We start from the raw sequence: 57671 nt of genomic DNA, 5'->3' as shown, positions 1-57671 counted from the left end.
GAGCTGCAGCAGGCGCTGCTTCATCAGGATGCTTCGATCATCGGCTTGACGAACCGCGATCCGCGCAACTTGGCCCGGCGGGCTGTTGTGAACGCCTCCAGTACAATGACGGTATTAGCCGAGGAACGGCCTGCGGAGCGCCTGCCGCTGGATACGGACATCGGCTTGCTCGTCCCGGTGGACCCGAAGCTTGGGGAGCTGGAGCTGCTGCTGGATGCCGAGCGCCATACGACGCTCCGTGTCGAGCTGTGGGATACGGGCCGGAAGGAGAATTACGTTCCGTTCCGGAAAATCGGCGAGGCGTCGGTCGAAGTGCGCCAAGGAGAGCAACAATGGACGACTGTTCCTTTGTCATGGACGCCGGAAGAGCCGCAGAACGGATTTATCGTCGTTAAGGCGAACCCGTCGCTGATGCTGTGGCAGTCGCGTTCGCCGCTCACCGGCGTGCTCGTCTTCGGCAAAGTCGAGAGACCTGCGGACAGCAAGCCGGCGCAGCCGGTTCTCGAATGGAGAATGAAACGTTTTGTCCGTAAGCCGATCTGCTTCCGTATACACGGGGAGACGTTAGCTTACGCTCCGGGCAAGGCGGTGAGCGGAGTGATCCGGCCGTACGGCGGTCCGCAACTATGGATGTCCGGGAGGATGGCCGGCGGAAGCGGGGAATGGCTGGAGCTGCAATGGGACGAGCCGGTCACTGTCCGGGAGATCCATCTGACGTTTAACGACGATGTCAATGAATATTTGAACAACCTGCACTATCTCGTGACGCCGTTCGAGACGATTCCCGAATTGGCGGCCGATTATCGGCTGGAGTCATGGGTATCGGACGAATGGGTGGTGCTGCACCGGGAAACCGGGAACCGGAAAAGAAAGAGGGTGCACCTCGTGTCCCCGGTTGTGGCGTCCCGAATTCGCCTCGTTGTGGAGAAGACGAACGGAGGGGAGCGGGCGGAGCTGATCGACATCCGGGTGTACGATCATGAAACCGTATGATCGGGCCAAGCCTGTTTGGGTCAAAACCACTAACGTGGAGGGAACCGGTTAAGAGTGGTTTGTACCTCTTAATTTGTCCGAAACCTGCTTGGACAGGGAAATAAGAGCGGTTTGAGACTTCTATAATCGGCGGAAAGGGTGCAGACCCGACCCGTTGGTTGAAATAAGGGGTACAAACCGCCCCTATTCGTCTCTGTCATCCCACTAGGCCGAAAATAGAGGGTACCAGAGACTCTTATATTGTTATTTAGCCCGTACGCATTTCGTTTCAGCGAAGCCGAACACGATCTGCTCGCAAGAAAAGTCTCCGCTTACGCTTACTAGGGTTCATTCATCATACAAAAGCTTCGTTTAGAAGCTTTTCTTAATGAACGAAAAGACCGTTCCAGCCTCATTCATAATGGGCGGAAACGGTCTTTTCGTTTAACCAGTTACCCCTCTATCGCGTAAACCGGTTTATATATTTTTATTAAATAACAATACCGGTTTACATAATAATGGTTTTCAAACAGATATTGGGATGATATAATCGCCTTAGAAAGGGAATAAAACGATATACTGTATCCGGTTTATTAAAAATACTAATTATATAAACCGGATGGGTGCGACATCAATCGAGGAGGGATTGCCTATCGGGAGCCGAATATTTAGGGGATAACTTCGCTTATGCGAACGCAAGGAGAGAGCCGCCAGATGAGAGGAAGACCGACAAACGAACAGTTCCGCCAAATGCTGGATCATATGGTCCAAACGATAAAAAACGAAATCGTGGAAGGCCTGCACGAGCCGGGGACGGACTTGCCGTCTGAGAAAGCGCTTGCACTCCGTTTCGGAATCAGCAATCTTTCTGTACGCAAAGGGCTGGAGATTCTTGCGGGCGAAGGCTGGATCGAGAAAATTCCGAACGTGGGCAACCGCGTCCTGCGCAGAAGACCGCCGGTCGTCCTGACGCTCGGCCTGAATGAAACTACAGTGCGCAATATGGCGCTGACCGAGCTTCTGGAAGATTTTACACGGTTATATTCTTGGGTGACTGTGAACGTAAAAGCTTACTCTTTCTCTCCGGAGTATGAGCATGCGGATACGGGAACGCTCGACGTAGTCACCTTGAGCAACATGCAGTTTCAGCAAATGTGCGAGCGTGGGGGCACCGGTATTCTGGAACAAGTCGAAGTCCATTCGGATACGCATCCGTTTCTGAACGAATTGTTCTCACATGAGGGCTGTGCGTTTCTGCAGCCGATCATCTTTACACCGGTCGTATTGTGTTATAACAAGCGGCATTTCCGGGAACGGGGATTGGCAGAGCCTACGGGCGGCTGGACTTGGCACGATTTGGTGCGTAACGCGGAGCAGTTGACGGACGGAGAGCGGTACGGCTTCTGCTTTCACCTGCCGGACGTGAACCGCTGGCCGATCTTCCTGCTGCAAAGCGGAGAGCGCCGGCGCGCGCAACGAAGCCCGGATGAACCGGACGACGCAGCCCGGCTGATGGAAGGCATACGCCTGTGCAAGGAGATTGTGTGCAACCACAACGTCTTTCCGCGTTACATGTCAGAGAACAACGCCGATATTGAACGGATGTTTCTTGAGGGCAAATTGTCGATGGTGCTTACGAGTTATATGGCACTGAACGATTGGAAGCAAGCCGAGGTCGAATACGACGTCGCACCGATGCCGTTTCTGCACGAGCCTCGCACGCTAACGGTCGCTACCGGAGCCGGTATCGCGTCCCACTCCGGGCATAAGGAGGAGGCGAGGCTGCTCGTCGACTATTTGACCTCCGAACGGGCGCAAAGCTTGATCCGCAAACATACGTTAAGCATTCCTGCGCGGCAGCGAATCGAACCGTCCGGCTGGAGCGGGGAGATCGCGAACGTTCCGGGCCGGTATATGCTGTACCGGGAGCTGATCTTCTCGTACCGGACGCACCGCGATCTGCCTATTGCCGTATCGTCGATCGGCGAGCTAGCCCGGCTGTTGAAATCGTATTGGGCGAATATGACTTCGGAAGAGGAACTGTACCGGAGCATCGGAGAACTTCTCGATCGTCAGGGAGGCTAACCGGAAAATGGCATATAGGGGGATATAATATGGCAATCAGCAGGAACTGGAAGCTAACGGCTTGCGTACCGCTAGTTATGGCAGTATTAGCCGGCTGCGGATCGGATCCGAAGGGAGCGGTCGATCCCGGCGGAACTCCGGGGACAGGAAGCAGCGCCAAACCGCCGGAGCCGTTCACGATGACGATCTATGCGGCGGGAGTGAAGCCGGAGGAATTCGATTCCCGGTTCAGAGGGGCGCTGGAGAAAAAATTTCCGCATATCAAATTCGATTATCAGACGAGCGACAAGGGCAACTCGATTACGGAGAAGGTGGCACGCGGTGAAGTCCCGGACATTATCCGGACGGACACGCCGACGATGAAGTCCGGCTACCTCGATCTTCAGCTCGGTTACGATCTGCGGGAACTGGTAGCCAAAAACAAGTATGACCTGAACCGGTTCGTACCGGCATTTATTCAGGACAATATCGATACGGGTCAGACGGGTGCCCTTTACGGCTTGCCGGTTCCCCCTTATTTTCCGGCCGTCCTGTATTACAACAAAGATTTGTTTGACAAATTCGGAGTTCCTTACCCGCGCGACGGCATGAGCTGGGACGAGGTGTACGATCTGGCCATCAAAATGTCCCGCACCGACGGCGGCAAAGTGTACCGCGGGTTCAGCTCCAGCCTGATTGCACTGCTGCGCGACAACCCGTACTCGCTGCCCATCCTCGATCCGGAGAAGGACGGCTTGGCGGACCAGACGAAGTGGAAATCGATATTCGATAACTTCAAGCGGTTCCACCAGATTCCGAACAATGCCGTCGAGAGCACGTTTGCGCTGGAAAATGCGGTGTTTACGAAGGGACAGTCCGCGATGTATTTGGGACAGCACAGCGTCTACTTCGTCGTTCCTCCCGAAGTGAACTGGGATATCGTATCCGTACCGACGCTTGCCGGGGCGCCGAAGCTGATGGGACAGCGGACTCCGGCCTACTGGTCGATTACGCAGCAGAGCAAGCATAAGGACGAGGCGTTCCAGGTTATCATGGAGATGCTTTCGGACGAGGTGCAGATGCAGGATTCACGCAACGGAATTCCGACAACGCTGGTCAAAAAGGAGATTCGCGACGCACTGGGCAAGTCTCATCCGATCTATTCCACGAAGAATATGAAAGCGCTAACATTTTACGAACCGACCGCTCCTACCCCCAAACGGGGCAAAGACAAGGCGAGTGTATCGGGCAGCCTGCAGGAAACGATCATTTGGCAAACGTTCGTCAAAACGGCGCAAGGCCAAGCCGACGTCAATTCGGCACTGCGTGAAGCGGACGAAAGGCTGAAGCAGGAACTTGAAAAAGATAAGAATAAATAACGGCTGATCGGTTGCCGGAGTGAAACGACATAGCGGCGCATAGCCGTCGGATAAAGGGAGAGAACGACTGTGCAGAAGGCAACGATGACAATAGCGCGTACAGGCAGGATCGTCTTGGAGGAAAGAGAACTGCCGGTCCCAGGCGAGCACCAGGTGCTCATTCGAACCGAATGTTCCGCCATCAGCAACGGTACGGAAACGATGGTGCTGCGAGGCAAAGCGGACGGAATAAGACTCGGCTACAATTCGGTCGGGATCGTCGTAGCCAAAGGAGCGGGTGTGGAAAATGTGGAGATCGGCCAGCGCGTTGCCTGTTATGGCGAAGGAGCACATGCGGATTACCGGCTCGTGCCGAAATTTCTCACCGCCCCTGTCCCCGATCACGTCGATCCCGAAGAAGCGGCTTTTGGCGGTCTTGGCGCCATAGCGATTCATGCGCTGCGACAAGCGGGCATGCAGTTCGGGGAGACGGCCGTGATCGTCGGCCTGGGCATCCTCGGGCAGATTGGCGCGCAGATCGCGAGCGCCGCCGCTTATCGGGTCGTCGCGCTGGATCTTCTTGCGGCCAGGTGCGAACTGCTAAGGACGATACTTCCGGATGCGGCCGTGTACGACCGGGCGGAGGAAGTGCAGCCGGCCCTGAGCCATATTGCAGGAAACGGGGCGGATAGCGTGCTTCTGTTCGGCGGCGGCAAAGGAGACGGTCTGATCGACTGCGGAATCGGCTGGCTGCGCGACCGGGGCAATATCGTGATCGTGGGCGTGCCGGACACGACGTTTACGCGCAACGCTTTGTTCCATAAGGAAGCGCAAATCCGGATCTGCCGCGCCGGCGGTCCCGGAAGGTACGATGCGAGGTACGAGCAGGAAGGCTTTGATTATCCGGACGGATATGTCAGATGGACAGAGGGCAGAAATGTGGCTGAATTCGTCCGACTATTGGCAGGAAGAAAGCTTTCTTTAAAGCCGCTGATCCGGCATCGCTTCGATTTTCAGGATATCGATCAGGCGTACCGGTTATGCAAGGAAGCGCCGGAACAGACGATGGGCGTACTGATTCGGTATTAGAGGCGCGCTTCTTCCTGTACTACATGTTCCCGAAAGGAGCCTGAGGGATGAACAAGCTAGTGAAGGCGGGTATTATTGGCTGCTTGGTGACGACATTCGCAGGCGGGTATGAGGTACACGGACCGGAACGGACGGTGCATGCGGAGGAGGCGGCCGTTCCGGCCCCGATCCCGTATTATACCGACAAATGGACGATCGTTCCCAAGTGGAGCGCCTCTCCCGCGATAGACGGCATCCTGGACGAGACGCTGTGGAACCAGTCTTCCGTGCTGGACGGTTTCGCAACCGCTTATTACGAGTATCCGCTTCCGCATCAAGTCGAGTACAAGGCAGCCTACGACGAAGACTACTTGTACATCGGCGGAATCATGGACAACGCCGAATCGGACACGCTGGCGGATATCGAGATTGTGATTAGTCCGCAGATGGAAGGCGACACCCATTATGTCGCCCGTCTGACGGTAGACCCGAATGACCATTCGGTCACAGACACGACGTGGAGTCCTAAACGCAGCGATCATACGGTCAATCCCGGACGCACGATGTTAAGCAGTGTGAGCTACAAGATTGCCCCTGCCGAGGGCGGCGTTACGGTAGAGGCAGCCATCCCGCTTGCCGCTATCGTTCCCGGCGGTGTAGCTTCCGGCGACGAATGGCGGATCAACATCATTCATGTTCACCGTTCGCTGACCCGGCCGCTTACCGCTTGGGTGCCGATCCGCCATTCCGATCATTGGGACCGTTTCGGCGGCGGCGGGCGGCTGTATGCCGGGGTCGTCAATCAAGGCCGGATGGGCAGTCTGTTTTTTGGACAATTTCCAGGCTCACAAGCGTCGGGAGCGAGTGCCGCCGTACCGTGGATGCTGGAACAGGCCGAGCTTACTTACATCGGTTTTACCGGGAAAAGGCTCCGATTCAAGCTTCCTGGCCCTATTTTGAACAAGGACAAGTTTCAGTTGATGTGGAAAGGGCCGGATAGCGGCTGGCAGCAATTGGAGGAATTCGATCTGACGAAGTCGGGTGGAGTTTACGAACTCGACTTTGAGCATCCCGCTCCGCTAAAGGACGGGGCTTACCAGCTGCGTCTTGTCGTATCGCCATCGGCTCAGGCGCAGCCTAGGGCGGCGAGTCTGCTATTCGACCGCGAGAGCATGATCGCTTCGGGCTTGTCGATCGCGCCACGGATGCAAGGTTCCGATGAACCGCCGGTCGCAGTCGTTCCGTCCGCTCCGTCCGCTAGAGTGCGGCAAGCGTTATCGCTTATTCCGGAACAGCCGGGATACCGCTATGTCGGCTTGCCGGAAATGCCGGAGCTTTATCCCGACAATCTGTACACGTTGTCGGCTGACGGTCAGAGCCTGATCGCATCGAGGACGGGCACGGTGTATCCGAACGCTTCGTTTGCAGAAAACAAAGAGTATGTGACGACCAACGGCAAGGGCGAGACGGTACGTATTCCGTATTACGAAGATGGCGATGGCAAGATGTACTTCATTACTGGACATCTGTGGTATTTGCAGAAAAACAAGGCGCTTAGCGAAACGAAAGCGATCGCTCAGACCGATCCGCTTGGAGCGGCGCGATTGTTATACCGTTTCGCCCAAGCTTACGAAGGCTACAATCCGACGATCGATCAGGCGTGGAATTACCACTCGATCAGCCGCCCCGCGGGCCCACCGTATTCGTATTGGGGCGGGATGTGGTACCGCTGGTACGGCTCCGATCTGTTGTACTTGACGTCGCTTTTCCAGGCTTATTCGCTGGTCAAGAAAACCGATGCGTTCGAAGTGCTCAGCGCCGAGGCCGGCGAAGACGTGGAAGCCAAGCTGCTCCGCGATATGTTCGGTCCGTCCTTGGACTATGTACTTAGCTATACCGTACATCTCGGCAATTTGTCCTATACGAACTGGAACGGGATGATCGAGGCGGGCAAAGCGCTGAACGAGCCGGACTACATTCACTTTGTCGTAGCGCAGATGGAAGAGTTCATGTCGACTTTGTTTTTGTCCGACGGTTTCTGGCAAGAGGTGTCGTTGTCTTATCATATGGAATTGGTAAGCGGCATCAAGCAGGCGGCCGACAAACTGAAGGGCTGGACCGACCCGGTTGGCTACGTCTCTCCCCGTACGGGAAAACGACTGGTAAACCTGGATATGGCCAGGGATTTCCCGATTATCGGCAAAGCGCTGGAGTACCAGAAGCGGCTCGTTTATCCGGACGGCCATTATTATCCGATTCAGGATACTTGGGCGTATACGAAAGTTTCGGCACCCGGGGATACCGGCTCCACACTGCTGCCGGCAGCGGGGATCGGCCGGCTGTCCGGCGGCCAGGGACTCGATCAGACCCAGCTGTATATGAGCTTCCAGCCGAAATATCCGACTCATATCCATTACGATCCGTTGAACCTGGGGCTGTACGCATCGCGTCAGGAACTGCTGCCCGACTTGGGCTATACGTTCAATACGTTTTACCGCTGGTATACGTTGTCCACGATGGCTCATAACACCGTTGTCGTTAACAGCCGTAATGCGGTCGTAAGCGGAGATGCGGTCCACGGCGGCAATGTGGAAGCGTTCGTTCCGCAAGAGAACGGGTTCCAGGCGATGCGCGCTTCCTATGAGAGCGCCTATCCGGTAACCGAGGAGTACAGGCGGGAGCCGTGGTTTGTACCGTTTGCGGATGGAGACGGCCAGCAAGGTTACGTGCTCGACCTGTTCCGCGTATCGGGAGGGAACCGGCACGAATATACGCTGCAGGGCGACGCGAATCGCGATGCCTACTTTGACACCGGAATGACGCTGGACGATTACGGGCCTTACTTGCTGCCGCCCGGCACGACAGTGGTGCCCCCGGTCAGCAACAGTGACAGCGGCAGTGCGGAGGGGCATTACCCCGGATACATCTATGTGCGCGATGTGAAGCAGGCGGTGCTGCCTCACGACCGGTACGAGCTGACGCTAGTTACCGCCAAAGACGGCTCGCCCGGATCGAAGTTGAATATAACCGGACTGCTGGAGCCGGGAGTAAACGAGCTGTACTTGGGGCGCTCGCCGTCGCTGAAGTCGGCCAGGCTGGAAGGCCGGAATATGGACAATAACGACGAGGCGGTCAAGTATACGCTGCCGAAGCTGGTGTTGCGCCGCGACGGTACGAATTTGAAAAGCACGTTCATCACGCTGCTCGAGCCCTATGACGGCAAGGCGACGCCGCGAATCGAGGCGATCGACAGGCTTCAGCCGGAACAGGCTCCGGAAGGAGCGGTCGCCGTTAAAGTCGCTTACGGCGGCACGACGGATTTGCTGCTGAGCAATCCGAACTATGCCGTACATCAGATGCCCTTAGTCGTCGGTGACGTGACCCTGTCCGGAGAAATGGGACTGATCCGGCTTGTCGACGGGCAAGTGCGGGAGATGAAGCTGACGGGCGGTACGCTGCTGAAAAAAGGTGACAGGGAGTTGACCGGGGCGGGAACGGCTGCGGGGACCGTCGTCGGGACGCTTCGGCTGTCGGGCGGAGACGACTATGACGGAATCCTGACGACCGCGAGCGTACCTGCATCGGCGGCAGGCCGCTACGTCATCGTCGCACACCCCGACGGAAGCAAGCGCGGGTTCCTGGTACGCGAGGTCCGTCCGCACGGAAACCGGACGCTGCTTGTATTCGATCGGGAAGATCCGGGCTTCGTCGTGCGCGAAGACGGAAGCTCGGCGCAAACTTCGTTTCCGATGAAGCAGTGGACCGGACTCCATACGTTCTCCATAAGCAATGTCGAACGGGCCGAATGGCCTGTAGGCGATCCGCCCGCAGTATCACGCGCCGGGACTGTGATCGGGGCGGTTTACGACCCGTTTGGTCAGCTTGTACATGGAGCGAAGGTCAACCTGACCGGAAATCAGGCGATATCCTTCAACACGGGTGCCGACGGCACTTACTCGCTTTCCGGCGTGCCGGAAGGATGGCAGCGGGTTACGGCGACCAGTCCGGGTCATGTTCTTACGGTTTCCGATGCGGTCTATGTCGCCGCCGGACAAACGATAGCGATACCGCTTTCCTTTACAAAGTTATTGCCGCCAACCGTGACCCAGGTCACCTATGTCGGAACGCTCGCAGGCAGCCAAGTGACGGCAACAAGCTCGGCTTCGGGTTATGTGTATCTTGTACCTTCGGCGACTGAGCCGACTCCATCCGCTTTGGAAGCGGCTGCGGTTACGGTGGGCGGAGCGGTATACGGAACACGATCGGCGGCAGCCGCCGGCGTGCCCGTTTATTTGGAAACGACAGGGATGCAAGAGGGCTTGTATACGATCTATGCGGTAAACGGACAACAACAAGTATCGGCAGGCGTTCCTCTCATTCTGATGTCGGGTTATCTCCCCACTGTGGAAGATGCACACCCGTTGGCGCAATATTCGGGCGTGTGGACGACATTGGAGTCAGCGTTAATGTCCGGCGGCAGCTCCAGACAGACCCGAATCGCCGGCGGTTCCGTCGACATACCGTTTTACGGCACGCGAGCGAAGGTGCTCAGTCTGGTCGGCGGTTCCCGCGGCAAAGCGGATGTGTACGTGGACGGCCTGTACCGGGGGAACATCGATACGTACAGTCCGAACGTCAAATACCGGCACGAAATATTCGATACCGGTCCTTTGACCGAAGGCATACACGTCATTCGCATCGTGGCTACCGGCGAGAAACGTCCCGAATCGACGAACACGTTCGTTAATTTCGATTCGCTTCAGGTGATGGGCTCCGCTGCTATAGGAGCCGACTAACGGCTCTTTATAAGGAAGAAACCAGATCAGTATTGCGATTCCGGTTATTCTATAACGCCCTAAATCGCATATAGTGGGTGATGGGAAGCGGGCCGAATGGAAGCTTCACGGCCCGCCCCATAACTGAAATGAAGGAGTGGATCGGTCTGAGAAGGAAAGGTTTGCGGTATGCGGCGGTTTGGCTGCTCGTCATTGGAATGGTGGCTGGGCTGTCGGGTCAAGCGATGGCATGGGGAGGAACGTACATATACGCGCCGACCGGCACGATCTCGTCACCGGGCATGTACAGCGGCAGTATGCATTGGGTTCAAGACGCCGCGACCTCGCACTTTGTCGTGACGGTACTCGATACGTCCACCAGTACGGTCATTTACTCGACTCCGTTTATCGCCCAGAGCGCGCCGGTCGGTGCTACGCTTGGCAGCTACTCGATTCCGGCGGAAGACTTGTGGACCATCCCGACCGGCATTACATACGAGCTGTCGGTCTCCACGTGGAGCGGGCATCCTCTAATCGGGATGACGCTGATCGGCTTGGACAAAACAAGCGTCGTTTTTTAATGCGGGCCCGGACCTGGCCTTTTCAGAACAGAACGATACACAAAGAAGATTCGAACGGGTACCTGAACGGGATTTTATCGTTGGGTGGATGCCTGTGCGGACGCCGAACACTTTAAGAAAACGCCCTGTACGGGGCGTTTTCTTCTTAAGTATCCAGAATATTCAGGTTTTCCATCATACTAAAGCAGACAAGGGGCCCCTTCCTTTTCAAGTCGGCAAGTGCCGCAAGTCGTTCATCACGGGTGGCCGTGTGGACCTTCTTCTGCCTTTCTTCAGAGGAGACCGAATATGAGCGGTTTGTTTGTATCTGTAATTTTGTCCAAAACCCGCACAAATATGAGGGTAACGAGCTTCAGCTAAAAGTCGAGTCGTTACCCCAAAACCTGATCAGCGAGCAGCTGGAGCAGGGGTACGCATTTCCTCCCAAGCACCAACGTAGGGGGTTGCAAGCCTAGGACCGTCCCCGGATGTACGAAATGATCTCTTAAGTAGACCGTGTTACGAATCGACATAAAGGATTTGCCGGACGGTTATTCATAAATCTATCGGCTGTGTATGTGAAGCGATAACATCCCAGAGGAGGGCAGAAGTTTATTTCCGGCACGGAAGAAATCATATTGCTTCCCGTTTGAACGTGGTGTATGATGTTGCTATACATTATATATAATACATAAAATAGTGTTTGAGCTATGATCTCATCTTCCGAATTGATCCGGGAAAGGAGAGCGAAGTTTCCATCTACTATCCGCGAGCGGGGGCGAATCCATGTTGCCGATTGTGACCAAAGACCAGATTGTTTCCGCATTCCGAGAACTGGGGGCGCGTCCCGCCGACATGCTGCTCATTCACTCTTCCCTGAAAAGCTTCGGACGTGTCGAGGGCGGTCCGTTAACCGTGATCGACGCGGCCAAAGAAACGGTGACCGCAGACGGAACCGTCGTATTCCCGACACTGGTACAGCGGGATTTTCAGAACGCTTACCTGAACTGGGACGTGAATCGTTCACCCTCCGACGTCGGTCTCCTTACCGAGACGTTCCGTCTGCTTCCGGACAGCATCCGCAGCGATCAGGCTACCCATTCGGTAGCGGCCTGGGGCAGCCGGGCACCGGAGATCACGTCCGAGCATACGGCGTACGGTCCTCGAATGGGCGTATTTGGAGACTATTGCTTCTCCTATTCGTCACCCTGGCAGAAGATGTATCTGAGTAAAGCGCTTATTGTATTTATCGGCATCAGCATGGTGTACAACACCTTCAAGCATTTCGCAGAGTATGTGCTGATGGAGCACTACTACGGCGGCATCCCGGACCCCGCTTTAAAGTGTGCCGCCATGTCCGCGGTCGCGCGGCATAACGTGCCGGGCGTATGGCCGTTTCACGATGCCGCCAAAACGCAGCAAGCGCTGGATGAACTCGGTCTCATAGCCCGTACAACATGCGGAAACTCGGAAATGATGGCCATTCGGGCGGATCAGTACGTGGACCACGTATTGCGTCTGTTCCAGGATAACCCGGCCGCCTGGTTCGATGCCGATACAACGGCGTGGGTCCGGACTTGCACCCGTGAAAGTTCCAATACTCGATAAAGAGGAGCGAAAACGATGTTTATCGATATCCATGCGCACGCGTACCGGAAGCCGGTGCCGTTCGTCGTACAATTTTGCACCGCGGAACAGCTGCTTGAACGTTACGACGAGCTGGGAATCGAGAAGGGCGTGCTGCTACCGATCGTCAGCCCGGAGATTTACATTCCGCAGGCGAACGAGGACATTCTCGATATGGCCGAGAAATACCCGGACCGGTTTATTCCTTACTGCAATGTCGATCCGCGTGCGCTGACCAATTCGGCGGAGGCGCCGCTAGACCGTATCCTGTCCTACTATAAGGACCGGGGATGCAAAGGCGTCGGCGAGATTATGCTGAACGTACCGCTGATGAATCCGCTTGTGCAAAATTTGTTTCGTCACGCGGAGCGTGTCGGTCTTCCTGTCGTCTTCGACGGCTCCGATCAGGTCGGCGGCTCGTTCGGCTTGTACGACGATCCGGGCTTGCCGCAGCTGGAGCATACGCTGCAGCGGTTCCCGAATCTGATTATGTTCGGTCACGGGCCATTGTTCTGGGCCGAGATCGGACGTCTGGAGACGCCCGGGGAGCGGGCGATCATTTTTGACCTGAAGGGCGGCCAGGTCGGGCGTCTTCCCGAAGGGCCGATCAAGGAAGAAGGAGTCGTGCCGAAGCTGTTCCGCAGGTATCCGAATTTGTACGGCGATTTATCGGACTACACCGCCTGCAATGCGATATCCCGCGATCCGGAGTACGGTCCGAAGTTTTTGACCGAGTTTCAGGACCGGTTGTTTTTCGGTACGGATATATGCTTTCCGACGATGCCGGTTCAGCTCGTGGATGTGCTGATCAACTGGCGGGATACGAAAAAAATCAGCGAAACGGTGTTTAATAAAATCGCCCGCGAAAATGCGGTCAAATTTTTCGGGTTGTCCTGAGTTCATCCCTATGCAAAGTCAGGTAGACAGATCGAGCCGCTTCCGGTGAACTCCGGTTGCTTGTTGAAGCGAAACGGCCCGGAAGCGCCATACCTGAACCTTCGTGGGAAGAGAAGCCGCTTCCACGGCATGTCGATGATGCAGCGCAGGAGGAGTGTTCCAGAGCCGAATATTCCTCCGGCAAGGTCCGACAGTGAGCGTACGAGTGATGCAAAACTCTTGCAACTTAATAGGGGATCATTAGACACGACTAAGAGGTCATACCATATTACTAATTGAGTAAATGAAACGTATTGGATTCAAAGAGATGAGCATACGGACGGAAACAGTCTCAACACACCGATCCGGCAATACGATAACAATCCGGCCGATCCGTTATGTAAAGGGCGGAGAGCAAGACCCGTACGAGATTCTAATATAGTTCTGCGGATACGATTGTGGAGGAGCGTGGTTCTTTCGGCTCTTTTTTTGTTTGGTATTTTGTTCGGCAGGAGCCGCGGCAGGATTGTATATTCGTTTCGCGAATTCAAATAAGCAAACATAACAAGGGGGAATCGGTGTTGAAACGGGATGCCCGCTCCTATTTGTACCGGGTGGCCATCGTGCTCGTCGTGGTGTCCGTCATACCCGCTCTTCTTTCAAGCGCTTACAATACGAACTTGATTATGAAGCAAACCGTCCAATTGGTCGATTCGAAAAACGAGACCGAGCTGATCCGCACTGGAACGCTGATGGAACGGACGCTGCAGCAAATTATAGACTTCGCGAGCGCAACGGCAGCCGATACGCGATTCGCCAACTTGCAGACGGCGACGGATCAGTGGAAAGCATGGTCCGAGCTCAACAAGCTTCTGTACGCCAATGCATTTATTGTGGAATACATGCTGTATAACGGCCGCGACCAGTCGCTGCTCATATCGAACTACGGGATCGATCGTAATCCTGAGCGGAGCAGCGTCCCCTGGATCGTCTCGCAAGCTCCCGAGCTCCCTTTGTACCAGTTCGAGCTCAAGAACGGACATTCCCGGCAAGGCAGGCCATTCGTATCCATCGTCCAGAAACTCCCCGGACAGCAAAGAGATCCGAACTACTTTATATTCAATGTAGACTTGGATAAAATATACAATTCCTTCTTGAGTGAGCTGAATGTCAATACGGAGCTGAACAACTACTACTTGACCGATGCGGGCGGAACGATCATGTACCACCGGGATAAGGAACATATAGGTAAACCGATGTCAGGTATGAATCGTGACGACTCGAATATCCGGATCAATCGGCATAAGCTCGGCGCCTTCAATTGGGAATTAGTCGGTGAAGTCCATACAGAGCTGCTGTACAAGGACGTTACCGTCCTCAAAAACAAAGTGTTAACCGTCGTCTTCGCGATCATCGCCCTCGTGGCCTTGTTCATCGTGATCGGTGCGCGGGAGTTGTATAAGCCGTTCCGCAGCATCGTCTCCCGGGTCGCGGAGAGCGAAGAGCTGCTCAGAAAATCGCAGCTGCGCCGCCTGATTCTAGGGGAGACTGCCCTGAATCCTCATACGGAGAGGCTGATACGCGATCTGTCGTCCCGCCTCGTCGTTGCTCTTATTACTCCAACACCGCAAGAAGACGGCGAGAAGTCCGCGGATGCAACGGCGACGCTTATGCAAAGTCTGGAAAACCGCTTGACCGCATCGTTCCGGGCCGAACTGTTCCGGGAACCGAACGGGGACGGCTTAGCGCTGATTCAATTGGAGCACGGGGATGCGAACCGGTTCGTAACCGAGCTGCTGCTCGTCCTCGACGCCAAGCAGTTGGAGTCGACCGTGATCAGCATCGGCGGCATCCACTCCCTGGACAATATTCATAAATCTTATATCGAAGCGATGTATGCCTATAATATCGGCCGGATCTATACGACGGACAGCCGGTTGTACTGCTACAACAAGCTGCCGATGGACTACGAGGCTCCATTAAAAGCTCCTGCCATCGAGGAGCTGGAGCTGGCGATCCGGCAGCAGAACGAGCGGAGTTTCGCGGAGACGCTGAACGTCCTGTTCTCCGAACAGTTGACCGTCGTAGAGTATAATCTCAACTTTTATCAAGTCGTCTCGCTGCTGCTCCGTCTGTTCGGCCAGAACAGTCTCTCGTTTCTGAACGAGCTGAACCGGCTGATTACGGATAAAGGCATTATGAACGTTACCGCCGCCAAGCAGTTCGTCTTCGCCAAATTCCACAGTTACCGCGATTATGCCGAGGAGACGAAAGATTATGCCGGCAAAATCCGGGATTATGTCGCCAACCACTATACAGTTAATTTCTCGCTGGACGAGATGGCGGAACATCTCGGCATTACGAAGCAGCATCTGATTACCGTTTGCAAGAAGAGATACAACCGGACCCCGGTCGAATATTTGAACGAATACCGCATCGAGGAAGCGAAGCGGTGCTGTCCGACACCCGGACGAAAATCGCCGACATCGGCACCCGTTCCGGCTTTAACAGCAACAGCTACTTCGCCAAAGTGTTCAAGCAGTACACCGGTATTACGGCTTCCGAATACCGGGAGCTCCTATTCAACCGCAAGCGGGAGCAGGAGCCGCAAGCCGCCGACAACTAGCCCGATGGAGTATCATACCCGCCGACCGCCTAGCTGTCGGCTTTTTTATGTTTGGGGCAGGAATTTCGATACGCAGGGGCTTGCTCACCAGAGGACCGACCGGGAACCGGACGGTTTTACGTTGTGTGACAATATTCAACTCGTTGTAACAGGCCTCGGCGACGGTACAATTCAACGATATTAATATTTTGTGATTGAACGGCTGGCGCTCTTTGGAGTAGGTTGAGGATATTCCGGCGCCCGGGGCTGGGATCGAAGAGAATAATGGAAATAGGGAGGTTTTTTCATGAGGGGACGGTTAAAAACGGTACCTTTCTCGCTGCTCGCTATTGCACTGCTTGCCGGCTGCGGCAGCGGCGGGGCAACAGGCGGAGACAAGACCGAGAGCGGCAATGGGGACAAGGGTAAAGCGGAGGAAGGAAAAAACAAGGAGCCCGTCGAAGTTGTATTTTATGCCCAAAACGGCATGACGCCGGCCGATTTCGACAATCGGTACGGCAACAGCCTGAGAAAGAAATTTCCCCAGTATACGATCAAGTATATCCAAAACACGGGAAAAGGGATGGACGTCGCCAGCATGCTCGCCGCCGGTACGCACTACGATGTTTATTTCGCCAATGTCGGTTACTTCGAGGACGAATTCATCTCTTACAATTTGCAATTCGACATGTCCGATCTGATCAAGCAGCACAAGGTCGATCTCAACCGGTACGACCCGTCGGTCATTAGCGGCGTCAGAGCTTCAAGCTACGGCATATATGCGCTTCCCGTCGTAACCGATTCGATAGGAATCATGTACAACAAAGATATTCTCGATAAGTTCAGCGTCCCTTATCCGAAAGACGGCATAACCTGGGGGGAACTCTACGATCTGTCTCGCAAGTTGACAAGAACCGAGGGGGAGATAAGCTATATCGGCTATGCGCCGTTTGTTAATTACATGTTATATATGAATCCGCTTTCTATTCCGCTTGTCGATGAAAAAACGGGCACGCCCACCATCAACCGGGACGAACGATGGAAGAAATTTTACCAGACCTTGCTCATCGCCCCGACCGAAGTGCCCGGCGTTCAGGATTACTTGAAGAAGCACGACGTGCTGAACGGTTTTTTCATCGATCAACAGGTTGCGATGCTCGGCGGCATTACCGCTTTTGCGGCCAACAGCCGCGGCGACCAATTGAGCAAATTCAACTGGGACTGGGTAGCGATGCCTCCGTTCCAGGATTTGCCGGGCGTAGGGGGTCAGCCCTATACCCAATATTTCGGCATTACGCGGATGGCGAAAACCAAAAATACGGCGGATGCCGCAATGGAAATGCTGAAGCATCTCAGTTCGGACGAGTTCCAGACGGAAATCGCTAGAAAGGGTTTTATGCCGGTCCTGAAAAATATGGACGTCAGGAAAGAATTCGGACAGGATACGAAGTATAAGGATAAAAATTGGGGCTCCTATTTCTATAATAAACTGGCCGAGGTCCCGTATAAGAGCGTGTACGAAATCCCGATCTCGAATCTGTATGTGGCTAATATGAATCAGGTTATGAAAGGCGAGATCGATTTGAATACCGCTTTGCGGCTGTCGGAAGAAACCGCGGCGAAGAAGCTTCAGGAGCTTAAAGCCAAGTAGACACAACCGCTTGCCGCCTGATGGTCGCGGCGTCTTACGGAGCAGAGGAGGCTTGAAACGATGAGATTGCGCCTATGGATCAGATCCGCGCTTGCCGCTATGCTCCCGGTTCTCGCCATCGCTGCGTCCGCCTGCGATTCGCCCGTTCCGGAGCGGGACGGATCGAACGAAGGCCAACCGCACAATCCGGGCACCCCAATCGTCGGGCTGAACTGCAATCCGTCCTTCGACCGGAAAACGGCCGAGGAGAGACGGGTTCACGACTTGATTCTGGAAAAAACAGGCGCCGATGTCCGGATCGTCTTCTCGGATGGAGGGGCCGGCGGACCGTGCAAGTCGAAGCGGAATAGGATGCTCTCCTCCGGCGAGCAGTTGGATTTCGCCGAATTGTCTATATCCGAAGCGGTGCAGGCGTTTAACGAAGGCCTCATTTTACCCCTGAACAGTTTGCTGGACAAATATGGTCCGAATTTGAAAAAAAACGTTGTCCCTGAAGCGTTCGAGAGAGCGACCTACGAAGGGAACATACTCGGCATCCCGATCGAGAACGGGCTCCTTACGCTTTATGCGCTGCAAATCAGGGCTGACTGGCTCGCAAAGCTGCAGCTTCCAGTCCCGAACACAATAGACGAATACGAGCGTGTGTTACAAGCGTTCAAGGAACGCGATCCGGACGGGAACGGAATGCCCGACACAGTTCCTCTGGCCGTCGCTTCGGGCGGTGCGCTTGGCATGCTGGAAAGCGTATTCGGTCCGAGCTTCCTTCCGCAGGCGAATGGCTGGTGGCAGGACGCCGACGGCAGACTAATGCCCCCGGAGCTTCACCCCGGCTACAAAGCGTTGTTGGCCCGGCTAGTCGACTGGAACAAGAAAGGATACTTGTGGTCGGATATGCTCTTGTCGTCGGCAGCCAAGCAGCAGGAGCTGATCGCCGGCAACAAGGCGGGCTCGGTAGCTGCCACGTTTTCGGGGACGATCGTCAACGCAGGCGAGATACTCAGGAAGTCCGTCCCGGACTACAGTTACCTCCCCGTCGTGTTGGAGGGCCCATATGGCATCAATCGGTTGCCTGCCGCTCCTATCGCTCATTCGGTGTGGGTCATTTTCAAGAAAAACGCCGATCCTGAAACTGTTATGAAATATTTCGACTACCAGGGAACTTACGAAGGGAATATGCTGACCTACTTCGGCATCGAGGGCGACAATTACACGACAGCGCCGGGAGGCATGGTCGAATTTATCGCGGAGGACAAAACCGACCTGGCCAAAGCGAACTATTACGCCAAATACAAAACGGTATTCATCAACTGGCCGGGTAAGCCGGTATGGCCGGTCAACGCCTGGGTTTCCGGGGAGTACAACCTGAAGAGGGAGCAGATGAACCGGCTGCCAAGGTTCGAGCCTATCGACTCCGGTGTGTTTTTCGACACGACCCAATGGGAGTCGTTCCCGAAGCTGAACGACCTGAACGCTTATCTGAGCGAGCAGAAGGTCAGAGTGTACAACGGCGAAATTCCCGTCGACAGCTGGGACGGTATCGTGGGTCGCTGGCTCGACATGGGCGGCCGGCAGTTGATCGACGATCGCAACAAGCAGTACGCGGCTGAAGCCGTCCGGCAGAGCATCCGGTGAGAAGTCGCCATGACCGGAAAAGGCTACAGCTGCAAGGCGGAGATAAGAGGTATGACCATCTTATAGGGTAAAACATGATAAGGAGCGGCCATGAACAAATATCGAGCAGCCGTAATCGGACTGGGCTTTATTGGACTGAAGTCGGACATCCCGCGGAAACATTTGCCGCAAAGCCATGCGCTGGCTTACCGGATGAACCCCGATATAGAATTGTCAGCCGCCGTGGGCGTTCGGCAAGAGCAAGGCGATCAGCTTGCCCTTGTAGCTCCGGATACGAAATATTACATGGATTTGGGAGCGATGCTGGACGAACAGCGGCTTGATGTGATCAGCATCTGCACCCCGGAGCACGTTCGTTTCGAGCTGCTTCAGACCGTGATGTCCCGGTCGGCTGCACCCGTACTGTTTTTGGAAAAACCGGTCGCGACCAGCGTTGCGGAAGCAGAGGAGATTGCTGCGCTCGCGAAGCGCCACCGGCGAACCGTAATAGTTAATCTGTCGCGAAGATGGAGCGACGGGGCGCGCCAAATTCGGCAAGCCGTGCAATCCGAAGAGTTCGGCAAGCTGACCAACCTGCATCTGCGGTATACGAGAGGCGTGCACAACATCGGCTCCCATCTATTTGATCTTGTTCGGTATGCAGCCGGAGAGATCGATCGCGTTCAGGTCGTCAGGCAAGTCCCGACGAACATGGACAATAGGGGCGATCCGACGTTTTCCTTTCTCTTTTCGCTCACGAACGGCGTTCCCGGGTATGCAGAGGCATTCGACGACCGGAATTTTCTCATGTTCGAGATGGATCTGTTTTTTGAAAAGGGCAAGATCGAGCTGCTTCGGACAGGCGATGAAATCCGCTTTTATTCCGCAGCCGGGCATGCCTCGATTCAAGGATACCATCTGACGCTGAAGCGGGAGGAGCGTAACTTACTTGCCCACACGAGCAATATGCAAAAAGCGGTAGAACATATCGTCGACATTTTGCGAACCGGCGCCGAACCGGTCAGTACGCTGGAGGATGGCATCTACCCGCTGTATGTAGCGGATGCCTTGATTCGGTCACATCGGAACCACGGATCCGTACAGGCTGTAAGAGGAACGTGAAGCCGGATCGACTTGCAGGACCATTCAAATGGATGGGAGAGATATGCAAATGTCAGAAGTAATAAAGATCGGCAATCGCCGAGAACTGTTTTGGGACTTGGAAGCACGTAGAAGAGAGAGCCCCAGGTAGAAAATGAGGGCGCCGGTGAGGGGCCTGGTTAAACTTGAACGTGGAGGATGGAGGAAAAAGGATATGGAATCCGGCGTAGGATCGATGCGGAAGGCAGAGTTTCAGCAGTTATCCAAGCTGATGCTGGGCACGGCGCAGCTCGGCATTTCCGGCTACGGCATCGCCAACCGGACGGAGAACGTTGAAGCCGACGCACTGCTGGACCGATGTGTGGAGCTCGGAATCAACTGCTTCGACACGGCTTTGGAATACGGCGATGCCGAGCTCAAGCTGGGACGTTATTTCGAAGGGAAGCCTGCGCCGTTTCTCGTGTCGAAGGTAAAAGCCGATCTGGAGCTGGACCGGGCCGGGTTGGAGAAGCAGTTGACAGAGCGTGTCGAAACGATACTGGAACGGCTTCGGGTGAAGACACTTCCGGCGCTGATGATTCACGATCCGATTCTGCTGCAAATTTACGGAAGCGCGGTAACCGAGATTTTAACAACACTGCGCCGGGATCAGTTGATCGAGAGGGCCGGGGTGTCGTTCGGAGCGAATTCGGACGTACAATTTGCGTACTGCGGGCAGTTGCTGCGGGAAGACATCTATGAGGTGATCCAGCTGCCGCTCCATCTATGGGACCGGCGGGCCGTCGAGTGCGGGGCTTTATCCCGGTTTCGTGCAGACGGCAAGTGGGTAGTTGCCCGCAGCGTGTTTCTGCAAGGTTTGTTTTTTCGTCAGGCTGACGACTTGCCGGAACCGCTTCGATCGATGGCTCGGGGGGCGCTTGGGCAATTGGTTGAGATCGCGGAGGAGGAAGGGATATCGATCGCCGAGCTGGCGATGCGTTACGTTCGCGATACGGACGGCGTGAACGGAATTGTCGTCGGCGCAGAGCGTCCGGAGCAGTTGGATGACAACGTCAGGCTGATTTCCGGGAAGCCGTTGTCGGAACGAACGAGGAACAAGATCGAGAGCGAATTCCGCGATTTGCCGGAGATGCTAATAACGCCGGGGCTGTGGAACAAGTAACGCGTGATCTCGCTAGTCCAAGCGTTTAGAGGTACCCCAATGATTCGTTGTGCAGCCGCTTATACAGCGGCTTTTTTTAACACTTACGCGAGGTCATTCATCGAGGTTACGGCTTCGTTTAGAAGTTTTTCTTATTGGTAGGGTATTTCCTCGTGTTAGCGGTGAGCGGTCCAGCTTGGTTTACGATAGTGTGGCGGCCGTATGCTGGAAGGGAGCCTGTGGTGTGGATGGACCTCGGATCAAGCAGATTTTTGAACCACGATCCATCCGGGGCCGCCATAGCGGGGCGTCATCGGTCAGCCGGATTGGACTTGGAAGTGTGCGGTTGGAAGAACTGTTCGCACACAGCGGAAGTATGGTTTCCTCTATTTGTGAATTATACGCAGCTTTCGTACGAGAGCGGAAGTTTGGTTTCCTTTATTATGGATTTTTTAGCGGTGAGAAGCGATTCTATTGGAAATAACGGAACTGAATGTTCCGCTATTCACGGATATCCTGCTTCGAGCAGCAGATAACGGAAGTGAAACTTCCGAAAGAAGCTTCCGAGACCTATAGTGGCGTGTTGTCCATATAAATCCACCTCAAGGATTGTAGGATTCCGCAAAATCATTTACCATTAATGGAAAATGGTGAGTGGATGTGAAGCTTCGAATGTTTACATTTCGTTTATAGAGGATGTTGCATCACTAATAAAGGAGAGTGTAACGCGTGAGCGAAAATAAGATCGAGATGATCGTATTCCCAAATCCGATGCAGCACCCCGCATGGGTCCCACCACATAGCCCGGAATGGTACAGGAATCTGGATCAAGAACATGGAGAATACAAATATCCTTGGAAGTCAGAGTTTGATGAGCCGACCGCCGAGACGATCTTCACACAAAAAATAGTATCCTATTTGACGAGCGACTCCCGGATTCTTGATGTTGGCTGCGGGCATGGTGAATTTACATGTCAATTTGCGGCTCACGCCAAAACGGTTGTTGGAATCGATATTAGAGACAGCTTTATTGCGAAAGCGAACCAAATCAAGCCGGCGGATTCGGTCCATTTTATGACAGTTGATGTGAACAACGGTTTGCCGTTTCCTGACGATTCCTTCGATTTGGTCTATACCAAAAAAGGGCCGTGGTTGTTTCAAAGTGACGGGAACCGAGAAGGGAACCGGGTCATTAAACCGGGAGGAATTGCTCTGTTATTCCTTCATGGCGAAACGGATGGAGGACTTCGAGAGCTTTTTCCGGGGCTTTACACGCCCTTTACGCACAACCTTTACGATATGCAGCCTCTTGTCAGCACGCTCAAACTTAAAGAAAACCATTTGAATCTGATCGAGATTCAAATGATTGAAGAAACCGAATATTTGTCTACCCCTGAAGACGTTTTAATAAAGAAATGTTTCGGTCAAAATGCGAAGCTAAAGGAGTTCGTATGGCAGGAGTGCTTACCCGGTGTTGAGAAAATATTCAGAAAGAACGCAACAGCGAGAGGGTTAAAAGTAACAAACTACTATAGGATCGTTACGGCGAGGGTTGAACAATAAGAGCGGATCGGCGCAAAAGAAAAATTGCACACGACCCCGGGTTATCCTGAAGCGGGATGGAGTAACGGTTCTGGAATAGCACTGTTACTTAGAAATAGCAAATTGGGTCATAGGGCAGTTTGATTAAATCCATATTTCACCCCAAGCGAGCTTGCTTATTTTGATAAAATGGATGAAAACGTGCAAAAACCGGAAGAGGGTTACGCTATGACTCTGGAATCGTACTATGTTTTAGATAAAGAGATAGAGATCACGAAAGCAGATCCGAGAGAATTTGCCATCCATTACACCACGTATCGAGAAAACATATTTTTCAGGCAAAGCTGGGAGAGGCGGGTATCTATTTTCAGAGAGAACGCCCCTTGTTACTGGATTACCTTAAAGAAGCAGCGAATAGGCGGGGTATGCCTGGAACCCAATGCATTATCCTCACTGTTCATAGTGCCGCCATATGTAGATCTCTTTCGTGTTTTGATCCCCTTGAAGCGATTTTTGATTAGCTGTTCCGAACTGAACAAACCTATACAAGCGTACGGGATATTACCCTATCAAACCGAGCACTTTTTACGTTTAGGCTTCTGGCCGTCCGAGTGCAGACGCGTCATGATCAGGCCGACGGAGTTGATGGAGCAACCGGAGTGGGGGGAGAACTTGTTATTTCGACTCCCGGTGCGGAACAGATCGATCTAGTTGCCGAAATGTTATACGCATGCTACGCTAACGCTGACTGCATTGGATATCCGACAGAAAATTCGATAGAGCAACAAAAGTCGGCACTCGAGCATTACTTCAAAGCAAATCAGGCCGATCTGCTGAAAACAGCATCCACCCTTGTTACCGATAAGTCGAGTAACGAAATCGTTGCCGTCTGTTTGATTTCGATGTGGGAAGACCTTCCATTGGTGTACAACATTGCGGTAATCCCTCGTTATCGGAGCAGGCTACTCGCCACAATGATGCTGAAAAAGGCGCTTACGGTGCTGAAAGCGGAATTTGAGGTGCTTCGACTTTTCGTGACGGTAGGGAATTCTGCGGAGTCGTTGTACTATCGACTTGGTTTTTATCCGGGACCGGAGCAGACTACCTTTCAACTGCCTGTTAGAAACATGTGAATGATTTGTCCGCTAGAGATTATTATATGATTTGGCAATGACAGGTTTTGGAGGAGATTAACACGAAAACATATCCATTAACGCAAAGCGACCATGAGCTGATAGCATCGGCCCTGGAAGTATTAGCAAAAAACTTTGACGACGGAGTATACAACCATACGGTCGGTGGAGCGATCCGCTGTAAAAACGGCAACGTATAACTCGGCGTCAACTGTGATGGTATTCATGGCTCTTGTGCGGAATATATTGCGATCGGCGCCGCCATAACCGCGGGGGAGCGGGAGTTTGACACGATTGTGGCCGCCCACGACAAAGCCCTGAACGGCCTGCTCCCGCCATGCGGCAACTGCCGGCAGATGCTTTTCAATTATTGCCCGGACGTCAACGTTTGACCTGCGAAAAGGCTGTTCCATTTAGGAAGCTGCAATCTGACGGAGTGGAGGATTGTACAAAAAAAATAAAGATTTATTCATGGCAGTGCAATCGCTTCCTTTATTAAAATGAACGGAATAAGGAACCGCTCATTGGAGGAGACTGCATGAATAAATTGGCAAATATAGGCGTATTGCTTGATAACGAAGCCGCGCAAGCACGATGGGCCAAATCGGAAAACGTATTTGAAGGATTTGTTGTCGAAGTTTTGGAGCACGTGGGAATCCCCTTCCGCTTCCTACAATCGGCGGATGAGGTTGGTTCGTGCGATGTCGTTATTGTAGGGCTTGAACCTTTAGCTGCCGATTTATCCGCTCAGGAATCCCTGTGGAACTATTCGGAAAACGGCGGCTTGCTGATTTCGTTCGCCGGATTAAGCCGCTTCGCCGAACGATTGGGCTGCGAGATTGGTCCGACAACCGGTCCCGGCTACGCGTCGCTTCCGGATTACCTGGGAGACTCGCGACCGCTTCGTTATCTCGAATCCACGTCATGGGACGTAGTCCGAACTTCAGCTTCGGACACATCGTCCTTCGGCGTTCTTCGGTCATGTACTTCGTCGAAATGTAAAGGATTAGGCGCCGCGATGCAAAGTTTCCTTGTTGGCCGCGGTGCTCTCCATCGCTGGTCTGTAAATCTGCCTGCCACATGGGTAGGCTTGCAACAAGGGACAAAGCCGGTCACCCAGGACGGTTTCCCCGCTCCGGACGGAACGGCATCGATCGATGACCGCTTGTTAAAAGCTGATGACAGCTTCGAGTTGGATTGGGATATGGACCGGGTTAAAACGACGACGGGCGCCGCTTATTTCCCTCATCCTTATTCCGACCTTTGGAAAGAAGCCTTCATTAGTCATTTACTGCGGGAAACGGTAAAGCTGCAACTAACCTTGCCGTTCGTCGGATATTGGCCAAATGGAATCGAGCATGTAGCCATGATCTCTCATGATAGCGATCGAAACGTCGACGAGTCCGCCGTTACGACCCTTGACGTCTTGAAGGAGTGTAATGTGCGCAGTACCTGGTGCATGTTGGAGCCGGGCTACAGTGCTCCTATCTATGAAAGGTTGCTTGCGGAAGGTCATGAGCTGGCTCTCCATTATAACGCAATGGAAGATCAGAACGGCAAGTGGGACGAGCAGGAATTGGCGCGCCAGACCGATTGGCTGAAGCGGGCCGCTGGACTGGAGCATTGCATATCCAACAAGAATCATTACACCCGATTCGAAGGATGGGGCGAATTGTTCCGTTGGTGCGAGCGTCAAGGAATACAAGCCGATCAGACTCGAGGACCTAGCAAAAAGGGCAATGTTGGCTACTTGTTCGGAACGTGCCATCCTTACTTTCCGATTGCTTATTCAGACGAAAAAAATCGTTTCTACGATGTGCTGGAAATGGGTTTCTTAATCCAGGATCATCTGGATCATTCCTTGCTTGACGACGGCATTGTTCTTGCCTCGTTCCTTGAGGAAACAATGAAGGTGAAGGGGCTCGCTCATTTCTTATTCCACCCAGTTCATATACATAATCACTCCCATGTTAGAGAAACACTGCGTAAAGTGATACAAATGGCCAGCAACTACGGTTTCGTTTTTATGACGTGCGAGGAAATTAATCATTGGGAGCGAGCACGGCGCAGCATTCGTATTTTGGGAGTTAACGCTTCCGGGGATGCGGAGTTTGTAAGCGCATCTGCCGACAGTCAACTTCAGGAAGCTGTTATATGGATTCCAGTTGCAGACAATCAAAATCCGCTAACAGCCAGCACTGAGTACAGATTTGGCGTTGCCTGCAGGTAGCAGGTCATATTTTTTTAAATTTGCTTTCCAGCCGCAGCTTTGATTGTATGCGTATAAGGGACCGTTGATTCAGCCTCACTTTGCTGAATAAATCGGTCCCTTTCATTTTCCGGACGTTCTATATTTTTTTCATGACGGAGGAAGGAGGGGTTCCCGTAATTTTTTTGAATAACCGACTAAAATAATAAATATCTTTAAAGCCCAGCCGGTCGGCTACTTCGGTAATGTTGTATTCCCCACTTCGCAGTAAATCGATCGCTTTGCCAATCTTGATTCGGTTTTGGTATTGAATCGCCGTAAGACCTGTCGTTTTTTTGAATATCAGGCATAAATAGGATGAGCTGATACCAATTTCACGGCTCAACTCCTCAATTGAATAAAATGTCTCTTCGCTTGCTTCCATAAGTCCAATCAGCATTTCCACCATCCGCAGGTGAGACGTTTTGTGTTCCTGCGAATCGACAATTAATAAATGCAAAATGTCCATAATGCGACTGCGGCACCGAATCAAATAACCGGGTTGTTTTCCCGCCCAAGCCCGAAGAAGCTCTTGAAACACGAAAGCGATCCGGGTTTGATCCAGATTTTTGAATACATGATTTAATTGATCGAGTGCAGCTTTATCCGTCTCTCCCCCGAACTGAAGCTGGAACACAACAACGATATGTCTCCATTGATCCGATTCTTCCATGACTCTGCTGCGGGGCAAGTATCTTGGGAAAAACAATACGTGCCCTTTGGAGATGGTGTACTGCTGGTCGGAAATACTGTAGTTTGTCAATCCTTGAGTAGTCAGAGAGAGCACATATTCGTTCCTATTGACCGGAGCTGGAGTAGAATAGACTTCCACAGATTTTTTCGATTGCACTTCAACGACGTATTCCAGCTTAGTAACAGTAATGTCAAATTCGGACATAGCATGGAGCAGTTTCATAGTCCTATTCCTCCAAAAAGATTCTATCTTTTGAGTAGAAGATCGTACAAATAGAATATAGGATAATTCATGGAATGGCAGTCCATATCAACGCTATAATATCGGTGTCGCGACAAAACATCAACCTTAATATCCAATCAACCGGCTAAAATAATGAATGGCATGAGTTACACTTAGGAGGATTTATGACAATGAATGACACACCTGTCCTGATCGATACGGATGTTCATAACCAAATTGGCTCCTTGCTGCCATATTTGCCAAAAGCGTGGCATGATCGATATCGCGATGTAGGCCTGCCCTATGGCGCACAGTATTATTCGTCCATTGGTACAAACCGCAAGGATGCGGTTACGGACAAAGGGGGGGCTCCAGGTAGCGACCCACAGTTTCTAATCAGCGATCATATGGATCGTTACGGTATTGACTACGCCATTCTCACCGGATCCGGTGTTCTGGGCCTTTCACTGGATCCGGATCCGGACTATGGGAATGTACTGGCTGCTGCTTGCAACGACCGTATGGTCGACACGTGGTTGAATGTCAGCCCACGATTCAGGGGTTCCATCTTCGTAAACGCCTCTGATCCAGTGGCGGCTGCTGCAGAGATTCGACGACTCGCATCCAATCCGAGTATGGTTCAAGTGCTTATGGCAAGCGCTGCGCGCATGCCTTATGGACAACGTTTCTATCATCCGATCTACGACGCAGCGCAAGAGTGCGGCTTGCCCGTAGCGGTTCATCCCGGCACAGAGGGGAAAGGAATCTCGGGAGCACCAACACCATCAGGTTACCCTACCCGATATATGGAATGGCATAATATTTTGCCGACCAACTATATGACCCATGTAAACAGCCTCGTATGTGAAGGGGTATTTGAGAAATTTCCGAAACTGAAATTTGTTGCTATCGAAGGAGGGATTTCCTGGCTTCCGCACCTGATGTGGAGAATGGATAAAAACTATAAGGCTCTTCGCGAATCGACGCCGTGGCTGAAACGTTTTCCGTCTGAGTATATCAAGGACCACATCCGGCTGACAACGCAGCCAATCGAAGAACCGGACAATCCAGAGCATTTGTTACAAATTTTGCACATGATCGAGGCAGAGAAAACAGTCATGTTCTCATCAGACTATCCGCACTGGGATAATGACAATCCGAGAATGGCTCTTCCGCGGATGCCGAAAGAAATGAAGCAGCGTATTATGGCGGGAACCGCAGCAGAACTGTATGGGCTGCATACGAGACCCGAAAGGAAGAATGACCTTTCCGTTGACCTGGCCGAAAAAATCGCTAAGGAGTCGGAGCATTCACCCGAAAATGTTTGGGGAGAAGATGAATGAGCAGGCATTGGATTGGGAAAAAAGCCGATATACAGGAAATGAAAAAGAAGATCTTTAAAATCGAAGGAATAGAGTTCGGTTTGTACAACGTTCGGGGAAACTGGTATGCGTGGAGCAACTTTTGCCCTCATCAGGGGGCGGCTATATGCAAAGGTCCTGTTTGCGGGACACGACTTCCTTCACTTGTGTACGAGTACAACTATGGAATGGAAGATCAGATTTTGCGTTGCCCTTGGCACGGCTGGGAGTTCGATCTGACGAATGGACAATTATTGGTCGATTCAACGACGAAATTAAGGGGATATCCTGTGGAAATCGAAGATGAGGACTTGTTTGTCGTACTTCCTAAATAATGAAACGGATAATCGCTAGAGCAAAAAACGGTTTGCTAGGGGAGGGAGGGCGCATGCCCTCTAATTCCTTATCCGCTCAACAGCGATTTTCGATCCTTTATAAGGGAGGAATTGATTAATGAATTGGAATCGCTTACATTCAGAGTGTATTAGGGTACTTGCATTCACAATGGTACTGGCTGCCGCCCTTACGCCAACGTTTGTTGGAGCTCAGGACACAAGCACGGACCGATTTTTGAATGGGGATCAGAACGTGAATTTCGGAAGAGGCGTGTCCGATAATCCGAATGGCGGCTCGCTTGCCTGGGGCGAGAGCTACTATCTCGACAGCTACGTGACCATGTACGAAACTACCGGAGATTCAAAATGGCTTGACAAAATCGTTGACCACACCGACCGAATGATCGGCAACGCCACAGACCACGACGGTGACGGAGCTCTTGGCTGGAAAGATCACACAGCCGCCCACAACCAGCTTAAAAACGACACTTTTACGATCGAGGGGTCGATTGATTCCAGGGTTGAAATGGCCGTATACGGCTCATTCGAGCAGGATGCGGACAGCGATCATATACCGGACGGATGGACTGTGCAAGGGGCTGCAGGCTCCGTCTACCGCTCTACAGCCACAGGCTCTGCATTCAGCGGATCAGCCGGCGCCGTTGTTGAGAGCGACGGCATCAACGAGAATCGGCTCGTTCAGAACCTAGGCTATACACCCGGCATAACTTACAGGGTAGAATCGTTCATGAGCGTAGACTCGGAAATGACGCAAGCACTCGTACAGGTGTACAATGCATCAACGGATAGTGTAATAGGTTACGCGAGAGCTCATCATGTCGGGTTTGAACGCTATGTGTTTACATTCAAAGCACCGTCCAGCGGCACCCTTCAGCTTCGCCTTGGTCTGCAGAGCTATGACCAAACCGGATACAAGGCATTCTTTGATAACCTGTCCGTCAAGGCTTTGGATGATGCATTACCATTGGTCGAAAACGGCGGCATGGAGAGGTTGAACCCAGCGGACTCGACGCTACCCATCGGTTGGAGCAGAGTAGGATCGAATTCATCAAATGTTTACGTAAGCCCGGAATCGTCTTCCGGCCTCTATTCATTGGCTGTCACAACGGATAATACTTCATGGAAAATCGCTGAACAAGTTATAGACTATGTACCGTCGCAACCCTACACGTTATCGTTCAAAGGAAAGGTATCCAGCACGGCCGCTCAAGGGAGAGTGCAAATCTACAACGCAACGGACGGATTGGTAATGGCCTATGCAACTGTCGGATCCATGTCGTGGTCTTCGGGAAATGTATCGTTCACTGCGCCAGACACGGCAGGAAAAACTATCAAAATCCGATTATACCAGACGAACTGGAACTTGACAGGGTTCACCAGTTACTTCGACGATCTAGTATTGCTGGAGGACTCCCCGCTTATTAACGGCGGCATGGAGGAGCTGAACACCGTTGACCCGACGCTGCCGAACAACTGGACTCGAAGTTCCGCTTCTACATCGGCGAACGTATACATCAGCACCGACTCGGCTTTCGGCTCCTTTTCGTTGGCCACAACAACCGACAATACTTCCTGGGAAGTTGCCGAGCAAACAATTAGTTACTTGCCGTCACAAACTTATACGTTGTCTTTCAAAGGAAAAGTATCCGGTACCGAGGCGTCCGGACTTGTGTCAATCTATAATGTAACTGACGGCGTAACGATCGGGTCGACTACCTTCCGGTCAACAGCATGGGCTCCGCACAAGTTGACATTCACTGCGCCGGAGACATCCGGAAAAATACTTATGATCCGCTTGTATCAGAACAAATGGAACTTGACCGGGTTCACAAGTTACTTTGACGATCTGCAGTTGTACACGAGTTTCCCGGTATCCGCATTACTGAATACCGGTTTTGAGATCCTTGACGGATCGGATGCGACTCTCCCGCAAAGCTGGACCCGAATGTCAGGTACGACATCTGCGGATGCCTATTTGGTGACCGGCATTAATAACAATTACACCGGGACAAGAGGAGTTGCGATACAACCATCCGCCTCCGCTGTCAAAGGGTTGGAGCAGAAAATAGCCTACAGGCCGGGATCTGTTTATGTTTTGGGCTATAAGGGGCGCGCTGTCGACACGAACTATCCCGGTATTGTGGAAGTATTCAATGAGACCGACAATATTGTGCTTGCCGCCAGCACCTATTCCAGCCTCAAATGGTCGAACCGAACAATGGTATTCACCGCGCCCGATGTAATTGGAAAAGCGATTAAAATTCGAATATCACAGCCTGTATCGTCCAACGGTGCAATAGGCTACGTAGACGATATCTCTTTAAAGCGCCTAGCTCATACGGAAGCGGCAGCATGGACGAGAAGTTCTGAAACGACACTTGCAGAAGCGCACCGCACCAATGATTCTGCCATCTTTAGTGACGGGGCCGGCCTCGAACTCGTCCATGTAGATGCGACTGCGCCTATGATTTATCAAGAGATGTATAATTACAAACCGTATGTGAACTATGGCATTTCTTTTAGCGCCAAAGCATCTACAGGGGCAGTCGGGCAAGTTCGCGTATATGACAAGACAACATCTACCTCGCTCGGAAGCTGGAGCTTCGGTAACACGGATAAGCTCACCACAGTGAACGGTGAGTTCCAGACACCGGAAGCCGGACACGATCTTATAGTCGAAGTGTCCATTCCTTCCGGCTCTACTGGTGACACGATCTGGGTCGATTCCTTTGAACTTGGACAGCAATGGGAGCATATGGTGCATGAAGGGGTGATCATGTCTCCCGTCTTAAGATTTGTTAATAAAGTGATTGCGGATCCTTCCCTGCATGCAGCTTACTTGACCAAGGCTCATACATACCGCGATTTTACCGCGGATCATTTGTTCCGCAAATGGGACCCGTATTGGAAGCAAATAAGCGGAACGGATGGAGCGAACAACGGATCAGGTGTATACCTGTTCCCCGCAGGCTTCAGTACGGAGTTGTTCCCCGGCCGCAGTCTGCCGCATAATCAGTACTTGGCTTTTGCCCAGATGCTGTACTTACTTTATGAAGCTACGGAAGGGGACGCCGCCTACGACTTGGATCGTCCGCTATATTGGAGCAGGGCAAACGATATGTTGCGCGCTTTCAAAAGCACAGTCGTCCCTCATCCGCTGAATACGAATCTGACTACGGATGCTTACTTGTGGAACTATTGGGATAATATGGGCGATTGGGACAGCGGGCATTATGCCAGCTACAAGCAAGAAGACATATCCCATGCCGGTTTGACTATGGCGGGAGTGGTGGAAGCTTATCATCAAGGGCAAGTGTTTACCGCTGATGATATGGCGAAATTCACCAGAACGTTTACAGATGTGATGTGGAATAAGAGCCTTCCGGATCCGGTACTTTCGTATTATAACTCGAGGCAGCCTCTTGTTACGACTGATAAAACAAATACGAACCGGTTTCATTTTTGGACTCATTTTGCTGAATTCGACCCCCTGGTTAGAGATATTGCGAATGCAGTATGCGAATCAGATGGCTGCTCGACGGTAATAGCTTCAGGAGTTGCGAAATGGAGCGGAAACAAGGTTGTAAACTCCAACTTTGAACAGGCGGATCCGTCTGACACTACATTGCCGCAACGCTGGACGAGATATAATTCGACATCGGCAACAGCGGCATTGACTGAAACTGATACGGGATTGAACGATTCTTCCCTGCTCGTAACTACAGATGGAACAAATTGGAAAATTATAGAGCAAAGAATTGAACATTATGAACCAAACACACCTTATACCGTCTCATTCCTAAGTAAAAAATATGGAACGGTTAACGGAAGAGCTCAAGTTTATGACTACACGACCTCGACTAATCTGGGGCAATTGATTGTATCGAATACGAGTTGGGCGAGAAATGAGTTCACAATACAAATGCCAGAAGTTGGCCATGATGTTCGCGTCAGGCTATACACCTCCTCAGTGTCACCTGCCGGCTCATCGGTCGGATTCGATGATGTCCATGCTTATCCATCTTTATCTGATGGAGAGATTGCGAACGCCGGGTTTGAGACAGTGGACGTATGGGATTCAACACTTCCTCGCTATTGGGTACGCGGCGCATCAACGAATACCGAGAAGGCAGCCATTGACGCTACAGACAGATTTGCGGGGATTCATTCGTTCAAGATTGATTCTTCAGGCGATGGTGCAATCCAGGAGCTATCCTATGTTTGGTTAGGATATCGTCCGAGTACTTTGTACAAGGTAAGTTTTGCAGGTAAAGTGAGCGGAACCGCAGGCGGAAATCTTCAGATTATCGATACAACTACAAATACGATGCTGGTAGATCAAACTTTCACGTCAACTTCTTGGGCTACTCAGACAACTACATTTACTGCGCCTTCCGACTACAAGAATAAGCTGAAAGTGAGATTAACTCACGGTAACCCAAATGCCGCAGGTACGATGTGGATAGACGAGCTGAACATTACTTATTAATCACTGACGAGGATGGCACATGCCGCTGCCGTGAACAGGCGTTCACGCTGCTGCCGAGCGCAGCGCAGTTGCCGGGCTCGCTTACTTGACGACCGACGAGTTCCAAACGAGATTGGCGCAAAATCGGTAAAGTACCCTTTGCAGGGTGACTTCACTTTTCCGGATCAGAGAGAGGAGCAAATTTACAATATGAGCAAATTCAGAGCTGTCATCGTCGGTGCGGGAGCAATCGCACACGACCATGCCCGGGTGCTGCGATTGGATACGCGTGCGGAATTGGCGGGCATAGCAGACATTGACTACAAAAAGGCACAATCATTAGCCTCCGATTCAGGAGCTGCCGCATATACTGACTACAAGACGATGGTTAATGAGCTACAGCCGGATATCGCTATCATTACGCTACCTCATTATTTGCATAAGACGGCGGCGATCGATTGCATGGAGCGTGGCTGCCATGTGCTGATGGAAAAGCCGATGGCGCTTAATTCTGATGAATGTGTGGAAATGAACATAGCGGCGGACAAGCACGGCGTCTATCTCGCCGTCGGTCAACTGCAGCATCATTATGCTGCGAACCGCAAGGCGAAGGCGATTATCGCCTCTGGCCAGTTGGGAAAGCTTGTGTCAATATTCGAGCGTAGACATCATCCGTACTTTTTGCCGCAGCGTCCGGACTGGTTTCTGAATAAGGCGAAATCCGGCGGCGGTGTCGTGATCAACCTCGGCAGCCACTGTATCGATAAATTGCAATGGATTGGCGGATCGCCAATTACGAAAGTAATGGCTCATCTGACGTATTACGGGACGCGAGGCAATGTCGAGGGAGGCGGCAGCTTGTTGATGCAGACAGCGGTCGGCGTATCGGCGATGATCTCCTTATGCGGGTATAACAATGTGACGGTCAACGAGACCGAGTTTATCGGAACGGAAGGACAGCTCAAGCTGGTTGGCTCGCATTCGCTCTGGATCGCTGGTGAAGATCGCACGTATACGCAGGTCGATCTGGGCGAGACGGTGGATGTATTTGAGGCGCAATGGAGCGCGTTTTTGGACGATATCGAGCGCGGTGGGCCAACCGACAATTCCGGCGAATACGGGCAATCGGTATGTGCGGTCATCGATGCGATCTACCGTTCGGATGCAACCGGAACGGAGCAGGACGTTATCTCCGTCCCATCTCCTGTCCCGATCGTGTAATAGGCCGTATAGCGAAAGCATCTGGATGAATCCGCTTGGTTCCTTACATGCAGCCGTCCCGGGAAATCCCGGTCGAGGCTTACTGATGCAAGCGGGTGGTGTTTACTGATAGTAGAAGATTGTACAAACAAAATATAGAATATTTCATGGAATGCAATTTTAAACAATGGTAAAATATCGTTGTCGCGACGAAGTGTCAGTATTTATTTGTATTCACTTAGCTTGAAACTATAAAGCATAAATTTTGAATGTAGCAAGTTTGGTTTGAAGTAAAATACTTGAGGTGTGTAGCCAGGGCAACGATTTTAACAATCTGCATCCTAGTGTGACTAACGATATAGGTTGTATGATTTTGCCCAATGACAGACTCAAGAGCTCAATTTTATGCGCTGTAAAATCTGTTCTGTAACTTCGATTAGAACCGTTCATCTACAATATAGGAATAAATCGAGAACTTACGCGTGCTTTTTAGAACTAAAAACCGAAATATGATCACGCTAAACATTCCGGCATAAAAAGGACATCATCGAACACGATTTTTTGCTCCGTTGGAGTCAGGCTTACGATCGAATTGCATGATATTAAGCCAAACTGCTATTCAAGGAAAGATCGACGCTAGCTGGCCCAAATACAGCTAAATTACTGAGCATATTATGGAAAAGAACGTTCAACCACAAAGTTAAGCAAATAGTAAGTCGTTCTGCAAAACAGATATATTCGCAAATTTAAAACATTGCGTTTCAGTTGCGGCAAGGCTATCCCATACGCTATGCTAATGCTGTAAAACCCCCTTTCCGGATTTTCCTTGGAAGGGGGTTTTAACATTTTAGCTAATATTTAAACGTGGTCATAACAAATATAAATAAATGATTATTCATTTTAGCACCTTTAAGTAGAAGATTATACAAATAGAATTGAGGATTATGCATGGATTGACAATCCTAAGCAACGATATAATAACGCTGTCGCGACAAAACAATAGTATAAGTTTATCTAATAGGAGTATTTGGTTTCGAAAAAATATAAAAGGATGAATGAGCAGATGAACAAAAAAGAAGGTTCTACAAAGTGGAAAGCGTTTACCGCACTAACGATCGCCGCTGCCGTCCTAAGTGCTTGTGGCTCAGATGGTGGAACTTCAAAACCTACAAATGCACAACAAAATGAAAAGCTTGATCTACGTATAATGGTTGAAGCTCCTGCTAATGCTCAGCTTCCAGCAGATAAAGACGACTTTGTAAAAAAAACAATTGAAGAGAAATTCAATGTAAAGCTTGATGTTGAGTATATGCAAGCAGGCCAGGATTATGTTAATAAGCTGAATGCACAGCTTGCTGCTCAACAACCGCCAGATATGTGGCGTGATTTAAATGGAGATGGCGGACAAAAATATGCACTGGATGGCGTTCTGGGTGAGATCGGAGATTTCATCAATCCCTCTAAAATGCCTAACTATTTCAAACATTGGGTAGATGAGGTTACATTTCAGCGTTATCAAATTCTAGGAAAAGTAATGCGTACTCCTGCACCATATAGTAAAGAATTATACCGCGTATGGTATATACGTAAAGATTGGCTTGACAAGCTAAACCTCGCGATGCCAAGAACATACGATGAATATTTAAACGTGCTGAGAGCGTTTACATTTAATGATCCTGATGGAAATGGCAAAAAAGATACGTACGGGTTCACTACCGCTGCAGGGGGCGACGGGATTGGACTAGAATGGCCAGAATACTGGAAGGCAGGCCTCGTCTTTGCTACCAGTCTTCAAAACGGCAAGATTTTAGATATGCAAACAGATCCAAGTGTTGAGCAAGTTTTAAATGACATAGCCAAAGTCATTTCTGAAGGTGTTGTAGATCCCGAGTGGTTCCTGAATAAATCGCCACAACATATAGACAGAGCAGCACAAGGAAAAGCTGGAGTAATAATGGGTACAACGAAAGATTTCGCGTATGACTCGAATCCTCAGAGTATCCAGTCTAAAACTAAAGCATTGTTTCCAAACGCAAACTGGGTTCCGTTCACCCCCTTCGGTAGCCAACCGATTGCGACTGGTGTTGCTCCGGGATCCCCAATTCTATTCCACCAGAACATAGTCAAGAAATCACCTGAGAAGGTTACCCGCATTGCAGAAATTCTTGATTGGTTAGCCAGCGAGGAGGGCTTCCTTCTAACACATTACGGAGTGGAGAACAAACATTATACCAGGAACGGTAAAACAATTACTCTCAATCTCGATGCTTTCAAAAAAGACATCACTGACAAAGGCGACTTCTTAACCATCTGGGATTTCTTTACCCCGCCAACTCCATCAGTTTTCGGCTTGAATGTCATTAATACGAATGAAACTGCCCGTGACCGTGAAATCGCAAAAACTGTTGCAAATATTCCATCGGCTCCTTATTTGGGAACGAGTCTAATTCCGCCTTCTGGCTTTGATTTAGGTACTTTCCGTAAGCGTCAACGCGAATTGCAAGCGAAAGCGATCTTTGATGATAAGTCAGGGAAGAAATGGCCTGAATATCGTGAAGAGCTAATGACTAAATATAATGGAAACGCCCTCTTCGAAGCGTACAATGCGCAAATTAAGGCAGCAGGCTTGACTAAGTAGACACTAAAATACAGATTCTCACTGTTTCTAGAGAGTCTGTATTTTTTTGAATCACGGATTGAGTATTCAACGCTCCGTCTGGCCTGGCTATTCTGCTGTAAAATATCCCGATGCCGCATGCTACGCTAACGTTGACAGCATGGGGTATCCGCAGAAAATTGTACAGAGCAACAAAAGACGGCACTAGAGCATTACTTTAGGCAAATCAAGCGGAACTGCAAAACATTGTAGTAGTCCCCCGTTATCAGAACAGACGACTTGCCACAATGATGCTGAAAAAGAATCTTACGGGGCTGGTAGCAGAATTTGAGGTGCTTAGACTTTCGTCACGATAGGGAATTCTGCGGAGTCTTTGTACTATCGACTTGGTTTTTTATCCGGCACTGGAGCAGATTAGCGCTAATCATCGTAGTAGTAATGTCCGGTTGCGACGAGGTCAAGAGTTACTTTGAATATGCCCTGAGTTATTGTACTCCGATGTTGAGGGAAAATACTATTGTAGCGTTGCTGAGAGCAATCCAGTTCGGATTATCAAAGTTCACCCTGTGCCGGGCGAAAGCCTTATGCACGGGGTTTTTATATGGCTCCGCCATCCGATCTGAAAATCGGTTTATTGAAAAAAGAACAGATAATAGCCAGACGGAGGTGATTTCCGTATAGTGGAAAGGGCGAAAAGCTCGCTACTAAATCCGAAAAGGAGGCATATGTCGTATTGAAAGCGCCTACAGCACTGGGGACATCATATTAAGAGCGGTTTAGAGTTTATTCAATCATCGGTCTGGGAGGAACAGGAATGAAAAAAGCGATGTGCTGCATGCTGACTGTCTTCATGCTATTAAGTTTCCTATCGATTCAGCCTCCAGCGGCCTATGCCGAGGCTACTGGGCAAGCATCCGCAACAGCCAACCTGCTGGCCAATCCGGGCTTCGAGCAAACGGCGGCTAATTCTGCGTGGACGGGAGGAGTCGCAGCGGCCGATTGGACCCGGTATGTGTTCAGCGGAACGCCGGCATTTGCCGTAGACAGTTCGGTTGCCCATACCGGCGGCAAATCGGTTAAGATCGAGGCAGGCTCCACAGCCCGAGGAACGATTTTCCAGCAGATCAATTCGATGGCGAAAGGCAAAACCTACAAAATCAGCGGTTGGATGAAAACGGAGAATGTCTCGAACAAAGCTTTGGTCCGCTTTCAGATCGGCCGTACTTCAGGCGGCAATGTTCTGGTCAACATGGCCGAGGCGAAAGGTACGACCGATTGGACCTATTTCGAGCAAAAGACGACGATCCCGGACAATGCAACCACACCGTCTTGGCTGAAGATCGAAGCTTTTTTGGAAAACAGTACCGGCAAAGTGTGGTTCGACGATTTTGAGGTGCAAGAGTGGAACGGGGTGCAGGGCATAACGCTCGATCCGTCCATTCATTCGCTGCAAATCGGACAGACGGTCTCGTTAACGCCGGAATTGTTCCCGGCTGACGCAACGAACCGCAGTGTAACGTGGACCTCGTCCGATCCGGCGGTCGCGGAAATTGATGCCGCCGGTACGGTTGCCGCCAAAGCGGCTGGTTACTCTGTCATTACGGTACGAACCGATGAAGGCGGTTTCACGGATACGGCCGTAGTAGGCGTCGGCGCGCCTGACGGTTTGAGCGTCACTCCTTATACGGGAACGGTTCAGGAGGACGGCGAGCTGAGCGGGCAGCTGATCGCAACGAACCAAGGCGGCGGCACCGTAACCTTCCGCGCGGCGATCGAACCGAGACACGGGAAGCTGACCGTCTTTCCGGACGGAAGGTTCCTATATTACCCGAATCCCGACTATACAGGAACGGATGAGTTTGCATTCATGGCCTCCGGCAGCCAAGGAGGTCCCCGATTCGGGATCGCTTCCATCCAGGTTACCCCGGTGAATGACGAACCGAAGCTGGACTTGAAGTGGTCATCGACAGGGAAAAATACGGCTCTGAACGACAAGCTGCAGCTAGCGACCGACAAGGATGGCGACGCCATCGTGTGGCAGAAAGTAACCGAGCCGCAGCATGGAGCTTTGCAGGTGAATCCGGACGGTACATACCTCTACACGCCCGACACGGACTTTGTCGGATATGACGGGTTCCGCGTCGCAGCGTTGGACGGCAAGGGCGGCCGAGTGGAAGGACGGGTGCAAATCGCGGTTATTCCGGGTATCGCAGATTTGTCCGCCCAGTTCCGCAGCCGGCCGGAGTATGGACAGCATCCGCGGCTTTTGGCGGACCGCGAAGATTTCCTGCAGGCGAGGGAGCTGATCGTTACCAATATATATATGAAGGAATGGTACGAACGGCTGAAGCAGGAGGCCGAGCCGATCCTGCAAACGGCGCCTCTCCCTTATGCGTCGGCCGGTGCGAACAACTATGCAATTCGCGACCGTTTGCTGCGTACCGGATTGATGTACCAGCTCAGCTTGGACAGCCGTTACGCGGACCGGACGATCCAGGAGCTGGAAGCGCTTGCCGGTTATGCGGACTGGGGAGCCCGTACGAATAATATATTGGCGCTCGCCGAGCTGTCGCATGCGGTCGCTCTGGCTTACGACTGGGTATACGAGGCGATGACGCCAGCCGAACGGACGGCTATTGCGGACGCCATCCGCGTCAAATCGCTGAATGTCGCGCTGGACTGGTATCGGGGCGTATTTACGCATAACGGAGAGTTCAACAATATTAACCTGGTTGACAACGGCAACTTTGGGTTGACCGCGCTAGCCATTATGGACGAATCGGCGCAGAATGAAGCTGCCGCCGCCGAAGTTTTGCAAGGAATGTACAAGAAGCTTCAGCAGGCGCTGCGCCATTACACGCCGGACGGGGCGTGGCCGGAAGGGCCGGCTTACTGGCATTATGGCGGACAGTATTTGAGTTATATGATCGCAGCGATGAACAACGTGATGGGAACGGACTACGGACTTTCCGGACTTGCCGGCTTCGAGGAGTCGGGGGCGTTTCCATATCATCTGCTTGGCGAAGGCGGATATTTCGACTTTTTTGACGGGGGAATATCGCTGGCACAGCCGGAGTCGCTCTGGTTCGCCGACTTTTTCGGCAAACCGGAGTATGCCTGGCATATCGGGGACCTCTCCCGGCGCAAAGGCGTCTACCACCCGCTGTATCTGGTCTTGTACAAGCCGGGCTTATTCGATCAAAAGCCGACGGAGCTCGATCAGTTTTACTCGGCGATCGAATCAAGCTCCATGCGCAGCGCTTGGGACGATCCGGAAGCGTTGTTTGCGTCGATGAAAGGGGTCAACGAGACGCTGAAAAGCCATCACGACCTCGACGCGGGCACCTTTGTGTTCGACGCGCTGGGCGTCCGTTGGGCGATGGATTCCGGCAACGAGAACTACAATTTGCCCGGATTTTGGGATTATAAGTACCAACGCTGGACGTATTACCGTAAAAAGACCGAAGGTCACAACACGATCGTCGTGAATCCGGTACAAAATCCGGTCGTGCAGCAGGACCCGCTGGAAACCGCGCTTCGCATTCGCGAGGAATCCAAGCCGCGCGGCGCTTTGGGCATTTTGGACCTGACACCTGTATACAAAAACGACGCCGTCAGCATGAAGCGCGGCATGATGTTGACCGGAGACCGGACCCAACTAATCGTTCAGGACGAAATGAAGCTGAAAACGGCGTCCGAGTTATACTGGTTCATGCATACGAAAGCTTCCATCGAGATTATCGAGAACGGCCGTGCGGCGATATTAAGCCAAGGCGATAAGCGATTGTACGCGAAGCTGATCGAGGCACCGGATGGAGCGGCCTTCTCGGTTATGGATGCCGTTGCGCTGCCTACATCGCCCGATCCTGCGGAGCAGTCGATCAACTTCGGCGTCCGCAAGCTGACGATCCATATGACAGACGTCCGGGAAGGCAATTTGGCGGTATGGCTCGTTCCGTTGTACGAAGGCGAGCCGCTCCCGTCCTCCGCGCCTGCCTATACGCCGCTTGCCGCTTGGACGATACCGGACGGAGAGCCCGTTCCGAGACCGGCCAGACCGGAGCTGGATACGTTAACCGTCGACGGGCAGACGATCGCGGGCTTTAAGCCGAAAGGGACTTATTATGAAGTGTCCGTACCGTTCGAATCGGCATCGGTGCCGGTAGTCGGCGCTTCTTCGGTTCATCCGTTCACGGTTGTGCAGAGCGGGAGCGTACCGGGGACAGCTAAAGTACAGGTGCGGGATAAAGATAACCCGAATCGGGTTAACGTGTATACCGTCCACTTCAAAAGACTGCCTCTGATCGGCCAGCCGCCGGGGATGAGCCCGTATCCGATCGTAGCGGTAGAAGCCAGCTCGGTGCCGGAAGCCGCCCAAGGCAATACGCCGGATAAAACGATCGACGGCAACCTCGATACCCGCTGGTCGGCCCCCGGCAAACAGTGGCTCCAATACGACCTGGGAGCCGTGAAGCCAGTGGGCGCCGTATCCATCGCGATCTTTAACGGAACGACGAGGAGCGCTTACTTCGATATCCAGGCGTCTGCCGACGGACAACAATGGACGACGGTATTCAGTGGGGAAAGCTCCGGTACGACGGTCCAGCCTGAGACCTTTCTGCTGCCAGGGGTTGAGGCCCGATATATTCGGATTGTCGGCAGCGGCAACTCCGCCAACAACTATAACAGCATTACGGAAGTCGCGATATACAGCCCTCCTTCCGTTACCGGGATCGAGCTGGACAAATCCTCGTTACAATTTACTTCGATAGGCGAGCAGACGAAATTGACAGCCCGGGTCCTTCCGGATGGAGCGGCGAACCGGAACGTGAGCTGGACGTCTTCCGACTCGGCGGTAGCCGTAGTAGATGCTCAGGGGAACGTAACAGCGAGCGGTGAAGGAACGGCGACGATTACGGCCGTAATCGAGGAGGGCGGTTATAGCGCATCGGCTTCGGTCGTCTCGGATGTATACGGTCCAACGATTACCTTCCAGATGCCGTCCGTCATCAGGCAGACCGATACGGTTACGCTTTCCGTCTATGCGGCCGATTCCGTCACAGGAGTATTTTCGCTGACGGTGACGCTGAACGGCGTATCGAAGCAGCCGACATTTACGGTGTCGCCGCTAGAGCTGGCCGCAGGCGAGCATAGGGTGCTGGCGACGGCTGTGGACGGCGCCGGTCATGAGACGGTGCGCGAATTCGTTCTGAGCGTCGAGACGGATGCGGGGCAGCTGATCCCGACGCTTGAGGTCGGTTATGCCAAAGGCTGGCTGAAAAATCGCGGCATTTTGCAAAGTCTGGTCGTGAAGGCGCGGCGTGCGGACGCGGCCGGAGACGACCCCCACAAGCTTGAGCAAGCGCTGAAGCCGCTCGAGAACGAGATCCGTGCGCAGCACGGCAAAGGCATCGAAGCTTCCTTTGCAGATTTGCTGCTGCAAAATCTAATCTACATTCGCAGCAAGCTCACCGGTTCATCCGAGTAAACGAACAGCAGATTGGCTTGCCGCCCCGATTCCTTACGGAGTCGGGGCGGCTTCGTTTGGGCGCGTAACGCTTCAATGGAACCGCATATGACGGGCAGCCCTCTGGAGTATATAATAGAAGACAAAGATTACGTAGGGAGACCGATCAGGGAGTGATGCTCGGATGAAGAAATCACAATTTCAATTGCCGGACCAATCGATGTATGTGTACAAATGGGAACCGGATGTTGACGAAACGAAACAGCCTGTGCAGGGTATCGTTCAAATCGTGCACGGGTCGTGTGAACATGCAGACCGGTACGACGCATTCGCCCGTTTTCTGGCCAGTCATGGATGGGTCGTTTACGCAAGCGACCTGAGAGGACATGGACATTCCGTCTCGACTCGGGAGGACTTGGGGTATTTCGGCGAACAAGACGGCTGGAGCGGCTTGGTCAGGGAACAGCACGTAGTTACGAAGCAAATCAGGGAGGAACACCCCGGACTGCCCGTAGTGATGTTCGGACATAGTATGGGCTCGTTCGTAGCCCGGGATTACGCGATCCGATACGGCGCCGGGCTTGCCGGTCTTATTCTGAGCGGGACAGCTCATCACTCCAGAGGTTCTTTGCATGCGGGCCGGTTATTAGCCGATCAGGTGATCCGGACGAAAGGCATCCGGTACCGCAGCAAAATACTGTACAACTTGACTTACAACTCGTTTAATAAACGATTTGAGCCGAACCGGACGGGGCAAGACTGGTTAACCCGCGATCCGTCAATCGTCGATACGTTTATTCAAGACGAGCTGTGCGGGTTTGTATTCACGGCCGGAGGGTTCCGCGATATGTTCGAGGGCTTGCTAAACATTACAAATCCCGGCCAAATCGCCCAAACACCGAAGGAGCTTCCGGTTTTCCTGCTGTCGGGTGCGGATGATCCTGTCGGGGGATTCGGCAAAATGGTCGAAAGGGCGTACAGATCTTACCGGAAAGCGGGGTTGCATGAGGTCAGGATAAAGCTGTACGAAGGGATGCGCCACGAGATCTTGAATGAGCTCGGCAAGGAGGAAGTGTACGAAAATATCTTGACGTGGATGTCGCAAACGGTTTGTAAAAAAACGAACGGGGAGCGGTTGTAACACCCATCACCCTGACCTTTCTGGCAAAATCCCTGCAAGTTCAAGCTGCGGCGAACTCGAAGCTCCGATCGATTCCTGCAGCCCGTCAGCACAAATTGACACGTCACCAATATAATCGAAAGGACCTCAACTTCCACGATAAAATGGAGGCTGGGGTCCTTTTCCTCGAGGAAAATCGGTTCAAAGTTTAAAGACAGACCCTGCCCGTTACCCCATTACTTGCGGCAGTCCGCGGCAGCGGCGAAGTCTCCGCTGATTCCGCCGCGCCTCTTTTCACAGAACCGGATGGGACAGGTTCATCGGAAACGGTTACGCTGCCGCTGGACAGCTTGTGAATCCCGTCGCTCGTCCCCGAAGTATAGACGTCGGAAAGCTGCTCTTTCGTTAATTCATTCCCCTCCAACGCGCTTTCGTTCCTTTCATCGCCGTTTCGGTTCATCGGTACGCACCCTCCATTGCTTTTGGTTGTACGGGCTTATTTTGGGCCAGGACCGGCAATTTATGCAAGAACGGTTTCATTTGCGCTCCCGACTTATTTCATAAACTGCCTGGCGATATAGGCGATTACGGACAGAACCACACTGATGACGATACAGGTAACGACGGGAAAGTAAAATTTGAAGCTGCCTTTCTCGATCGCGATGTCGCCGGGCAGCCGGCCCATATTAATAAACCGGCCAAGAAACATCCAGATCAGCCCGGTTACGATCAGCACAATTCCGGCTCCCACAAGAAACTTCGGCACATGGTTCATCGGTTCTATTCTCCTTTGATTCCTAATTTTTCGTATCGCTGGCCGCTCAATCCGGTTAAAAAGGATAATCCATGGTCTCCCCATTCATAATATAGGCAACGACTTGAGGAGGGATTTTGTATGGAGTTGTCCGGAGAACGCCTTTTGATCGCTGCACTCGGAGGCGTTAACGAGATCGGTAAAAATATGTACGTGCTGCAATACGGCGACGATATCGTAGTCATTGATTGCGGATCGAAATTCCCGGATGAGAACTTGCTGGGAATCGATCTGATTATTCCGGATATCAGTTACTTGCTAAGCAACAAAGACAAGGTGAGGGGAGTTGTCGTCACTCACGGGCACGAAGACCATATCGGCGGCATTCCTTATCTGCTGAAACAGCTGCAGCTGCCCGTATACGCTTCCCGTCTGACGCTCGGGTTAATTGAGATCAAGCTGAAGGAGCATGGGCTGCTCCGGGAAACCGTTTTGCAGCGTATAGATTCGGATTCGGATATAACATTAGGACAAATCAAGTGCAGTTTTTTCAACACGAATCATAGTATACCGGATTGTCTCGGTGTTGTATTCGACACACCGGCAGGCGTCATTGTCCATACCGGTGATTTTAAGTTTGATATGACTCCGGTTAATAAACAATATCCCGATTTGCATAAAATGGCCGACATCGGCAAGCGCGGCGTCCTGGTTTTGCTTTCAGAGAGCACCAACGCCGAACGTCCGGGATTTACGCCGTCCGAACGCCTGGTTGGCGAGCACCTCGCAGATGCGTTCAAGAAGGCGGAGCGCCGGTTGTTCGTATCCACCTTTGCATCGAATGTGCACCGGCTCCAGCAGATCGTCGACGCCGCGATCCAGACCGGACGCTCGCTTGCTTTGCTAGGGCGAAGCATGGTTAACGTCGTAGCCGTTGCGCAAGAGCTCGGTTACCTTCATGTACCCGAAGGGATGCTCGTCAGCCCCGAAGAAGCGGCCAAGCTTCCTCCGAATCGGGTCGCCGTCCTCTGTACCGGCAGTCAAGGGGAGCCGATGGCCGCTCTATCGAGACTAGCCAGCTCCAACCATAAACTGATGGAGATCCAGGCGGGAGATACTGTCATTATCGCAGCTAATCCGATTCCGGGCAACGAGCGCAACGTCGCGCGTATTGTCGACAATCTGTATACGCTCGGGGCCAACGTCATTTACGGATCGAAGAGCGAATTGCTTCACGTATCGGGGCACGGCAGCCAGGAAGAGTTGAAGCTTATGCTTACTTTGATGAAGCCTAAGTATTTCATTCCGATTCACGGGGAGTTCCGAATGCTGCATCAACATCGGATACTCGCCGAAGCGGTGGGGGTGCAGAGCAGCCGTATTTTCATCTTAAATAACGGGGATGTGGTCGAATCGGGCGAAGGTTATCTTCGCAAATCGGGACGCATCCCGGCAGGTCAAATTCTCGTAGACGGTCTCGGGATCGGGGATATCGGCAATATTGTACTGCGGGATCGCCGACAGCTGTCTGCGGACGGTATCCTGATCACGGTCATCACGTTAAGCAAGACGGAGGGGAAGCTTATCTCCGAACCGGAAACGATATCCAGAGGTTTCGTCTACGTACGCGACTCGGAATCGCTGTTTGAAGAAGTGAAACAGCAAGTAGCGACGATCGTCTCCAAAATGCACGAGGACAAAATCAACCAATGGAGCGTGATCAAGCAAACGATTAAAGATTCGTTGGGTAAGCTGCTTTATGCCCGAACGAAGAGAAGGCCGATGATCCTGCCGATTATTATTGAAATTTAAAGATGACCGCAATAGCGGATTTTATATAAAAATAGATGAAGCCCTTCGACTATGAAGGGCTTCAAGTTATTTGGTAACCATTAACAATTACAGAGCAAAACCCCTCAACACTTACAGCCTTGCGAAGTATTGCTTCAAATCTTCAATTAAATCCGGCGGATACGGTTCCGTCTCGCTATTGGTTGTGGTCCCGCCGTTCTGGGGAGTCTCTTCAGCAGCTTGGTCAAACTGCTCGACAACGGAGGCGGCTACAAATTGTGCGTTCACCCCATAGTGCTTGAATATGGAAAACAAGTCGTCCAGATTTTTATGGTTTTCTATAATTTCAGACAGTCTGCTCATTTTATCACCTCGTCGTTTTATTATTTGTGATCATTGTTTTTTTATGATACCTAATTTTCACCAGTCGGGAGCCCATATAAAGAAGAGGAGAGCAGCTGTCGCTTCCAGATGAATAACTGCAGCTGCGTTACAAATACTAATCCGGAATGGGATAGAAGTTCAAGTCCAGTCATTAATAAATCTGCATTGGGAGGAACTCACATGGCTAAGAGCAGACAGCATCAGGAAGCGCACGGAATCGGTCAAATCGAAAATCAATTGGCTCAGCAAACCGAAGCGGCCGAAGAGATTCAAGGAGGAAGCGAAGCGGATCGTAAAGTGATAGCTGCCAGCCGGGAACAGGATTCGGAAACCGAAGACGGTTTTGAGGCGTAGTTTCACTAATTGGGAATGTCCGATCAAGAGCTGCAATAAACATGACCGCCACTGAAAGGGCGGTTTTTTGTGCTATTAGTGTCCCAACCATTGGTTGTATAGGAGCTCAACCAAATACTATAATGAGGAACGATCATGTGTGTAGGGAGTGTGTCTACCGGTTGGAGCTTATCGATTGGAGGCCGGACCCGGATTCGCCGGTTCCGTTATACGAACTGATCGAACCGTCATGATCTATAAATTTTCTATTGCCTTCTAACGATTTGGATTGTTATGATGGACGTATCCTTACTGGAGGTGCTCCTTTTGACTCATTCGATCCGCTTATGGTAGTTAGAGGTACAACGCGAAGCAGCCTACCCATTTTTTGGCATCAGGGTATGGGCTATTTTTGTTGTGCCTTTTTAATTTGCCACAGGGATTGAAGGATGAGTTTTTTGTGCTGGTCTGCAACAAGAAAGCACTAAAAACAAGCGTCAACCGACGCTTGATAAAAAGGAGTTCAACTACTATGCAGCTTTCATGGAAAAAAACGTTTGCGATTATTTTCAGCGGGCAAATCTTCTCGATCTTAACGTCCGCCATGGTCCAATTCGCGGTCATCTGGCACTTGACAGAAACGACAGGGTCGGCGACGGTGCTTATGATTGCCGGGCTGGCTGCCTTTTTGCCCCAGGCTCTGCTCGGGCCTTTCATCGGCGTATGGCTCGACCGGTGGAACCGGAAAATGACGATGATTGCCGCTGACAGCGCCATAGCGCTTTCGAGCCTGCTTCTGGGCGCTTCTTTTCTGCTTGGGGAACCGAGCCTTCCGATCGTGTATGCGATCTTAACGATACGTTCTGCGGCGACCGCATTTCATTCGCCGGCATTCCAAGCAGCCATTCCGCTTATCGCGCCGGAGGAACAGTTGACGCGCGTGGCCGGCTGGAACCAGATGGTGTTTTCATTCTCCAGTGTCATCGGCCCGGCTCTCGGTATCGCCGTGTATTCGGCTACCTCGCTTGGCATGGTGTTGTTTCTGGACGTTGCCGGTGCTTTGCTCGCCAATCTCATGCTGATGCTTGTCACGATCCGTCAGCCGAAACCGGAAGCCGGACGGTCGCCATCGTTCCGGGAGGAATTCAGGCTTGGCTGGATAGCCTTTAGGTCGGTAAAACCGGTCGTCATCCTAACGATCGCCACAGCTGTTTTCGGCATCGTCTTTATGCCGCTGGCTACGTTGTTTCCTCTCATGACGCTGTCGCACTTTGGCCGCGGGGGATACAGTGCGAGTGTCGTCGAAGCCGTATTCGGTATCGGAATGATTGTTGGCGGAGCGATGCTCTCTGTCACCGCTTCCAAATTAAAGGACACGACCTATATGACGATCAGCTTGGTCGTGATCGGGTGCACGTGTATCGCCAGCGGTACGGTTTCGAACGAGGCCTTTCTCCTGTTTGTCCTGTTATCGTTTTTTATGGGTGCGGCTGCGCCGCTGTACAACGGGCCTTACATGGCGATGATCCAGAGGGAGTTCGAACCCGAGAAGCTGGGGCGCGTCATCTCCTTGGTTACGAGTATCACCCTGCTTTCGTCGCCGATCGGGCTCGCGCTGGCCGGTCCGGTTGTCGATAGGTACGGGGTGCAGGCGTGGTTTTTGGGGTCCGGTATTGTAATTGTCTTAACCGGGGCGTTCATCTATATGAGATTTATCCGGATGAACCGGAACGAAGACGCTGCGGAGAGCCGATGAGAGCTGGACGAACTGTATCGCGATCAGTCGCCTCCTTAACTATGTACTGATAAAAAGCCCTTGTCCGTGTGCTGAACGGATCAAGGGCTTTTTGGCCTGTTTCAGGGAGCTTCCGGCATTAATTGGCCAGATCGGCTTCGATCGTCTTGTTCATCGATTCCTCGGCTTCCCGCAATGCCGTGTTCGCATCCTGTTTCCCGGTCGTCACATTTAAGAGAGCGCTGAATATTTTAGCGGCAGCCGAGCTGGTATAGGCGCTGACATAAGAAGGGGCGGCAAATCGGTCGGGCAGCATCGCTTTAGTATTTTTCCCCTTGTACATCTCGGACTCCTGCCCGAACGCTTTCCGAACGGCATCGTTTTTCAGCAGACTGAGGAACATGCCTTGCTTGGATTTTTCCATATGGAACGCCTCGCCGGACATGTAGGCTAACACCTCGAACGCTTCCTCCGGAACCTTGCTTGTCGCCGTGATGAAGAAGTAAAACGGATAAGCTTGCGGGCCGACTCCGGGCGCTTCCTGGAGCGTCGGGAACGCTGCCAGATCCCAGTTCATCCCCTGCAGCTCGGCAGCCGTATGCATCGTGCTGACCGGCATCCACATGGCCGCCCGTTTTTCCTTCGTGAACATATCGCGCTGTTTGCCGACCTGCATCTCCGCATTGGTCCACTCGTAGCCGGGCAGCGTATAGAAACGCGATACGTTAGCCAGAAACCGGTTCCAGGCGTCGCCGGTCAACGTCGCTTTGCCGGATTTCGGATCGATCATATGCAGCGAAGTCTGGTTGCGCATCGCCAGATGGGAGGGGGAGATGACGGTTCCGTAATATTGCACCCCGCCGTCCTGCCGCGTCAGTTTACGGGACAGCTCGTAGGTTTCGTCCCAAGTCATCCCGTCCTTCGGGTACGGCACTCCGAATTTGTCGAAGAGGTCTTTGTTGTAGTAGATCGTGGCCGGCAGCGTATACATCGGGATGCCGTACAGCTTGCTGCCGCCGATCTGCTTCAGCATGTCGACGCTCGTCGTCTCGAACCGGCTCAGATCGAAGCCGTGTTTCTGAATCATCGGCGTCATGTCGCGCTCCATCTTCGGCTTCAGCAGGAAGTTATAGATTTGACCGATGGACATGAACATAATGTCGACCTGGGTTCCGGTCGTAACGAGCTCGGTCACTTGATCCGCTTTGCCGTTGGTTTTGATGAACTTCGGTGTAATATGCGGGAACTTGGACTTGATCGGTTCGCCAAACTCTTTCATGAAACGCTCCTCGTCCCAATCCGCACTCGGATGATAAAATACGAGATCGATCGGTTTGGGAGGTACGTTTGCGGCTGCTCCAGACTTATTCGAGTTGCTGCCGCTGTCCGGCACTGTAGCGGATGAGCTGCCGCAGGCGCTCACAAGCGATGCGGCAACCATCGTCCCAATACATAGAATCATTCTTAACCTGCGTGTCACTGAAATCCAATCCCCCTTGAATTCGTTGTAGCTGTGATGATCCGACATTGCTGAAAACCCGTGTTTCTTGACTACCTCCTCCATGAACCCGCGAAATAAGCGTTTTCAAAAAAAATATACCACGGGTGCCGATACACGTCTTGCTACCAACGTGTCGACATCGCCGTGGCGTTTATCCGAAATTGCTATTTTTGCTCGTAACCCGGAATCAGACGAAGCTGCGGTATTGTTCGGGCGTTTTTCCGACGAGCTGTTTGAAATTGCGGGAGAAGTGGGCGACCTGCTTGAAGCCTACCTCGAGGCTCACCTCGGTGACAGTCCGTTTCTTGTTAAACATAAACAGCAGCTTTGCCTGACTGATTCTGCGCTTGTTGATATATTCGAACACCGTCATGCCCGTTAGTTCCTTAAAGATTTTCACCATATAAAACTTGCTCAGATGGATGCTGTCGGCGAGCCGGTCCAGCGTCAGCTCCTCCATGTAATGATTTTCGATATACGACAACATATTGCGTACGTTGGACTCCTTGGTCAAAAGCGGAGCCGCCTCCGAGAGGTCCGATTCGCCGCACTCCCAGATGAACAGCAGCAGTTCGCAAAACGCGTTGCGAAGACGGCTCAAGCCGAGCTGGCCGGGCTGGTTCGCAAACCGGTCGAGCTTCATCAAAATATGTTCCGCCTCGGCTTTGCGCTCACCTTCCAGACGCCAGCGTTGATTGCGGATCGTACGGAAGGGGAGAAGCAGGTCGATCGTGCCGGGAGTCTGGATGAACGGCAGCGTGCTCGCCTCGTCAAACCGGATCATCGTTCGCTCGCACGATTCCATGCCGATCGGGCCGTGCTGGCTCATGCCGTTCATAATGATCAGATCTCCGGGGGCCAGCTCATAAAACGTTTCGCCAATCAAGTAGGTACAGCCGCCGTCATGAACGTAATAAATCTCGTATTCGGGATGACTGTGAAACTTCGAGGGCATCTTGTAATCCGAACGGTAAGCAAATACATCAAGCCATGTAGATAAGGGAGCCATCGGTAACGCACCTCACTCACGGGTCAGCGTTTGCGCGCGGAGACAGCGCTTGCATCTATTGTAAGAGATCGCCGGTGGTAATGAAAGGGGAACTGAAATCCGGCTTTCTCCAGACGCTTCGCGAGGTTACTCACCGATCCCGACTGTGTTCGCTACAAACTTATCAACTAGCGGCCGGAGCGAAGGTATCCACTCCCTTGCACGCGTCAACGTATGGGTTTGCACGTCAAAGGACTGTCCGGGTGTTTTACTGAACCATTTCCTTTGTGCAGGGGACTTCTCACCGTATGAAGCTGCCAGCGCCTTACTGGATTTCATAAACGGCAGATGTATGAAAAGGAAGAGATTTATCGTTTCTTAGAAAAGAAAGGTTGGCTGCATCTCCTTTCAAACACTATAGAGTCAGAGGAGGAATTATCCCGTGCAAGTGTTTAAAAGCAAGCTGGAAATGCTCGAACCTCGCGGCAATGTTAAGATGTCGCACGATCCGGACGGAATCTGTATCACATGTCCAAGTGACGACGGCTCTGTGGTTGCACCCGGAACGTATTCGATACCTGTAAGAATCGATCTGACCGCCAAAACCGATTCAACGAACATCCGATTAAAGTACGGCGACGGAGTCGCTATTCTGAATTGGGAATGCAACGATCACGAGCTGCGCGTTCACGATCCGGTTGATGGGAAGTACAACAACGGGGTGGCCGGCAAAGGGAGTATTCCGGTCGATGAATTTGTCCAAGTCAGCTGGATTCTTGATCCGGACTATATGCTTTTATTAGTAAACGGGGAAGTCAGGTTGTTCCGTCGAAACGAGCCCTATATGAAGCTGAAAAACGAAGGAATCCCTTTCCCGGAGCTGGAGGTTGGCGTCGCATCCGCGATGGGCTCGGTCGTAACGATCAAAGAATTGAATATTACGCCGTGGAACCATGCGGAGCATAGCGATATTCCTTTAGCGATTCTCGTCCCTAACCGGGTTTACGTCAAAGAAGGCGAGAGCCTGACCGTCAAAAGCTCGGTCTTTCCGGATACCGCAGCGAACCCAGGTATAACGTGGGTTTCGGACCCCGATCATCTGATTGCAGCTGGACAAGAGGATGGGAACATCCGGATTACCGGTGTCCAAAAAGGGCTCGTTGAACTAAAGGGTGTAAGCGAAGCGGGCGGAGTATCGGCGATTTGTCAGGTGATGATTCTGGACCCTTCTATCATGTATGTCATCAATCAGAGAGAACTGAAGCAAAAGATCGTGGTGATGAACTCCAATATATCGGGCTCCGAGTTTAACGATTGTTTTGCGGATGGTTTAGTATTCAAGGACATTTCACTGCCCAACGTGACGATCCAATACGCGGATTTGAAAAATTGCAACTTTCATGACATGAACATGAGAAACGGTAAGATTTCCGATGCAAACCTTAAAGGCTTACAGATAGACGGAGCGAATATCAGCGAGCTGAAAATCCGCAATGCGGGCGCCAAGGAAGGTCCTATTACGATCGAACACGTAAGTATGCCGAACAGCAAGATCCTGGATTCCGATCTGACGAATGTAGAAATATCGAATTGTAACATAAAAGGTTTGAGAATTAACGGGATTTTGATTGAGGAACTGATGAAGAAAAGTGTAAATTAATTTTTGAACGATCGGTGAGGATAAGAGGAAAATAAAGTAATAACGAAATGATACCCATTATTTACATGGCCCCTGTAGTAAAATAAGCTAGAGTACTTACATGGGGGGGAATCATGGAACACATAACCGATCAAATACGAACAAAAGCGGAGCAGCTGTTAAACGCTAAAGTCGACGAGATCCGAAAAGTCGAAAACGTTCCGAACAATACCGTCTATAAAATGTGGGTGCAAAACAAACCTTACATTTTTAAAATATACAAGCAGCGAAACTGGCCGGAAGACGGGAAGCTTCTTTTTGTCAATCGGCAGCTGGCTAAACACAAGATTGGGCGTGCTGCGATTATTGAGTTCGGTCGGAGCGATCCTCATTTCCATACGGGATATGTGCTTGAGGAATGTTTGCCCGGTAAAACGGCAGATCAAATCGTATTTAACGAACAAACAGGCTTAGCCTTTTACGAAAAGCTCGCGAGACTGGTATCCCGCATTCACAAGATCCGTATACCAAACTTTGGCTACATTGGGGGAGGAATAGCCGGGTACCCGTCTTTAGTTGATTTTGTCAGTGAAGAGTTTGATGAGAGAGCGAAAAACCTGATCAAAATGCGACTATTCGATCCAACCAGCTTGCTCGAAATAAAGAACATGGTTACCGACAGACTGCGATTATGTGACGGCCACCCCTCCGTATTGTGTCATGGCGATTTATCGACGAAAAATGTAATCGTTGACGAGCAGGGCGAGCTTACTTTAATCGATTGGGACGACGCTATGTCGTACAACTGGATCGCCGACCTGTCGAGAATGACCTATTGGATGAAATTTAAGTACCATGCTGACGAATATGAACTATACAGAGCTTGTTTTATGGAGTATTACACAACGGATTGCAGAAAAAGCGATTTTTATCAATTTGAAAACCTGTTTCATGTATGGATCGGATTGGATTTTTTGAATTATTATGCCAATCGGCCCCAGTATAAAGACACCATGAGGTTTTTCAAAGAAACCGTGAAACAACTGGATTCGAAAACAGGATAGATGAAACTAGAAGTTGGAGCTCCAAATCTGGAACAGTGGGGACGTTCAGCAGCTTTTTACCGTAGAGAAGGTTTTACCGAAATAGGGCCGCGGTTGAAACTAAGCTTGTGAAATAGTAGCAGTTTGGAACAATTCATCTGGTTGGGAGGTCCATATGCTTTATTTAATTGGAGGCGCTTCGAGAAGCGGGAAAACAACTACGGCCAAAAAGATGATGAAAGAAGCGGGCATTCCTTACTTTTCTTTGGATTATTTAATGATGGGTATCGCAAATGGCGTGCCCGAACTTGGAGTCCAGCCGACCGAGGGCGACTTTCTGACCGGTCAACGGCTGTGGAAAATCGTCGAACCCTTAATGACCGCGATGGTTGAAAACGGAATCGATTACACCGTAGAAGGGGTTCAACTGCTGCCGGCATTCGTTGCGCAGTTTCAACATAAATTCGCGGGGGACGTAAGATGCTGTTTCATCGGTCAAGCGGAGCTGGATGTGACAGCTGTTGTAGAGATGAAGCTTCATTCCAGCGCCACCGAAAATGACGGGTTCAAGGACCTGAATCCTAATGAAGCGTTGGCTGAAATGAAGAGGATTCAAGCAGACAGCGCGAGGTATAAAGAAGAGTGCGAAATGAACCATCTTCCTTATTTCGAAAGTTCATCGGATTTCCATCGTACGTTGGATCAGGTTGTAGCTTATTTAATAAACAAATAGTAGAAGGTAGTGTGCGCTCAAAGGCGACATGGACGCTTCGCTTTCGTGAATACCGTGCTTCATCGGACTGTGCCATCCTTACGTGGGCGAGCTCTGACTCCTTTTCTTTCGCACCGCGCGCAGTTCACAGCGCGCGGTGTTTTGCTGCATGACGGCGGTCGATCCGATCACAGCTATCCATAGCCATATGCGATCAGGACATCAGCTTTTCCAACAATTCGATAGAGCCAAGGGTGAACGGTTCGCAAGCCGACTCCGTGAAGGGGGTCGTCTTCATTTCATAACCCCCCAAGCCGTCGCGGAATGCTTCCAGGGTCGGCAGGTAGCCGGTGTATCCATTGCCGAGACTGCTGAACAACGTATGAGTAAAGGGCGATCTCGCTCCGATTTTACCGACATATCCATTGAATATTTCTCCGGAAGCCGTCAATATAGCCAAGTCCCCCAAACGTACAGCCATTAGGACAACATCCATATGAGAACGGTGGAACCCGCTGACAGTCGGTAGTTGGACGACCATCTGCATCGTTCTTAACGGAACGGAGGCAACGGTTGATATCCTCTGCATCGCTTCGGCGATATCGCCGCGCAGCTTCCGTCCCGCCTCGACGACAAACGGATAAGTATCCTCTTTCATCCCGCTGGTAGGACCGCATAGGAGTGGGCCGACATCCCCGGTGAATCCTTGCAGGAACAGCGAGACAAAGCCGTCTCCAAAATCGTTCTCGACCGAGTTCATCGCGAGTCCGACCATCTCCGAACTGATCCGGTTTGCGCTATTCCACACCATCGTTGGATGTACGGCGCAATTGACGATGCTTGCAACCGGTGTGCCGTCCAACGATTCGAAGAGGAGCACGTAGAGCGACTTGTCGACCGGGAGTTCAGGATTCGCTTTTAGCCCGGGTCTGCGGTTCGCGGAGATGCTGCACCCCCCTGAACCGACTTTCAGTCGCACGGACACAAGGGATTGCGTTAACTCGCGAATCTTGTCGCGAATGCGGGACGTGTATTTCTCGCTGAAGTGAACAGGGGCGCTATGCGTATGCGTGGCATTCACGGTCACGTGTTCTTCCGCAATGCCTGCGGCTTCCGCCCAGGACCGCCGGGTACCAGATGGAAACGTATTGCTGAACCCGCGATAAAGCCATGGACGTCCGGACGGATCGGGCACCTCCACGAAATCTTCATTGGACAGGCCGCAGTCCGGGCTGACGATCACGCATCGGTTTTGTCCATCGTCCAGTATGGCGATTCTGGCATACAGCTCATCCATAATATCTGTTGCCGGATCAGCCGCGAATTGCCTCGGGTCGTATCCTTGCAAAGGCATCGTTTCTTCGGGAGTAATATTTACTTTACCGAAAGCGGCTTTCAATGTTCCGGTCATATCGGTCACCTCTTCATATAATTCATTTATTTAAATATATTATGAATAAATCGAGTTGTAAATTAATTATTTGAATTTAATTATTGACTTACTTGCATCCTCTCCAGATTTGAACGAAGAGAGGTAGTCGTGATATGCTTTATAGAATAAATTATATTGAAGGCCGGAAGGATGAACCGACACCATGCGTGAAGAGATAATGAACAATACCATGAAAGCATTAAACGAACGCGAAATCGAGGCTCTTCGATGGATTCGCCGGCATGACGGCATATCGCGCAAGGCGCTCGCCGAGGCGATGGGTTTGTCGCAAGCCAGCATAACCAATATGAGCAAAGAGCTGATAGACCGGCAATATGTTGTGGAGGGCGAGCGGGTCGGCCAAGGAATGGGCAGAAAAGAGGTGATGCTGCAAATTAATCCAAACAAGTTTCGTTACTTGGGGATCGATATCGGAGGTTACCTTTTCCGAATAGCTTTATCCGACAGCAACCTTACGATCATCCGTGAGCAAGTTTGCTTAATTGAAGAGTTCAAGCGCGATAAGGACCCTCTACCGGCCATGCTCGAAAAAATCAACCGTTTTCTTGAAGATGCGGGCATATCGGCATCCGAGATCGATGCGGCAGGGATTGGAGTAAGCGGCATTGTGGATGCCGCTCGAAGACGCATTGTGAATGTACCTAATATCGCAGATTGGCAAGAGCTGGACATCGTATCGGTATTTGAACGCCATCTGGGATGCCCTGTTTTTTTGGACGAAAGCGGACGGGCCATGGCAGTCGCCGAGAAAGTGTTCGGGCAGGCCAAATTGGTTAACGATTTTATTATCGTACATATTGCTTACAGTATCGTAGCTGGAATTACGATTAACGGACAACTGCTGCGGGGTTTTAACAACGTAGGCGGACTTCTGGGCCATATTACGGCGGACGAGCGCGCCGGAAGATGCTTATGCGGCAACTACGGATGTCTGGAAAACCTTGTCACGTTTCCGATGATCAAGTCGGCGTACCAGCGTGAATCGGGCAACCAGGACTCGGTTCTGGATGCGCTCAAGAAGAACGACAAGACCGCGATCGACGTTTGTATCTCCGCCGGCAAAGCGATCGGAATCGCTTTGAGCAATACGGTCAATTTATTTAATCCCGAAGTCATCTATATAAGCGGTCCCGTATTCGAGAATCTGCCGATCGTCTTCGAGGAAACGAAACGAACGATTCTGCTGCGTGCCAATCGCTATGCTACCGTAAATTTACGGCTGCTTTCCAGCTCTTACGGCCACAATCAAGGCATGATGGGAGCGCTCGCCTTGGCCGGTACATCGATTCTGGCGTAAGGGTGGAAGCTTCTCCATACATTCCTGATCATGAAGGAACTTTTTTCGCTAATCGTTTATTCTCGAGCAATCGAAACAGAATAGACGAAGTAACGGAAAGGAGTTCCTTTATTTCATTCTGGAATAGGCTCCGAATATAAGCTTTTCTTGTGACTGCTGATAACGAACATTTTTTTTGAATATATAATTTAAAATATGTATAGAT

General features: G+C 51.7%; 37 protein-coding genes (1 of these 37 running past the window's edge). 30 read left to right on the top strand and 7 right to left on the bottom strand.

Going from position 1 to position 57671, the window contains the following annotated elements; translation table 11 throughout:
• From AC3Y2E_RS28120 to AC3Y2E_RS28045, 16 genes are all read left to right on the top strand, one after another.
• Positions 1–993, top strand: partial view of an FAD-dependent oxidoreductase gene (locus AC3Y2E_RS28120; RefSeq protein ID WP_379216412.1) — the 3' end only. 1248 nt of this gene lie to the left of the window's left edge; the window shows 993 of its 2241 coding nt (coding positions 1249–2241); the start codon falls outside the window, past its left edge; the stop codon is at positions 991–993.
• A 693-nt stretch (positions 994–1686) separates the two neighbouring features.
• Entirely contained in the window at positions 1687–3057 is a 1371-nt protein-coding gene (locus AC3Y2E_RS28115; protein WP_379216410.1) for an extracellular solute-binding protein, read from the top strand.
• 29 nt (positions 3058–3086) lie between these two features.
• Positions 3087–4415, top strand: coding sequence for an ABC transporter substrate-binding protein (locus AC3Y2E_RS28110; RefSeq protein WP_379216408.1), 1329 nt, complete (start codon positions 3087–3089; stop codon positions 4413–4415).
• Between the two features lie 84 nt (positions 4416–4499).
• Positions 4500–5483 (top strand): zinc-dependent alcohol dehydrogenase, encoded by a 984-nt coding sequence (locus AC3Y2E_RS28105; protein WP_379216405.1) that lies wholly within the window; start codon positions 4500–4502, stop codon positions 5481–5483.
• 47 nt (positions 5484–5530) lie between these two features.
• On the top strand, positions 5531–10258 hold the full coding sequence (locus tag AC3Y2E_RS28100; RefSeq protein WP_379216402.1) for a carboxypeptidase regulatory-like domain-containing protein: 4728 nt from the start codon (positions 5531–5533) through the stop codon (positions 10256–10258).
• 161 nt (positions 10259–10419) lie between these two features.
• The gene (locus AC3Y2E_RS28095) at positions 10420–10818 is read left to right on the top strand and encodes a hypothetical protein (RefSeq protein ID WP_379216400.1); all 399 of its coding nucleotides are present in this window, start codon (positions 10420–10422) and stop codon (positions 10816–10818) included.
• A gap of 765 nt (positions 10819–11583) precedes the next feature.
• Entirely contained in the window at positions 11584–12405 is an 822-nt protein-coding gene (locus tag AC3Y2E_RS28090) for an AAC(3) family N-acetyltransferase (RefSeq protein WP_379216398.1), read from the top strand.
• A gap of 15 nt (positions 12406–12420) precedes the next feature.
• Positions 12421–13320, top strand: coding sequence for an amidohydrolase family protein (locus AC3Y2E_RS28085; RefSeq protein ID WP_190926806.1), 900 nt, complete (start codon positions 12421–12423; stop codon positions 13318–13320).
• A gap of 557 nt (positions 13321–13877) precedes the next feature.
• Complete coding sequence (locus AC3Y2E_RS28080) at positions 13878–16109, top strand: AraC family transcriptional regulator (RefSeq protein ID WP_483875104.1); 2232 nt, start codon at positions 13878–13880, stop codon at positions 16107–16109.
• 102 nt (positions 16110–16211) lie between these two features.
• On the top strand, positions 16212–17555 hold the full coding sequence (locus AC3Y2E_RS28075; protein WP_379216395.1) for an ABC transporter substrate-binding protein: 1344 nt from the start codon (positions 16212–16214) through the stop codon (positions 17553–17555).
• A 60-nt stretch (positions 17556–17615) separates the two neighbouring features.
• On the top strand, positions 17616–19187 hold the full coding sequence (locus AC3Y2E_RS28070) for a type 2 periplasmic-binding domain-containing protein (RefSeq protein WP_379216393.1): 1572 nt from the start codon (positions 17616–17618) through the stop codon (positions 19185–19187).
• Positions 19188–19277: 90 nt separating this feature from the next.
• On the top strand, positions 19278–20288 hold the full coding sequence (locus tag AC3Y2E_RS28065; RefSeq protein ID WP_379216391.1) for a Gfo/Idh/MocA family protein: 1011 nt from the start codon (positions 19278–19280) through the stop codon (positions 20286–20288).
• A 193-nt stretch (positions 20289–20481) separates the two neighbouring features.
• Positions 20482–21429, top strand: a complete 948-nt coding sequence (locus AC3Y2E_RS28060) for an aldo/keto reductase (RefSeq protein ID WP_379216389.1) — start codon at positions 20482–20484, stop codon at positions 21427–21429.
• Positions 21430–22137: 708 nt separating this feature from the next.
• Positions 22138–22971, top strand: coding sequence for a class I SAM-dependent methyltransferase (locus AC3Y2E_RS28055; protein ID WP_379216387.1), 834 nt, complete (start codon positions 22138–22140; stop codon positions 22969–22971).
• Positions 22972–23609: 638 nt separating this feature from the next.
• On the top strand, positions 23610–24083 hold the full coding sequence (locus AC3Y2E_RS28050) for a GNAT family N-acetyltransferase (RefSeq protein WP_379216384.1): 474 nt from the start codon (positions 23610–23612) through the stop codon (positions 24081–24083).
• A 538-nt stretch (positions 24084–24621) separates the two neighbouring features.
• Positions 24622–26313, top strand: a complete 1692-nt coding sequence (locus tag AC3Y2E_RS28045; RefSeq protein ID WP_379216382.1) for a polysaccharide deacetylase family protein — start codon at positions 24622–24624, stop codon at positions 26311–26313.
• A gap of 118 nt (positions 26314–26431) precedes the next feature.
• Here AC3Y2E_RS28045 and AC3Y2E_RS28040 read toward each other — a convergent pair whose 3' ends face one another.
• Positions 26432–27247 (bottom strand): helix-turn-helix domain-containing protein, encoded by an 816-nt coding sequence (locus AC3Y2E_RS28040; RefSeq protein ID WP_379216380.1) that lies wholly within the window; start codon positions 27245–27247, stop codon positions 26432–26434.
• 191 nt (positions 27248–27438) lie between these two features.
• Between AC3Y2E_RS28040 and AC3Y2E_RS28035 the strand changes: the two genes are divergently transcribed.
• The 7 genes from AC3Y2E_RS28035 to AC3Y2E_RS28005 all read left to right on the top strand — a co-directional run bounded on the left by AC3Y2E_RS28035 (position 27439) and on the right by AC3Y2E_RS28005 (position 43857).
• Positions 27439–28590: an amidohydrolase family protein gene (locus AC3Y2E_RS28035; RefSeq protein ID WP_379216378.1), complete on the top strand. Its 1152-nt coding sequence runs from the start codon at positions 27439–27441 to the stop codon at positions 28588–28590.
• Positions 28587–28943 carry a Rieske (2Fe-2S) protein gene (locus tag AC3Y2E_RS28030; protein WP_379216376.1) on the top strand — a complete coding sequence of 119 codons (357 nt, stop codon included), beginning with the start codon at positions 28587–28589 and terminating at the stop codon, positions 28941–28943. Before AC3Y2E_RS28035 ends, AC3Y2E_RS28030 begins: the two co-directional genes overlap by 4 nt.
• Positions 28944–29061: 118 nt before the next feature.
• Entirely contained in the window at positions 29062–33453 is a 4392-nt protein-coding gene (locus AC3Y2E_RS28025) for a carbohydrate binding domain-containing protein (protein WP_379216373.1), read from the top strand.
• A gap of 189 nt (positions 33454–33642) precedes the next feature.
• A complete protein-coding gene (locus AC3Y2E_RS28020; RefSeq protein WP_379216371.1) occupies positions 33643–34653 on the top strand; it encodes a Gfo/Idh/MocA family protein in 1011 nt (336 codons plus the stop codon).
• Between the two features lie 1042 nt (positions 34654–35695).
• Complete coding sequence (locus AC3Y2E_RS28015) at positions 35696–37270, top strand: extracellular solute-binding protein (RefSeq protein ID WP_379216368.1); 1575 nt, start codon at positions 35696–35698, stop codon at positions 37268–37270.
• A 793-nt stretch (positions 37271–38063) separates the two neighbouring features.
• Positions 38064–42737, top strand: coding sequence for an Ig-like domain-containing protein (locus tag AC3Y2E_RS28010; protein WP_379216366.1), 4674 nt, complete (start codon positions 38064–38066; stop codon positions 42735–42737).
• Between the two features lie 163 nt (positions 42738–42900).
• Positions 42901–43857: an alpha/beta hydrolase gene (locus tag AC3Y2E_RS28005; RefSeq protein ID WP_379216364.1), complete on the top strand. Its 957-nt coding sequence runs from the start codon at positions 42901–42903 to the stop codon at positions 43855–43857.
• A gap of 187 nt (positions 43858–44044) precedes the next feature.
• Here AC3Y2E_RS28005 and AC3Y2E_RS28000 read toward each other — a convergent pair whose 3' ends face one another.
• Positions 44045–44296, bottom strand: coding sequence for a hypothetical protein (locus AC3Y2E_RS28000; RefSeq protein ID WP_379216362.1), 252 nt, complete (start codon positions 44294–44296; stop codon positions 44045–44047).
• 93 nt (positions 44297–44389) lie between these two features.
• Positions 44390–44611, bottom strand: a complete 222-nt coding sequence (locus AC3Y2E_RS27995) for a DUF2905 domain-containing protein (protein WP_379216360.1) — start codon at positions 44609–44611, stop codon at positions 44390–44392.
• A gap of 120 nt (positions 44612–44731) precedes the next feature.
• On the opposite strand from AC3Y2E_RS27995, the gene AC3Y2E_RS27990 reads away from it, so the two are divergent.
• Positions 44732–46402, top strand: coding sequence for a ribonuclease J (locus AC3Y2E_RS27990; RefSeq protein WP_379216358.1), 1671 nt, complete (start codon positions 44732–44734; stop codon positions 46400–46402).
• A gap of 111 nt (positions 46403–46513) precedes the next feature.
• Here the strand turns inward: AC3Y2E_RS27990 and AC3Y2E_RS27985 are convergent, their stop codons facing one another.
• The gene (locus tag AC3Y2E_RS27985) at positions 46514–46744 is read right to left on the bottom strand and encodes a hypothetical protein (protein ID WP_379216356.1); all 231 of its coding nucleotides are present in this window, start codon (positions 46742–46744) and stop codon (positions 46514–46516) included.
• Positions 46745–46945: 201 nt separating this feature from the next.
• Between AC3Y2E_RS27985 and AC3Y2E_RS27980 the strand changes: the two genes are divergently transcribed.
• Together AC3Y2E_RS27980 and AC3Y2E_RS27975 are read left to right on the top strand one after the other, a co-directional pair.
• Positions 46946–47119 carry a hypothetical protein gene (locus tag AC3Y2E_RS27980; RefSeq protein WP_332071369.1) on the top strand — a complete coding sequence of 58 codons (174 nt, stop codon included), beginning with the start codon at positions 46946–46948 and terminating at the stop codon, positions 47117–47119.
• A gap of 511 nt (positions 47120–47630) precedes the next feature.
• Positions 47631–48854 carry an MFS transporter gene (locus AC3Y2E_RS27975; RefSeq protein ID WP_379216353.1) on the top strand — a complete coding sequence of 408 codons (1224 nt, stop codon included), beginning with the start codon at positions 47631–47633 and terminating at the stop codon, positions 48852–48854.
• 118 nt (positions 48855–48972) lie between these two features.
• On the opposite strand, the gene AC3Y2E_RS27970 is transcribed toward AC3Y2E_RS27975, so the two are convergent.
• Both AC3Y2E_RS27970 and AC3Y2E_RS27965 read right to left on the bottom strand, forming a co-directional pair.
• Positions 48973–50295 carry an ABC transporter substrate-binding protein gene (locus tag AC3Y2E_RS27970; RefSeq protein WP_379216351.1) on the bottom strand — a complete coding sequence of 441 codons (1323 nt, stop codon included), beginning with the start codon at positions 50293–50295 and terminating at the stop codon, positions 48973–48975.
• Between the two features lie 226 nt (positions 50296–50521).
• Positions 50522–51343 (bottom strand): helix-turn-helix transcriptional regulator, encoded by an 822-nt coding sequence (locus AC3Y2E_RS27965; RefSeq protein WP_379216349.1) that lies wholly within the window; start codon positions 51341–51343, stop codon positions 50522–50524.
• 421 nt (positions 51344–51764) lie between these two features.
• Between AC3Y2E_RS27965 and AC3Y2E_RS27960 the strand changes: the two genes are divergently transcribed.
• The 3 genes from AC3Y2E_RS27960 to AC3Y2E_RS27950 all read left to right on the top strand — a co-directional run bounded on the left by AC3Y2E_RS27960 (position 51765) and on the right by AC3Y2E_RS27950 (position 54737).
• Positions 51765–52982: a pentapeptide repeat-containing protein gene (locus AC3Y2E_RS27960; protein ID WP_379216347.1), complete on the top strand. Its 1218-nt coding sequence runs from the start codon at positions 51765–51767 to the stop codon at positions 52980–52982.
• A 113-nt stretch (positions 52983–53095) separates the two neighbouring features.
• A complete protein-coding gene (locus tag AC3Y2E_RS27955; RefSeq protein ID WP_379216345.1) occupies positions 53096–54025 on the top strand; it encodes an aminoglycoside phosphotransferase family protein in 930 nt (309 codons plus the stop codon).
• A gap of 211 nt (positions 54026–54236) precedes the next feature.
• The gene (locus AC3Y2E_RS27950) at positions 54237–54737 is read left to right on the top strand and encodes an adenylate kinase (protein ID WP_379216343.1); all 501 of its coding nucleotides are present in this window, start codon (positions 54237–54239) and stop codon (positions 54735–54737) included.
• A gap of 193 nt (positions 54738–54930) precedes the next feature.
• Here the strand turns inward: AC3Y2E_RS27950 and AC3Y2E_RS27945 are convergent, their stop codons facing one another.
• Positions 54931–56127 (bottom strand): hypothetical protein, encoded by a 1197-nt coding sequence (locus AC3Y2E_RS27945; protein WP_379216341.1) that lies wholly within the window; start codon positions 56125–56127, stop codon positions 54931–54933.
• Positions 56128–56311: 184 nt separating this feature from the next.
• Between AC3Y2E_RS27945 and AC3Y2E_RS27940 the strand changes: the two genes are divergently transcribed.
• On the top strand, positions 56312–57466 hold the full coding sequence (locus tag AC3Y2E_RS27940; protein ID WP_379216339.1) for an ROK family transcriptional regulator: 1155 nt from the start codon (positions 56312–56314) through the stop codon (positions 57464–57466).
• The last annotated feature ends 205 nt before the right edge of the window (positions 57467–57671 follow it).

This window comes from Paenibacillus sp. MAH-35, from assembly GCF_058135425.1.
This window is presented reverse-complemented; position numbering and strand designations above follow the sequence as displayed.

What these genes read in the sequence shown, in the direction of transcription:
- AC3Y2E_RS27940 (WP_379216339.1), top strand. Translation starts at nt 56,312, where the DNA reads ATGCGTGAAGAGATAATGAACAATACCATGAAAGCATTAAACGAACGC.
- AC3Y2E_RS28040 (WP_379216380.1), bottom strand. Translation starts at nt 27,247, where the DNA reads ATGAAACTGCTCCATGCTATGTCCGAATTTGACATTACTGTTACTAAG.
- AC3Y2E_RS28000 (WP_379216362.1), bottom strand. Translation starts at nt 44,296, where the DNA reads ATGAACCGAAACGGCGATGAAAGGAACGAAAGCGCGTTGGAGGGGAAT.
- AC3Y2E_RS27945 (WP_379216341.1), bottom strand. Translation starts at nt 56,127, where the DNA reads ATGACCGGAACATTGAAAGCCGCTTTCGGTAAAGTAAATATTACTCCC.
- AC3Y2E_RS28115 (WP_379216410.1), top strand. Translation starts at nt 1,687, where the DNA reads ATGAGAGGAAGACCGACAAACGAACAGTTCCGCCAAATGCTGGATCAT.
- AC3Y2E_RS28090 (WP_379216398.1), top strand. Translation starts at nt 11,584, where the DNA reads ATGTTGCCGATTGTGACCAAAGACCAGATTGTTTCCGCATTCCGAGAA.
- AC3Y2E_RS28100 (WP_379216402.1), top strand. Translation starts at nt 5,531, where the DNA reads ATGAACAAGCTAGTGAAGGCGGGTATTATTGGCTGCTTGGTGACGACA.
- AC3Y2E_RS28105 (WP_379216405.1), top strand. Translation starts at nt 4,500, where the DNA reads ATGACAATAGCGCGTACAGGCAGGATCGTCTTGGAGGAAAGAGAACTG.
- AC3Y2E_RS27965 (WP_379216349.1), bottom strand. Translation starts at nt 51,343, where the DNA reads ATGGCTCCCTTATCTACATGGCTTGATGTATTTGCTTACCGTTCGGAT.
- AC3Y2E_RS27995 (WP_379216360.1), bottom strand. Translation starts at nt 44,611, where the DNA reads ATGAACCATGTGCCGAAGTTTCTTGTGGGAGCCGGAATTGTGCTGATC.
- AC3Y2E_RS28015 (WP_379216368.1), top strand. Translation starts at nt 35,696, where the DNA reads ATGAACAAAAAAGAAGGTTCTACAAAGTGGAAAGCGTTTACCGCACTA.
- AC3Y2E_RS28110 (WP_379216408.1), top strand. Translation starts at nt 3,087, where the DNA reads ATGGCAATCAGCAGGAACTGGAAGCTAACGGCTTGCGTACCGCTAGTT.
- AC3Y2E_RS28010 (WP_379216366.1), top strand. Translation starts at nt 38,064, where the DNA reads ATGAAAAAAGCGATGTGCTGCATGCTGACTGTCTTCATGCTATTAAGT.
- AC3Y2E_RS28035 (WP_379216378.1), top strand. Translation starts at nt 27,439, where the DNA reads ATGAATGACACACCTGTCCTGATCGATACGGATGTTCATAACCAAATT.
- AC3Y2E_RS28060 (WP_379216389.1), top strand. Translation starts at nt 20,482, where the DNA reads ATGGAATCCGGCGTAGGATCGATGCGGAAGGCAGAGTTTCAGCAGTTA.
- AC3Y2E_RS27975 (WP_379216353.1), top strand. Translation starts at nt 47,631, where the DNA reads ATGCAGCTTTCATGGAAAAAAACGTTTGCGATTATTTTCAGCGGGCAA.
- AC3Y2E_RS27970 (WP_379216351.1), bottom strand. Translation starts at nt 50,295, where the DNA reads ATGATTCTATGTATTGGGACGATGGTTGCCGCATCGCTTGTGAGCGCC.
- AC3Y2E_RS28075 (WP_379216395.1), top strand. Translation starts at nt 16,212, where the DNA reads ATGAGGGGACGGTTAAAAACGGTACCTTTCTCGCTGCTCGCTATTGCA.
- AC3Y2E_RS27980 (WP_332071369.1), top strand. Translation starts at nt 46,946, where the DNA reads ATGGCTAAGAGCAGACAGCATCAGGAAGCGCACGGAATCGGTCAAATC.
- AC3Y2E_RS28025 (WP_379216373.1), top strand. Translation starts at nt 29,062, where the DNA reads ATGAATTGGAATCGCTTACATTCAGAGTGTATTAGGGTACTTGCATTC.
- AC3Y2E_RS27990 (WP_379216358.1), top strand. Translation starts at nt 44,732, where the DNA reads ATGGAGTTGTCCGGAGAACGCCTTTTGATCGCTGCACTCGGAGGCGTT.
- AC3Y2E_RS27950 (WP_379216343.1), top strand. Translation starts at nt 54,237, where the DNA reads ATGATGAAAGAAGCGGGCATTCCTTACTTTTCTTTGGATTATTTAATG.
- AC3Y2E_RS28065 (WP_379216391.1), top strand. Translation starts at nt 19,278, where the DNA reads ATGAACAAATATCGAGCAGCCGTAATCGGACTGGGCTTTATTGGACTG.
- AC3Y2E_RS28030 (WP_379216376.1), top strand. Translation starts at nt 28,587, where the DNA reads ATGAGCAGGCATTGGATTGGGAAAAAAGCCGATATACAGGAAATGAAA.
- AC3Y2E_RS28020 (WP_379216371.1), top strand. Translation starts at nt 33,643, where the DNA reads ATGAGCAAATTCAGAGCTGTCATCGTCGGTGCGGGAGCAATCGCACAC.
- AC3Y2E_RS28005 (WP_379216364.1), top strand. Translation starts at nt 42,901, where the DNA reads ATGAAGAAATCACAATTTCAATTGCCGGACCAATCGATGTATGTGTAC.
- AC3Y2E_RS28045 (WP_379216382.1), top strand. Translation starts at nt 24,622, where the DNA reads ATGAATAAATTGGCAAATATAGGCGTATTGCTTGATAACGAAGCCGCG.
- AC3Y2E_RS28085 (WP_190926806.1), top strand. Translation starts at nt 12,421, where the DNA reads ATGTTTATCGATATCCATGCGCACGCGTACCGGAAGCCGGTGCCGTTC.
- AC3Y2E_RS27985 (WP_379216356.1), bottom strand. Translation starts at nt 46,744, where the DNA reads ATGAGCAGACTGTCTGAAATTATAGAAAACCATAAAAATCTGGACGAC.
- AC3Y2E_RS27955 (WP_379216345.1), top strand. Translation starts at nt 53,096, where the DNA reads ATGGAACACATAACCGATCAAATACGAACAAAAGCGGAGCAGCTGTTA.
- AC3Y2E_RS28070 (WP_379216393.1), top strand. Translation starts at nt 17,616, where the DNA reads ATGAGATTGCGCCTATGGATCAGATCCGCGCTTGCCGCTATGCTCCCG.